Genomic DNA, 56,747 nt, shown 5'->3' with positions numbered 1-56,747 from the left:
GATCCGTCCGCCGTCACCACCTCGCTCTATGCCGAGCTCGAGAAGAAGGACGCCCGACCGGTGCGCGCCATCCAGCGCATCTCGGCCTGCAACATGAAGAAAGCCGATGCGGGCCTTTTATGTGTGCCCATCGGTTCAGCCGGGCTTTCGATCGAGCGGGTTTCCTATCTGGCGTCCGGCCGCGTGGTGGAGCTGACGCGTTCGCTTTACCGCGGCGACGCCTATGATTTCGTGGCCGAGCTTTCGCTTGGCGAAAACTGACATTTGAAGGACATCGAGCATGCAGACGCATATGCGGCAGGAAATCAACGAGATCCCTGAGGCGGTCGGTCGCCTGCTGGAGCGGTCGTCCGCAGAATTGGCAACAGCCGGCCGGGCGCTGCGGGAAAAGGATCCCGCCTTTCTGGTGACGATCGCGCGTGGCTCCTCCGACCATGCGGCGACCTTCATCAAATATGCGGTCGAGCTGACCGCCGGGCGACCGGTCGCCTCTCTCGGGCCCTCGCTCGCCTCCATCTACGATGCGAAGCTGCGGCTCGAGCGCGGTGCCGCCATCGCCATTTCACAATCGGGCAAGAGCCCGGACATCGTCGCCATGGCCGAAGCCGCGACGAAAGGCGGCGCAGTGACCGTGGCGCTTACCAACACCCTGCCCTCGCCGATCGCGAGCGCCTGCAACCATGGCATCGACATCCATGCGGGGCCTGAACTGGCGGTCGCCGCCACCAAATCCTTCGTCAACTCGATCGTGGCAGGGCTCGGGCTTCTTGCCGAATGGGTGAACGACGAGACATTGCGGACGGCGCTCTGGCAGCTTCCCCAGCATTTCGAGCAGGCGGTCAAGCTCGATTGGAGCGAGCTTGCACAGGAGCTGGGCGATGCGGAATCGCTCTACATGCTGGGCCGCGGTCCGGCACTTGCGATCGCCAGCGAGGCTGCTCTGAAATTCAAGGAGACGTCGAACATGCACGCCGAGGCCTATTCCGCAGCCGAAGTGCTGCATGGCCCGGTGGCTCTGGTAGAGAGGCGTTTTCCGGTCGTCACCTTTGCGGCACGGGATGCGGCGGAAGCATCGGCAACCGAGATTGCCGATAGTCTCGCCGCCAAGGGCGCGCTTGCCTTTACAACGTCCGATCGGGTGAAGAGTGCCCGCCGGCTTCCCTTCGTTGCGACAGGACATCCGCTGACGGATGCGCTCTGCCTCATCCTGCCGTTTTATGGTTTCGTGGAAGCCTGGTCGCGCGCCAAGGGCTTCAATCCCGATGCGCCGGTGGCGCTCAAGAAGGTGACCGAAACCCTATGAGCAGGCCACAAGCCCTGACGGGCGCCCGGATCTTCGACGGCGTTTCATGGCATGACGGGGAAGCGCTCGTTGTTGCCGATAGCCGCATCCAGGCCCTGCTGCCGCTGGTGGATTTGGCCGACGACATCGAGATGATCGACGTCGCAGGGCAGATCATCGTGCCGGGCTTCATCGACCTGCAGGTGAACGGCGGAGGCGGCGTGCTGCTGAACGAGGTGCCGACCGCCGCCGGCATCGCGCAGATATGCGCCGCGCACGCCAAGTTCGGCACGACTGGGCTTTTGCCGACGCTGATCACCGATACGCCGCAGGTTACGGCAGCGGCGATCGAGGCGGGCAAGCAGGCTAGGCGGGAGGCCGTGCCCGGCTTTCTCGGCCTCCACCTTGAGGGGCCGCATCTTTCGCTGGCACGCAAGGGTGCGCATGATCCCGCCCTCATCCGCCCGATGCAGAGCGAGGATATGGAGCGCATCCTGTCCTGTCGCGGCGTGTTCGACGCGCTGATGACGACGATCGCCCCGGAAAGCGTGACGCTGGAGCAGGTGAGAACCCTTGCAGACGCCGGCTTCATCGTCAGCATCGGCCACACGGACAGCACCTACGACATCGCCCGGCGCTATGCCGCGGCCGGCGCCCGAACCGTGACTCACATCTTCAACGCCATGAGCCCGCTTGCGCATCGCGAACCGGGCATCGTGGGTGCCGCACTCGATATCGGCAGTCTTCATGTCGGCATGATCGCCGACGGCATCCATGTTCATCCGGTCGCCATGGGCGTCGCACTGCGCTCCAAGAACGGTCCGGGGCGGATCTTCCTTGTGACCGACGCCATGTCGCCGATCGGCACGGATCTCACCAGTTTCACGCTGAACGGCCGCGAGATCCTGCGCCGCGACGGTCGCCTGACGTTGGCCGACGGAACGCTGGCCGGCGCCGATATCGACATGATCAGCTCCGTCCGCTTCGTCCATGAGACGCTCGGCCTGCCGCTGGAGGAGGCGTTGCGCACGGCCTCCGTCTACCCGGCCGAGGCGGCAAGGCTGTCCGATCGGAAAGGCACGCTGAAGACAGGCTTCGATGCGGACTTCGTGGTCCTTAGCCAAGGCCTTGGCATCCGCAGCACGTGGATCGGCGGCAACTGCGTCTACCGCGCCGATTGAGGAACCGGATCTTCCCCGGCCAGGGCAAAGAATAGCTGCACCTTCAAGCCGCGGCCAGCGCTACGCTCGCCCAGGCTGAGGCGCGCGCCATGGAGACGGGCAATCTCTTCGACGATCGGGAGCCCGAGCCCCGTGCCGGACGCATCTGTCCGGCCTCCGCGTTCGAAGCGCGCAAGCACGGAAGCCCGTTTTTCGGTTGGTATCCCCGGCCCATCGTCCTCCACTTCCAGCAACGCCTCCTCCTCCTGGCGGAAGACGCGAACGGTGACTTCGGCGCCGCGGCCGGCATAGAGAAGAGCGTTGCCGATCAGGTTCTTCAGCAGCTCTCCGATAAGCAGGGGCTCGGCCATGACGCCCAGCTCTGCCTCGCCCTCGAACCCCAGGTCGATACCTGCCTCCGACGCCTGCGGCACATGATCTGCCGTCGCGGATCGCGCCAGCCCCACCAGGTCGACAGGCTGCATGGAGGCAGACCGGGTCGCGGCGTTTATCTTCGCCATCAGCAGCAACTGCGCCAGAAGTCGCTCGGCATCCGCCACCGCCTCGTCCGCCTTGCACGCTGCGCAACGGGCTTCCTCCAGCGTGCCAGCACGATTTGCAAGTGCGAGCTGGGTGCGGATGATGGCAAGCGGCGTACGCAACTGGTGGCTGGCATTGCCGGTGAAGTGGCGCAGGGCGTTCAGAGCGCCCTCCAGTCGCACCATGAAGGAGTTGACCGTATCCACCAGCCCCTGCACCTCGCTCGGCACTTGCTGCTCGATCGGATGCAGGTCGTCCGGGCTGCGCTCCGCAATCGCCTCGCTGAAGCGGTAGAGCGGACGGAGAGACAGGGTGACGGCGACCCAGACGATCACTGCCGCGCCCGCCATCATAAACAGAAGGCGCAGTGCCGACCGCAAAAGGATAGTGCGCGTCAGTTGCTGGCGGGCCATGGTGGTTTCGGCCACGGTGACGACGAAAGGCACCGACTTGATCCCCGTGGAGGCAGAACGGGCCAGAACAGCTACACGGATCGGCTCACCGCGGAAGCTGGCGTTTTCGAAGGCAACCGCCTGACCTTCCCGCCGGGGAATAGACGGAAGGTTTTGATAGCCGGTGATGAACACGCCGGGCGGACCGTCCACTCGATAGAAGACCCGATCCTGCGCCGCGGAGGTCAGCATTTCCAGCGCAACGTAGGGGATATCGACCTCGAGCGATCCGTTTTCCGAGACGATCACCCGCTCGGCAATCGCCAGCGCCGATCCGGCAAGGACGCGGTCGGAGACTTCATTGGCGGTATCGACAGCCTCGTTCCAGGTGTCCGCCATGGCTGCTGCCCCAATGACGGCCGTGGCGATCAGCAGCCATGCCAGCAGACGGCGGCGCAGCGAATAGGCAGCATTTGGCGTCATGCCGGGGTTGCCAGCCGTTCGAGATAATAACCGATGCCGCGAGCCGTCTTGACCGTCAGGCCATGAGCATTCAACCGCTTTCGTAGCCGGCTCACATATTGCTCGATTGCATTGGCCGACAAGTCCTCGTCGAAGCCGGTCAGAGAGCGCATGATTGCCTCCTTGGAGACGACCTTACCGGCCCGAAGGAACAGAAGCTCCAGCAGTGCCACCTCGCGCGCAGGAATATCGATCGGGCCACTTTCGCCCCGAAAGGTACGCGAGGTAAGATCGAAGGTGACGGCGCCATAGGTGACGAGCGAACTGCGCAGCCCGGAATGCCGCCTCAGCAGCACCCGGATGCGGGCTTCGAATTCGGACACGTCGAAGGGCTTGATCATGTAGTCGTCGGCGCCGAGGTCGAGCCCCCTCACCCGTTCCTCCGGGGCGCCGCGGGCGGTCAGGATCATCACCGCCGCCCTGTTCTGCCGGGCGCGCATGGCGCGCAGCACGTCCAGCCCGTCCATTTCCGGAAGGTTCAGGTCAAGGATGACCAAGTCGTAGATCTCGGCGGCGGCAACTGCCTCCGCCGAAGTGCCGTCCGCCACGAGATCGACCGCATAGCCGCTGCCGCGCAGGATGGACGCTAGCCCATCGGCCAGCGTCCTGTTGTCCTCCACCAGAAGTATGCGCACCCGTTCCCGCTCCCGTTCAGGGCAATCCTACAGGCAGGAGAAGTGGAAGTCACGGACCGGCAAAACGGCCGTTTGCGCCTTACTCGGGCCGGCCGATGAAGTCCATCTTGCCGACCGGAACGCCCTTGTGACGCAGGATGGCGTAGGCGGTCGTGGCATGGAAGAAGAAGTTCGGCAGGGCGAAGTTGAGAAGATAGGTCCGGCCGGTAAAGATCGTGGAACCATTGCGGGTCTTGACCTCGACTTCGGCATCGTCCTTGTCCGCCATGCTGGCCGGATCGGCGGTCTTCAGGAACTCGACCGTCTTGCCGATGCGAGCATGTAGATCGGCAAAGCTTGCCTCCTCGTCGGCCATGGGCAGGTTCTCTACTCCGCCAACGCGGACGGGCACGAACTTGGCTGTATCGCTGGCCCGCTGGATCTGGCCGGTCAGCGGCAGCATGTCCTCATAAAGGCGGGCCTGAAGCAGGTCCTGATGGGCAATCCCTTTTTCATCCGCGAAAGCTTCGCCCTTCTTCAGGATTTCGGTGAGGTTTCCGAGCGCACGGAGAAAGACGGGAACGCTGATATCGTAGAGCGTGAGCGACATGGGCTATGCCTTTTTTCAGGAACGAGGACCGGCGCGCCGGCATGGAACGAGGCTGAGGTAAGAAGAGGCTTTCGGATTACAAGATCGCCGATCCAGCCTCGGAGCCTATGTGGCAGAAGCGCACTCCGACGCCTGACGGAAGGCCATCATAGCGCCCGCTTGTGGCCGGCGCACCGCTGCTGCATTGTTACCGGATGAAATTGCACCTCCTGCTATTCCTTCTCCTTCTTCTGCCGCCGGATATGGCGAAGGCGGACGCGGTGATATTCCCTGCGCCATCCGGAACCGGCGACGTCCCTGTTCTGACCGTCTATTCCTCGCTGGACGAGCCGCTTGCAAAACCGATGATCACCGGCTTCCAGCAGGCCAATCCGGACGTCGCCGTGCGCTACGAGGAGATGCTGACCGGCGAGATCTTCGACCGGATCGTGCGCGAAACGGATGCTGGGCAACGCACCGCCGATTTTGCCTTTTCCTCGGCCATGGATCTGCAGGTGAAGCTTGCCAATGACGGCTATGCGCAGCGCAGCGACCTGCCGATGAGCGCCGCCTGGCCGCTCTGGGCCAACTGGCGCAACACGGCCTATGCGCTGACCTTCGAGCCGGCTGTTTTCGTCTACCACAAGCCGAGCTTCAGGACTTCGCCACCGCCCTCGACCCGGGCGGAACTCGTCGCCTTCCTGCAGAGCCAAGGGGATGCCGCCTATGGGCGCATCGGCACTTACGACATAGAGCGATCGGGCGTCGGCTTCCTGTTCATGGCGCGCGACCAGGAGCAGTTCGGCGACATCTGGTCGGTTATCCGAGCCATGGGCGCGGCCGGGGTGAAGCTCTATTCCACCAGCCAGGCCATTCTGGAACGGGTGGCGGACGGGCGCTTCCTGCTCGGCTACAATATTCTCGGCTCCTATGCGGCCGACTGGGCCTCGCGCCATCCGGATGTCGGCATCCTGCTTCCCAAGGATTACACGGTGGTGATGTCGCGCATCGGGCTCGTGCCGCAAGCATCCGCCAACCCGGAGCTGGGCCGCCGCTATCTCCAGTTCTTCATGTCGAAGGAAGGGCAGACGATCATGGCGCGCGAGCTGCAGATCCCCGCCGTCAGCCCGGAGGTCGCCGGAAACAATACGGCCACCACGATGCGCGAGATGCTGGGGGGCCAGTTGAAGCCCGTGCCGGTCAGCCTTGGCCTCATGGTCTATCTCGACCAGGTGAAGCGCGCGCGGCTGATCTCGCGCTGGAACGACGTACTGCGCCTCCAATAGACAGAAAAGAGGTTGCACAGGCGGTTCAGCTGCTGTCAGAATAGGTTCGCGCATAAGATGTCAGCTAAATGTCAGCTTGCTGTGCTGGCTTAGGGCATTCGGTTCCGTGGAGGCGGGACCCGATCGACGAGGGGAGGCTCCACAGTGTTTTGCGCTGCCAGTCCCCCTTCGTTTTAGCCATAACAGCTGCGTCCCAAGCGACGCCAACGGAGGATCTACCCTTGAAACATATCATGCTTGCTTCGATTCTGGCTGGCGCATTGGCCATGCCGGCCTATGCAGCAGACTATTCCATCATGGCGCCTGCCGCTCCGGGCGGCGGCTGGGACCAGACAGCCCGTTCGTTGCAGACCGTCCTTCAGCAGGAGAAGATCTCCAAGCGCGTCCAGGTAATGAACGTTCCCGGTGCCGGCGGCACGATCGGCATCGCGCAGTTCGCCAGCCAGCAGAAGGGCAACCCGAACGCGATCATGGTCGGCGGCTATGTCATGGTCGGCGCCATCCTGACTAACAAGTCGCCGGTGACGCTCAAGGACGTGACGCCGATCGCACGCCTGACCGGCGAATATGAATCGATCGTCGTTCCAGCCTCGTCCGACATCAAGACGGTTGCCGATCTGGTCGCCAAGCTCAAGGCAAACCCGGGCGCCGTGTCCTGGGGCGGCGGTTCGGCCGGCGGCACCGACCACATCACTGTTGGCCTGATTGCCAAGGCTGCCGGTGTCGATCCCACCAAGATCAACTACATCGCCTTTTCGGGTGGCGGCGAATCGCTGGCGGCCATCCTCGGCGGCCAGGTGACGGCCGGCATTGCCAGCTATGGCGAGCTGGAGTCGCAGATCAAGGCCGGCACGCTGCGGCTTCTCGCAGTGTCTTCCGAACAGCGCCTCGAAGGTATCGATGCCCCGACGCTGAAGGAATCCGGGCTCGACGTCGTGATCCAGAACTGGCGCATGGTCGCCGCTGCTCCGGGCATCACCGCGGAACAGAAGGCCGCCATCGTTGCCGACTTCGACAAGCTCGACAAATCCAAAGGCTGGCAGGACACGCTGAAGACCAAGGGCTGGCAGGACACCTATCTAACCGGTCCGGCCTTCGAAGAACAGCTCGCCAAGGACATCGCAGCCACTGAAACCATCCTGAAGGACATCGGTCTCGTCAAATGAGTGTCGACACTCCGAAAACCAACAGCGTACAGCGCCGCCCCGATTGGGCGGCGCTTGTCATTGCTGCCATTCTCCTCATCGTCGCCGGCGTCATCCTGTTCGACGTATCGCGCCTCAGGGATGTCGGCGGCTACAGCCAGGTCGGCCCAGCCACCGTGCCGAGCTGGATCGCCTATGGGCTGATCGGGCTTGCAATCTGGACCATCGCTGCCGCCTTCCGCGGGGATTTCCCCGTCCGTGAAAAGCAGGAAGTGAAGCCGGTCGTCTGGATCGTTGCCGGTCTCGCCGCGCAGATGCTGCTGATCCGCCCGCTCGGCTTTTCCATCGCGACGGGCGTGCTCTTCGTCCTGACGGCGGCAGGGTTCGGCGCCCGCAGGATCTGGATCAGCATCCCCATCGCCATCGTCATCTGTCTTGGCATCTGGTGGGTGTTCGACCAGGTGCTTTCGCTTTCGCTTCCGGCCGGCCCGCTCGAAAACCTTCTCCAGTGACGCGCCCTTAAGAGTAGACCATGAGCACATTCGATTTCCTTCTCCAGGGGCTCGCCGCGGCAATGCTGCCGATGAACCTCTTCTATGCACTGGTCGGCGTCACGCTCGGCACCATGGTCGGCGTTCTGCCCGGCATTGGACCGGCAACCACCGTCGCCCTTCTGCTGCCCGTCACCTACCAGCTGGATGCCACCGGCTCGCTGATCATGTTCGCCGGCATCTATTACGGCGGCATGTATGGCGGATCGACCACGTCCATCCTGCTCAACACACCCGGCGAAAGCGCCTCCATCGTGACGGCATTGGAAGGCAACAAGATGGCCCGCGCCGGCCGCGGCGGTCCCGCACTCGCGACGGCTGCGATCGGTTCCTTCGTGGCCGGCCTCATCGCCACGCTGGCGCTTGCCTTCATCGCGCCCTACATCGTCAAGATCGCACTCGTGTTCGGTCCGCGCGAATATTTCGCGCTGATGGTACTGGCCTTCATCACCGTCTCCTCGGCCTTCGGCGATTCCACCCTGCGTGGTCTCACCTCGCTGTTCATCGGGCTTGCGCTGTCACTCGTCGGCATCGACCAGTTAACCGGCCAAAGCCGCCTGTCCTTCGGCGTTCCCGACCTGCTTGACGGCATCGAGGTGACCACCATGGCCGTCGCCATGTTCGCTATCGGCGAGACGCTTTTCATCGCGGCCCAGGGTGCAACCGCTCCGGACAAGATCGAGGCGGTGAAGGGCTCCGTCTGGATGACCGGCCAGGACTGGGCACGTTCTTGGAAAGCGTGGCTGCGCGGCACCCTGATCGGCTTTCCCATCGGCGCCATGCCGGCCGGCGGCGCCGAAATCGGCACCTTCCTGTCCTACGCGACCGAAAAGAGGCTCAGCAAGCATCCGGAAGAGTTCGGCCATGGCGCAATCGAAGGTGTGGCCGGCCCAGAGGCTGCCAACAACGCGTCTGCCGCCGGTACGCTGGTTCCGCTTCTGACGCTTGGTCTTCCGACGTCGGCCACCGCCGCGATCATGCTCGCCGGCTTCCAGCAATATGGCCTGCAGCCGGGTCCGCTGCTGTTTGCGACCAATCCGCAGTTGGTCTGGGGCCTGATCGCATCGCTGCTCATCGCCAATCTCATGCTTCTGGTGCTGAACTTGCCGCTGGTCGGCCTGTGGGTGCGCCTGCTGACCATTCCGAAGCCCTGGCTCTATGCCGGCATCCTGCTGTTTGCCACGCTCGGAACGATCGGTGCCAATCCTTCGGTGTTCGAACTCGGCATGCTGCTGTTGTTCGGTCTCGTCGCCTATGGCATGCGCGTGTTCGGCTATCCGATTGCGCCCGTCATCGTCGGCCTGATCCTCGGGCCGCTTGCCGAGCAGCAGTTGCGCCGGGCGCTGTCTATCGCCCAAGGGGATATCATGACGCTGTTCCAGTCGCCGATCGCCGCCGTCCTGCTCATCCTCGCAGCACTGGCGCTGATCGTGCCGCTCATCCTGCGCAGCCGCGGCCGTGGGGACGTGCTGACCCAGATGGCCGCCAGCGAAGACTGAGATCGCTTATCGCATGAGACCAGAAAAGCCCGGTTCGCCGGGCTTTTTGCATTTGGCGAGATCTACTGCCCGAAAACCGACCAGCCGGTGCGGTTGGCGAGCATTTCCAATGCCAGCGAGCCGATCAGCGAATTGCCGTTTTGGTTGAGCCCCGGCGACCAGACGGCGACGGAGGCGCGGCCCGGGGCCACAGCCAGAATGCCGCCGCCGACCCCGCTTTTGCCCGGCAGGCCGACGCGATAGGCGAAGTCGCCCGATCCGTCGTAGTGACCACAGGTCAGCATCAGCGCATTGATACGCCGCGCCCGCTGCCGTGACACCACAGTATGCCCGGTCAGCGGCTTGCGGCCGCTTGCCGCCAGGAAAAGGCCGGAGCGGGCAAGCTGCGTGCAGGTCATGGCGAGCGCGCAGTGATGGAAGTAGACACCCAGAACATGCTCCACCGGATGATCGAGCTTGCCGAAGGAGCGCATGAAGTTGGCCAAAGCAAAATTGCGGTAGCCGGTCGCCTCCTCGGACTTCGCGACCGAAGGATCGATGGCTATGGTTTCGTCGTCCGCAAGGTAACGGACGAAGCGGACGATCTCACCGATCGCCTCTCGCGGTGTATGGCCAGCCAGAACGAGGTCGCTCACCGCGATCGCACCGGCATTGATGAAGGGGTTGCGCGGCTTTCCCTCCTCGTGCTCCAGCTGCACGATCGAGTTGAAGGCTGTCCCGGACGGTTCGCGGCCGACCCGGTTCCAGGTGGTTTCGCCGTGTTTGCCCAGCGCCAGCGTCAAGGTGAAGACCTTGGAAATGCTCTGGATCGAAAACGGCACGTCGCAGTCGCCGGCCTTATGGACTGCCCCATCGACGGTGACCACCGCCATGCCGAACCTCTTCGGGTCCACATGGGCGAGTTGCGGTATGTAATCCGCTACCTTTCCTTCGCCGAGCCTAGGGCTCAGCTTTGCATAGATTTCATCGACGGTGGCTTGCAGGTCCGGCATGTCATCCCCTTGTTCCCCGATGGAAAATGCCATCCCGACGGCGCGAGAGGAAGAGGAAAAACCGATTAGCGGACCGGACAATCCTTCAGCGGCGCAAATAGCCCAGCGGACTGCGCCCGGTGCGCTTGTTACGACTCGGGGACAACGCTAACGTGCCTGCTCCCACCAATGCCGTCCGGAGCCTGCCCTGCATGTCCAGCGAAAAGAGCCAGTATCGCCTGGGCGTGATCTATGTTGCCATGTCGGCGCTGGCATGGTCGCTGTCCGGCCTGTTCATGCGGTCGATCTCGGCGGATCTGCCCACAATCCTCTTCCTGCGCGGCCTCGTTTCCGGCACGACGACCTTCCTGTTCTTCTTCTATCTCGAAGGGCGTCACGGCTGGTCGATCCTTCGCTCGATTCGAGGGCCGACGATCCTTGCGACCGTTCTCTCCTCCGCCTCGATGATCTCTGGCCTCGGCTCGATCTATTATACCTCGGTTGCGGATGCGATGGTGATATACGCTACCGTTCCCTTCGTCACGGCCGGGCTTGCCTTCCTGCTCATCCGCGAAAAGGCCAGTCGGTCCACACTTATTGCAAGCCTCGTCGCCTTTGCGGGCGTGGCCGTGATGCTGACCGATGTGCAGGCCGGAGGCTCGCTGCTGGGCAAGGGGCTTGCCGCGATCATGACATGCACGGTCGCCGGGCTTGCAGTGGTGATGCGGCAATACCGCACTGTGCCCATGCTGCCGGCCATGGGCCTGTCCGCCTATCTCTGCTCTTTCTGCATGGTGTGGTTCGCAACGCCCACGGCTGCTACCGGGCAGGACATCGTGCTGATCGTCGCCTTTGGCATCGTTCAGAACGCGTTCGGCCTCATTCTCTACACGTTCGGGGCCAGGCTTATCCCGGCAGCCGATGCCAGCCTGCTGACGGCGCTCGAAGTGCCTTTGACGCCGCTTTGGGTGTGGATCTTCATGGCGGAAATACCACCCCGCGCAACTCTCATCGGCGGGCCGATCGTGCTTCTCGCCCTGTTCGGGCACATCTGGATCGAGGTCCGGCGCAACCGTGAGCCGCTCCCCGTGCTGGGTCCGGCGGGGTCCTGACGCGGCACAGGCTGAGCGGAGGCGGACCTTGGCACAACGGGATATCGCGATTATCGGAGGCGGACCGGCAGGCCTGATGGCCGCCGAAGTTCTGGCTACAGCAGGCTATACAGTTACGGTCTACGAGCAGATGCCGACCGTCGGGCGTAAGTTCCTGCTGGCGGGCAAATCCGGCCTCAACATCACCCACTCGGAAGACTTCGCTCAATTCGCCCAGCGCTTCGGCGCCTCCTCGCCCAAGCTGCAGCAAGCCCTTGAAGACTTTACGCCTGACGACATTCGCGCCTGGGCGGCGGGCCTCGGCACGGAGACCTTCGTCGGCACGTCCGGCCGTGTCTTCCCCACGGCGATGAAGGCGTCGCCTCTCCTGCGTGCCTGGCTGCGGCGGCTGGAGACACAAGGTGTGCGCATCAAGACCCGGCATCGCTGGCTGGGCTTCGATCCGGATGGTCATCGCTTTCATACCCCGGAGGGGGAAATAATGGTCCAGCCCGATGCGGCCCTTCTGGCTCTCGGCGGCGCAAGCTGGCCTCGTCTCGGCTCCGATGGCACCTGGACGGAAATCCTGGCAGAAAAGCACATCAGCGTTTCGCCCCTCAAGCCGGCCAATTGCGGGTTCGATGTGGCCTGGAGCGAGCCATTTCGCCAGCGCTTCTCGGGAGAGCCGGTGAAATCCGTGGCAGCGACGTCCACGGCCGGACGCTTTCAGGGTGAGTTCGTCATTTCCAGGCATGGCATAGAAGGAAGCCTCGTCTATGCCCATTCCGCCGCCCTTCGCGATCAACTGGAACAGGAGGGGCATGCAGCCTTGATCCTGGACCTCGCGCCGGGTCGCGACGCCAGCCGCCTCGCCCGCGATCTTGCGCGGCAGGATGCCAAGGCGAGTTTCGCCAATCGGCTGCGCAAGGGGGCCGGGATCGATGGGGTGAAGGCGGCAGTCATTCGGGAAACGCACCGCCAAGCCAATATGCTTTCGCCCGACGCGCTCGCCCACCTGATCAAGACGCTGCCCATTCCGCTTCTGCGGCCTCGGCCGATCGAGGAAGCCATCTCCTCTGCAGGCGGCATAGCCTGGAGCGAATTGACCGGCGACTACATGCTGAAGACCTCACCTGGCCTGTTCGTCGCGGGCGAGATGGTGGATTGGGAGGCACCGACAGGCGGCTATCTGCTGACGGCCTGCCTCGCCATGGGTCGCACGGCCGCAAAGGGTATTGATAGCTGGTTTTCTCGACGATAAAGCTTGGTCCCAGGCCGAATTTACGGTTTGTTGGCGCCGAGGCCGCATCCGGGCAAAAGGCATTCCGCGATTCTTCCTGCGGCGACAGCGAGCGTAAATCATGCAGAGGCGGCGAAGGATCATTCACACACGGCGAACGGTGACGGGGCTGGCGCTGGTCGGCGCCATCTCCTTCGTGGCCGGGATGACGGATGCGGTCGGACTCATGCTGTTCGGCGATTTCGTATCCTTCATGACCGGTAACACCACCCGCGCCGCGCTCGATTTTGCAGGCGGCAATTTTTCGCATGCGCTCACCCTGTTCGTGGCGATCTGGGTGTTCATCCTGGGCAATGCCCTTGGCATCGTGGTTGCCCACACGGTCTCCGCCCGCCGCGCCTTCGTGGTGCTGGCAAGCGTGTCCGTGGTGCTGGGCATCGCGTCTGCCGTGCCGGCTAGCTATCCTCGCCTGGAATTCTTCCTGGTCGTGCTTGCCATGGGGATGATCAATGCCACTGTCGAGCATATCGAAGGTCTGCCGATCGGCCTCACCTATGTGACGGGCGCCCTTTCGCGCTTCGGCCGCGGCATCGGCCGGTGGCTGGTAGGCGATCGCGATACGACCAGCTGGCTGATCCAATGCGTGCCCTGGACCGGGATGGCCGGCGGCGCCGTCTGCGGCGCCTTCCTGACCCGGTATGCGCCGGGTCAGGCCCTGTGGATCGTGTCGCTCGTGACACTTGCCGTGGCCTTGGTGACCGCCCTCCTGCCCCGCCCGCTGCAGCTTCATTTCCAGCTGCCCATCAAGCCTGCGCGAAACCGCGCCTCCGGCAGACCCCAAACCGATAAGTGAGCTGATGTTTCTTCTGTCGAAACTCGTATGGCTGGCGGCGCAGCCGCTGTCGGTCGCCTTCCTGTTTGCCGCTGCAGCCACCATCTTCGGCTTCGTGGGCCTGCGAAAGCTGGGCGGGCTTTCGGTGCTCATCTCCAGCCTCGTCTTGTTCACCACGCTCTACACCACCGCCGGTCCGGTCGCGCTGCAGGCTCTCGAAAACAGATATCCGAAGCCCGTGAGCGATCCTGCGAACGTCTCCTGCATGATCGTACTTGGCGGCGCCTTCGACAACGAGGTCACCAGCACGCGCGGCGGCGTCGAGTTCAACCAGGCTGCGGATCGCTTCATCGAAGCTCTGCGGCTTGCCCTGCGTTTTCCGCCGTCGCGCGTCCTGGTGTCGGGCGGCGACGGGTCGTTCAGCGGCGTCTATGAGGGGGAGGCCCAGGCTTCGGAGCGCTTCTTTACCGCCTTCGGAGTGTCGGCAGACCGGCTCGTCAAGGAGAACACCTCGCGTACGACCTTTGAAAACACGACCAATACAGCAGGGCTGCTCAAGAGCCAGGGGCTCGACCACTGCCTGCTGATCACATCGGCCTTCCACATGCCGCGTTCAGTCGCGCTGTTCCGCAAGGCAGGCATTGCCGTCTCGCCCTGGCCGGTGGATTACCGTACGCGCGGCGATGTCGGGCTCGGGCTCGATTTCACCCAGCCGAGCCTCAACGCGCAGATCTCATCCACGGCTGCACGCGAATGGATGGCGATCATCGGCTACCGGCTTGCCGGTCGCATAGAAGGCCTTGGGGAATAAGTTACTTCTTGGATATCGTCACGAAGCGGCCGCCGCGAACCCGAACCATCATCTCGCAAGGGTTGGCGTCTAATCGGTCGCAGAAGCGCGGATGCATCTTCAGCACGAAGACCATATTGCCGAAGCGCTGGACGAAATCATAATCGTAGATCTGGGCGGTCGCGATCATGATGTAGCCGCCCTCCTTCACCTGCACATAGAAGTTGTGCGGGCAGCCATCCGCATTGCAAGCAGGACCACGCACCCCATCGCAGGTGAGTTCGCTGCTGTCGGACACCACATCGGTGATGCCGTCATTGTTGATGTCGAACCGCTTGATGAAGTTCGGGCCGAATTCAACGGTCTTGCAGCTTTCCTGAAAGTGCGCCTTCTCATAGACTTCCGGATCGCTGACCAACTGCTGCTGGGCCTTGGAAAGGGTCGGCATCAATACGAGAGCGATCACCTGTATGAACGCGATCAGGGGCATTTTCAAAAGAACCGTCCTCGCCAAAATCATCTGTTCATGGCACCGCCGCGTGGATGACGAAAGCCGCCATCCGCAGCTATTGTAGGAACGCGCACTTGTGCGACGCTGGAGGATGGAATGTTCCTGTTGATGGCTTTGGATTATGCCGGCGTCGGCCTGTTTGCCGCAACGGGAGCGCTCGCCGCATCTCGCAAGCAGCTCGACCTTATCGGCTTCCTGTTCTTTGCCGCCGTCACGGGGCTTGGCGGAGGTACAGTGCGCGACATCGTACTGGGCCGCACACCCGTCTTCTGGGTCATCGACCCCACCTATATCGTGATCTGCGCCATCACCGGCGTCTTCGTCTACCTTACGGCTCACTGGGTCGCGTGGCGCTACCAGCTGCTGATCTGGCTCGATGCCATCGGCCTTTCCGCTTATAGCGTGCTGGGTGCCGCCAAGGGGCTGGCTGCCACGGGCTCTCCGACGATCGCAATCGTCACCGGTGCCCTGACCGCGGCCTTCGGCGGAATATTGAGAGATCTGCTGGCAAATGAGCCATCGGTCCTGCTGCGGCCGGAGATCTATATCACTGCGGCAATCGCCGGGGCTGCGGGTTTCACTGCCGGTCATGCGCTCGGCCTGCCGCTCTATGTCAGCTCAGGTCTTGGGGCAGGGATCGCCTTCGCGCTGCGCGGCGGCGCGCTGCATTACGGCTGGATCCTGCCGCGCTACAAGTCACGGCCAGGACGCCATCCAGACGACGCCATCAAGGCGAGAAAGAAGAAGCGGGCGAGGTAGAGGCTCGCGGCCCAAAGGAACCGAAGTTAAGCTTTCTTTTCCCGCAGCCGGATGATGACATCGACATGGGCGATTTCCATGCCTTCCGGAGCCTCGGGAAGATTGCCGATCGCCAGGTTGCTGATCGGTATGTCCAAGACCTCGTTGCGGCCTTCGACGAAGAAATGGTGGTGGTCGGAAATATTCGTATCGAAATAGGTCCGCGCGCCTTCCACGGCGAGCACACGGATCATGCCGGCCTCGGTGAACTGGTGGAGCGTATTGTAGACGGTCGCCAGCGAAACAGGCACATCGGCGAGGATAGCCTCCTCGTGCAGTTCCTCTACGGTCAGGTGGCGATCACCCTTCGCAAACAGCAGCTCGCCCAGCGCTATACGCTGGCGGGTCGGGCGCAGACCGCAGTCTCGCAGTCTCGTCTCTATGTCCGCAATGGCATGCGCCATATGTCGTTCCGTCCCCACTGCTGCCTTGAAACCGTATCTTGACTTTCGGATATAACTTTTGCGCCAAAGACTTTCAATAGTTTCCCCAGCTGCCGCCGGCAGAGGCACCCGATTTAGCGAAATTTCCGCCTCCCGCCTCTGGTTTGCAGCCTCGGCTTCCTATATGCGGACGTGATTAACGCTGTTTCCACATGCCATTTCCATCCGCGTGGGACCAATGTAGTGCTTCAATATCAGGCGATCTTACTCTAGTGCTTGAAAACACCAGCCGTCAGCTTCAAGGGGGGAAACGGGAATATATGGCCAGCAGACAGTCCAGCTTCTCTTACGAAGAACTCATCTCCTGCGCGCATGGAGACCTTTTTGGGCAGGGCAATGCCCAATTGCCGCTGCCGCCCATGCTGATGGTTCACCGCATCACGGATATCTCTGAGATCGGCGGCACCTTCGACAAGGGCTATCTGCGGGCAGAATTCGACGTGCGCCCGGACGACTGGTATTTCCCATGCCATTTCGAAGGCAACCCAATCATGCCGGGCTGCCTCGGTCTTGACGGCATGTGGCAGCTCACCGGCTTCTTCCTCGGCTGGTTGGGCGAATTAGGGCGCGGAATGGCGCTTTCCACAGGCGAAGTGAAGTTCAAAGGCATGGTGCGGCCCCATACCAAGCTCCTGGAATACGGGATCGACTTCAAGCGGGTCATGCGCGGACGGCTGGTGCTCGGTACCGCGGACGGCTGGCTCAAGGCCGATGGCGAAACTATTTATCAGGCATCCGATCTTCGCGTCGGTCTGTCGAAGGAAAAGTCTGCCTGAAGACCGGCGCAACCGCCGACGGCAGGAACACGCAGGAAAAAGGTTGATCAGATGAGACGGGTAGTTGTCACGGGCCTTGGTATCGTGTCTTCGATCGGAAACGATGCCAAAGAGGTCACCGAGTCCTTGCGGCAGGCCAAGTCCGGTATTTCGTTCTCTCCGGATTTTGCGGATCACGGCTTCAAGTGCCAGGTTTGGGGCAAGCCCGATCTCGATCCATCCGAACTGGTGGACCGCCGCGCCATGCGCTTTCTGAGCCAAGGCGGCGCCTGGAACCACGTGGCCATGAAGCAGGCCATCGCCGATTCGGGCCTGGAGGAAAAGGACTACAGCCAGAACGAGCGCGTCGGCATCATCATGGGTTCGGGTGGCCCTTCCACCCGCACCCTCATTGAAGCAGCCGACATCACCATCAAGAACAACAGCCCCAAGCGGATCGGCCCCTTCGCCGTGCCCAAGGCCATGTCCTCCACCGCGTCGGCAACGCTTGCCACATGGTTCAAGATCCACGGCGTCAACTATTCCATCTCGTCCGCATGCTCGACCTCGGCGCATTGCATCGGCAATGCCACCGAGATGATCCAGTGGGGCAAGCAGGACATGATGTTCGCCGGCGGCCACGAAGATCTCGACTGGACCATGTCGAACCTGTTCGATGCCATGGGCGCCATGTCCACCAAGTACAACGACAATGCCGAACGGGCATCTCGCGCCTATGACGCGGACCGCGACGGCTTCGTCATCGCCGGTGGGGCCGGCGTGCTGGTGCTCGAGGAGCTTGAGCATGCCAAGGCGCGCGGCGCCAAGATCTATGCGGAAATCACCGGTTACGGCGCGACATCCGACGGCTACGACATGGTCGCCCCTTCCGGCGAAGGCGCCATGCGCTGCATGCGTCAGGCGCTTGCCACCGTGCAGGGCGAAGTCGATTACATCAACACTCACGGGACCTCGACACCGGTTGGCGATTCCAAGGAAATCGGAGCAATCCGCGAAGTGTTCGGGGACAAGATCCCGCATGTCCAGTCCACCAAGTCGCTGACGGGCCATTCGCTCGGCGCGGCCGGCGTGCAGGAATCGATATACGGCCTCCTGATGATGCAGGAACGCTTCATCGGGGAAAGCGCCCATATCGACCATCTGGATCCGGAATTCGAAGGCGTTCCGATCGTGCGCAAGCGCATCGACGACGCCAAGATCGATACAGTCCTTTCAAATTCATTCGGGTTCGGCGGCACCAATGCCACGCTCGTCTTCCAGCGCCATAACGGATAAATCCATGACAGGTATCATGCAGGGAAAACGCGGCCTGATCATGGGGGTCGCGAACAACCACTCCATCGCCTGGGGAATTTCCAAGGCGCTTGCCGCCCAAGGCGCCGAACTTGCCTTCACCTACCAGGGAGAAGCGCTTGGAAAGCGCGTCAGGCCGCTTGCGGCGGAGGTGAATTCGGACTTCGTGGTTTCCTGCGATGTCGAAGACATTGCTTCCGTAGATGCCACCTTCGACGCAATCAAGGAGCGCTGGGGCAGTTTCGACTTCCTCGTCCACGCGATCGGCTTTTCCGACAAGAACGAGCTGAAAGGCCTTTACGCGAATACAACACGCGAAAACTTCAGCCGGACCATGGTGATTTCCTGTTTCTCGTTCACGGAAGTGGCCAAGCGCGCCGCTGCCCTGATGAACAATGGCGGCTCCATGCTGACGCTCACCTATAACGGCTCGCAGCGCGTCATCCCCAATTATAACGTCATGGGTGTGGCCAAGGCGGCGCTGGAAGCGTCCGTCCGCTATCTGGCTGCCGATTACGGCCCGAACGACATCCGCGTCAACGCAATCTCGGCGGGTCCTGTGCGGACGCTTGCCGGCGCCGGAATTTCCGATGCCCGCGCTATCTATTCGTGGAACCAGCAAAACTCGCTGCTTCGTCGCACCGCGACGATCGAGGATATCGGCGGCTCGGCCGTCTACCTGCTCTCGGATTGGTCCCGCGGGGTTACCGGCGAGATCCACTATGTGGACTGCGGCTACAGCATGACCTCGATGCCGACGCTCGAGCGTCTGCGCCGGGCCGACTCGGAGTAAGCCAACGAAAGGCGTCATGCGGGGCTGCAAGCGGCCTCGCATCACTTCTGTTCAATTTCCAAAAGTTTGAGATCCTGCGGCGCCTGCGGATTTCCCTGCCTCACCGCTTCCTGCAGCAAACGACGCGCCCGAGTAGGGTCGCTGCTTCGGATGAGTTCCGCCAGCTTCACCTTCGCCCAGCCGTCATCTGTCTGCGGCAGGCTGATTTCGAAATACTCCCTGGCTTTCACCCTGTCCTGCGGCACACCTTCCCCGTCGAAATAGAGGAAGGCCAGCATGTGATAGGCCCAGATGTTTTTCCTTTGCGCGGCAAGCCTGTACCATTCGACGGCATCGGCGGGATTTGCCGTCACGGCAATCCCTTTCTGGTAGAACCAGCCGATCCGCAAAGCGGCATATCTGTCGCCGCCTGCTGCCGATCTGCGATACCATTCCAAAGCCGTCACGGCATCCTTTGCAACACCGGTTCCGTTCTCGTAGCAATCGCCCAGCTTATAGGCGGCGGCCGCATTTCCACGCTCGGCTGCGAGGCGATAGTAATGGGCGGCGAGGCGAAGATCGTCTTTCCCCTTGACCTTGTAGTTCCGATAGGTTTCGGCCGCGTTGAACCACTCCCAGGTGATCTGCGGGGGATCGGCACGCGCAACGGCGCTGCCGAGCACGAAAAGAAGGAATGCCACAATCCGCTTCATGCGCCGCCCCACGACCCAACCCTCTGCAACCATAGCTGGCGCTTAGGAAGAATCAATGCTTCAGGCGACGGAGGCTGAGGCGGATCAGGCTATTTCCGCGCCCACAGAACCTTGAAGCGGGCGTTGCGGCAGGTTTCGCCGCTCTCCCGGAACTCGGATGCGATGGCCGGCTCATAAGGCAGGCCGCGATTGGCGACCAGCATGAGCCGCCCGCCACTGCGCAAGGCTGCCGCGGCGGCACGAATCATCGCCTTGCCGATCTCTGGATCGGCTGCCTGAGACTCGTGAAAGGGCGGATTCATGACGACGAGATCGTATTTCTCCCTCGCCGGCTCCGTTCCCAGATCTTGCCAGAAGAAGCGCGCCTCAAGATCAGGGCAGTTGCGGGCAATATTCTTCTTGGCAAATTCCAGCGCGTGCCAGTCGGCCTCGAACAGATCGATCCGGTTCACGCGCGGCGACTTTTCCGCCAGCATGATGGAGAGATAGCCCCAGCCTGCGCCGAAATCGGCTGCATTGCCGTCGAAGTCCGTGGGAAGGCGCCCAGCCAGCAGCTCCGAGCCTCCATCCACACGGTCGTGGGAGAACATGCCCGGTGCCGCCTCATAGCGTCCCTCGAACACCACCGGCGGCTTCTTCAGCGCCGCAACGGCGGCATCGGCGTCGTCCGGCCGTGCCAGCCAGATGGCGACTCCATGGTATTTCGGCGTGTAGTCGAGCGTTATGCCCAGCTTCAGGAGCGTGGTGCGCACCGGCTGAATACCGTCTTCCTTGCCGCCGGCAATCACGATCATCCCGCCGGGACGAACCCGCTCGAGGGCCTCCGCGACGCGGTTCTCGTTCTCGCCCCGGTGCTTGCCGCACAATACCAGCGCACCATCGTAATCGCTGCCTTCGGCTTGCGGAACAGCGCCAGTCCCAAGACCCCGAAACAGCGGCCGGAAAGGCTGCACCATCGTCACCTCTGCGGCAAAACCTTCCGGTAGCGGCTGGCCCGCTTCAGCGCCCAGGAAAAGCACACGCTCACCCTCGCCTGGCATGGGGACGGCTTCGGTGGCAAAAGGATGGAACAGTGTCTTCAAGGCGTCGCGGCTCATGGCGGTGGTCTCGATCGTGGAACGTCGGATAAAGAAAAGGCGCGGAGAGCGTCCGCGCCTCGTTTCTCGTAAGGAAGAGGGAAGCTTACTCGGCAGCTTCACCTTCAGCCTTCTTGACTTCCTGGCCGGTCGCCTGATCGACAACCTTCATGGACAGGCGGACCTTGCCGCGCTCGTCGAAGCCCATGAGCTTGACCCAGACCTTCTGGCCTTCCTTGACCACGTCCTGCGTCTTTGCAACGCGATCGGAGGCAAGCTGCGAGATGTGGACGAGGCCGTCGCGGGCGCCGAAGAAGTTCACGAAGGCGCCGAAATCGGCCGTCTTGACGACCGTGCCTTCGTAGATCTGGCCGACTTCCGGCTCTGCCACGATGGAATGGATCCACTTGCGGGCAGCTTCGATCTCCTTGCCGGAGGAAGAAGCGATCTTGATCGTGCCATCATCTTCGATGTTGATCTTGGCACCGGTCTTTTCGACGATCTCGCGGATGATCTTGCCGCCGGAGCCGATGACTTCACGGATCTTGTCGACCGGGATGTTCATGACTTCGATGCGCGGTGCGAATTCGCCGAGCTGGCCACGGCCTTCGGTGATGGCATTGGCCATTTCGCCGAGGATGTGCTTGCGGCCACCCTGTGCCTGGCCGAGTGCGACCTTCATGATCTCTTCGGTAATGCCGGCGATCTTGATGTCCATCTGCAGCGAGGTGATGCCGTCGGCCGTACCCGCTACCTTGAAGTCCATGTCGCCGAGGTGGTCTTCGTCGCCGAGGATGTCGGACAGGACCGCAAAACGCTCACCTTCGAGGATGAGGCCCATGGCGATACCGGCTACCGGCTTGGCCAGCGGAACGCCGGCGTCCATCAGTGCGAGCGAGGTGCCGCAGACGGTCGCCATCGAGGACGAGCCGTTGGACTCGGTGATTTCGGAAACGACGCGCAGCGTGTAGGGGAACTGCTCAGGCGAAGGCAGCATCGGGCGAATGGCGCGCCATGCGAGCTTGCCATGGCCGATTTCGCGGCGGCCCGGGGAGCCCATGCGACCCGTTTCACCGACCGAATAGGGCGGGAAGTTGTAATGCAGCAGGAAGCGTTCCTTATACATGCCGGTCAGGCTGTCGACATACTGCTCGTCTTCGCCGGTGCCGAGGGTGGCGACAACGATCGCCTGGGTCTCGCCGCGGGTGAAGAGGGCCGAGCCGTGCGTGCGCGGCAGGATGCCGACTTCCGATACGATCGGACGAACGGTCTCGAGATCGCGACCGTCGATGCGGCTCTTGGTGTCGAGGATGTTCCAGCGGACGATCTTGGCCTGCAAGTGCTTGAAGACGGCGCCGATGACTTCGGCGGAATACTTGGGCTCAGCACCTTCGGGGAAGAAGTGGGCCTTGACCTTCGCCTTGACGGCGTCGACGGCAGCATAACGATCAGCCTTCTGAGTGATCTTGTAGCCTTCGCGCAATTCGGCTTCGAAATGCTGCAGCATTTCGGCTTCGAGGGCCGAATGATCTTCCGGCTGGAAGTCGCGCGGCTCCTTGGCAGCCACTTCGGCAAGCTTGATGATCGCGTCGATGACCGGCTGGAAGCCCTTGTGGCCGAACATGACGGCGCCGAGCATGACGTCTTCGTTCAGTTCCTTGGCTTCCGATTCGACCATCAGGACGGCGTCCTGGGTGCCTGCAACGACGAGGTCGAGGGTCGACTCGTCCATTTCGTCGAGATGCGGGTTCAGGACATATTCGCCGTTGATGTAGCCGACGCGAGCACCGCCGACGGGACCCATGAAGGGAATGCCCGAGAGCGTCAGTGCTGCGGAAGCGGCAATCATGGACAGGACGTCGGGATCGTTCTCAAGGTCGTGCTGCACGACGGTCACGACGACCTGGGTGTCGTTCTTGTAGCCTTCCGGGAAGAGCGGGCGGATCGGGCGGTCGATGAGACGGGAAACAAGCGTTTCCTTCTCGCTCGGACGGCCTTCGCGCTTGAAATAGCCGCCTGGGATCTTGCCGGCTGCGTAGGTCTTTTCCTGATAGTTGACGGTGAGCGGGAAGAAGTCCTGGCCCGGCTTCGGCGACTTTGCCGATACGACGGTCGCAAGAACGACGGTTTCACCGTAGGTAGCGAGAACCGCACCGTCTGCCTGGCGGGCGATCTTGCCCGTTTCCAGCTTCAGCGGGCGGCCTGCCCATTCGATTTCGACTGAATGAGTATTGAACATCTCTTGTCCTTCAATGCGGGAGCATAGGCATCGCCGATAGCCGGCGCAGCCTACAGTCGACCGCAATCATGCGACACATCACGGGCAAGACAACGGGAGGCTTTGCGTTGCGGCAGCTCCTGGGAAGCGCCGTGGCCAAGCCTTGCGAGGCTCAGGCCAAAAGCATCCGGCAATCCTGCCCCATGACAGGTCAACGGTTGTATGGCAGTCCGGCCCATCCGGATCTGCCGGCATTCTCGCCACGCGTGAGCGGCGCGGCGGCAAGCAATTTCATCGGGCGGAGCCCGAAAAGACGTCCGGCGGGCCTGCGATCAGGCCCGCCGGACGACGTCATTAGCGGCGGATGCCAAGGCTGCCGATCAGCTTGGTGTAGCGGCCTTCGTCCTTCTTCTTGAGATAATCAAGAAGCGAGCGACGGCTGGAAACCATGGTCAGAAGGCCACGACGGGAGTGGTTGTCCTTCTTGTGATCCTTGAAATGACCGGTCAGGTTGTTGATGCGCTCCGTGAGGATAGCGACCTGAACTTCCGGAGAACCGGTGTCGCCTTCCACGGTTGCGTATTCCTTGATGAGGGCGGCTTTGCGCTCTGCAGTGATCGACATCGGATGATCCTTTCGATGACAGGAAATGGGACGCCAAAGGCCGGGATGTCGTCCAGCATTGGCCATGAAAGCAAGATGGCGCGTTTAGGCAGCCTCTATGCTGGCGCTGCCTATAAACCAAATGCACGGCAATGGAAAGAGCGGATGTTTATGCCTGGAACAGGCTCGGCTGACAGCTCAGCCGAAAACCCGCTTCGGACGGAACTCGCCCTGGTCGATCTCACCGATCGCGACCAACTTGCCGCGAGCCGTCGCATAAACTTCCGCTTCGGCGATAGGGGCGCCGTGTCCGCGCAGGATGACCGGATTGCCCATCTTGAGGCGATATGCCTGGTCGTCGCTGACTAGCAGATGAGTGAGGTTGGAGAGGGCTTCCGCCGTATCGATCAAAAAGGCATCGAGGGCAGCCAGACGCTCGTCGCGATCCTCGATCGCCTCCAGCGCCACGAGTTCAGCCAGCGGCACCATCTTGTCTTCACCGAAGGGGGCGACAAAGGTGCGGCGCAGCTCCGAAATATGACCGTGGCAGCCGAGGTCCCGGCCAAAGTCGCGGGCAAGTGCCCGCACATAGGTGCCCTTGCCGCATTCCACCTCGAAATGTGCCTTGTCGCGCTCGACGCCCAGCAAGGTCAGCCGGAAGATTTCGACTTCGCGGGAGGGGATTTCCACCGTCTCGCCATCGCGGGCAAGGTCATAGGCACGCTCGCCAGCGATCTTGATCGCCGAAAACTGCGGCGGGATCTGGTTGATCGTGCCGGTATAGCTCGGCAAGAGGGAGCGGATATCCTCTTCCGCCGGTCGCTGGTCGGAGGCCGCGGTTACCTCGCCCTCGAGATCGTCGGTCGAGCGCTCCTCGCCCCAGGTGACGGTGAACTCGTATATCTTGCGACCGTCCATGACGTAAGGAACCGTCTTGGTGGCGTCGCCAAGTGCGATCGGCAGCATGCCGGAGGCCAGGGGATCGAGCGTACCGGCATGCCCGGCCTTCTGAGCGTTGAACAGCCACTTGATCTTGGACACGGCTTCCGTGGAGCCGAAATCGACCGGCTTGTCGAGAATAAGCCAGCCGGAGACCGGGCGACCTTTAGGTTTACGAGGTTTGGACATGAATGCTCTTGGCTGTTCTTATTCTTCGGTGTCGCCTTCGAGATCCCGCTGGACCTCGGGCAAGCGCAGCAGCTGGTCGATCTTCTTGTAGTTGTCGAAGCTGGTGTCGTCGCGGAAGCGGACTTCCGGCATGTATTTCATCTGCCGAAGCTGGCCGCTCAAGCGGCCACGGATGAATTTGGCGTTCCGGTTGAGAGCCTCGATCACGGCGTCATGGTCGGGCAGGCCAAGCGGCGTCACATAGGCTGTGGCGATCTTAAGGTCCGGCGACATACGCACTTCTGAGACTGAGATCACCGTCTTCTCGATCAGGTCGTCGCGCACTTCACCGCGCTGCAGAACCTGGGTGATGGCGGCGCGGACCTGCTCGCCAATGCGAAGCATGCGCTGTGAAGGCGCCGAGGATGTTGCTTTTGTCATTTGTTTCTCTTGTCGAGCACCGCCGGGGATCGTCCCGCATCGCGTGCTTCATCAGCAAAGGCGGTCACATGCCGCAGCCGGCCTCAAAGGTCAAGGCAGGAGGAATAAGAATATGCCGGCGCCGCATGCTCGAACCCGATCCGTTGCGGTTCAGAATAGTGCATCGTCGATGTCGTCGTCCGTCATCACCGCCGCAAGGACAGGAGCTTCGGTCGGGGGCGCGGTGCCCATGACCCGGGCATGCAGTTCCCGTTCCGAAACCATGGTGTAGAGGCGTCCGATGCGGGTTCCAAGATCCGCAAGCGCCTGATCGAGGCCCGGCGCCTCGCGAACTTCACCTGCGTCGGCAAATTCGTCGGCGCAGGCACGCAGCACGTCGCCAAGCTCGGCATTGAAATCGAGCCTTGCGAGGGAGCGATCCATATCGCCGATGGCTGCCTCGCTCTGGGTCGCAAGCGCATCCATCTCCGTATCCATGCGGTCGCCGACGGCCCGGATGCTGGCCATGGCTTTTTCAAGGCGATGATCGAGCGAGGAGTCCTCACTGCCTTCTTCCGCTTCGTTGAGCTTGCAGGCAGCCGTCTCCAGTGTCTGCAACTCGGCCAGGATCTTGTCGGCGGTCTGGTCCAACAGAGCCGCGAAATTGCGCAGTTCGGCAGTTACCACATTGATTGCCCTGCCTTCCTCGCCGATCTTGCTGCAGCGCAGATTGGTATTGAGCGCCATGTAATGAATGTCGGTGCGCACCAGCTGAACGACGCCAATGCCCTGGAGCAGTTCCCTCACCGTATCTGCCGTCTTGCGGCTGAGCTCGGCCGCCTCATGTGCCACTGCTTCAATTTCCCGAACGGCGCTACGAGCAGCCCCGACGCCATTTTCCAGCTGCCGCATGGCATTGTCGCCGGCATCGTCCTCCCCCTGCCCCATGTCCCGGCGAAGGGCGTCGATCTGCATCAGGTCGGCGCGGAAGCTCGCGACAGTGTCCACGATCTTGCCGGTATCTCGGTCGAAATCGTCGATCGACTGGCTCAACTGAAGCGACACCAACTCCCTTATGATCTGCGTGAGGCTGTCGCGCTGTTCATCGTCGAGCGCGCCTATATCCGGCGACTGCAGGTATTCGTCGAGGATCTGGAGGCTTGATTGGCAATGCTCGATGCGCTGACGGGTGATGTCGCCCACCTGCATGGCAGAAAGCGTGGAGGCAAGCTTGCCCTGGATGCCCTTGGCAATGGCCCGGACGCTTTCGGCGCGCTGCATCAGCACCCGTCGTTGCTTGCCGATCTCGACGCCGCCGCCCGACAAGCCGGCCACGATCCGCGGGATCGTCTGGTCGTAGCTCTGAATGATCTTCTGGCCCTTCGCCCGGATCGGTCCGAGACCGCTGCCCAAATGGTGCAGCTTGGCGGAGAAATCGTTGACCTGCCGCGTCCCGTCCTGAATCCTTTGCAGGATTTCCTCGGCAAAACCCGCGAAATCCGGAACGCCGGCGCCGGTGATCTTGGCGGTGACGGCAAAGGTCCTCAGATAGCGCAGCGTCTCCTGCATATCGTCCACCTGCGGACGCAGGTTCTGTTCGGCGCTTGCAATTTCCTGGAAGCGGGCCTGGCGCGCGGTTTCTATCGTGCTGAGCTCGGAAAGATGGGCAACCGTATTTTCCAGCTCCGCCATGGTGGCATTGGCGGTTTCTTCGTCGAGCGAACCCGTCACCTGGTCCAGTGAAGCGACCAGCTTGTTCAGCACGTCGAGAATGGACAAAAGGGCGGCGCCGCCCTCCAGGAAACGCTCCTCGATGCGCGAGCGCGCCACCTCCATCCGTTCCACGAAGGGTGTCGATGCGCCCGAAGCATCCACGACTTGTCTTAGTACCGCTGCCGTAACCGCCACCTTGCCCAAACCCCTTCGACCAACCGTCTGCTGCCGTCCCGATAGTGCCCAGGCGGCGCTTCCCTGCTTGTTTCGTTTTGGAACAGTCTGCCTGTGAAGACGCAGCCATTCTCTTGTTTGCGAATTCAGTCTGCAGTTGTGCGGTTAATTGGAGACGAACGGGAAAAGGCTTTCATTAGCCGTGGTTAATTTTGCCTCGCCAGCAAAAGTAAAAATCGAAATGCAACATATACAGAATGAAAACTTACGCAGTGGAATTAAGTACCCATTAACTCTCTAAGATCATATTCGCCAAGCTATTTCAGGATTTTCGGATGTTTCTCGGAGTATTCATGACCACTTCGACCTTTACAGATAATCATTTTTCGCTTCCGCCAAATGCAACACTTCGGACGATCACCACTATTCATCAGGATCTTCTTGAGTTTGTGGCGCACAACGACGCGACAGTCGTCGAATTCGCGCCCGACTCGCAGATCGACATCAGCATCCTTCAACTTCTGGAGGCTGCCCGGATCTATGCCGGCACGGGCGGCAAGGCGATTGTACTTGCCAAGCCTGCGACGGGTACGCTTCTCGATACCTTGCGCCGGAGCGGCTTCCTGGAAGGCATGTCCAACGACGACGCAAACTTCTGGCTTCATCAAGGGGAAATTCAATGAGCGCCAACATCCTGACGGTCGATGACTCTGCGAGCATCCGCCTCACGACCCGAGTCGCGCTGAGCAATGCAGGCTATCAGGTCACCGAGGCCGTGGACGGCGTCGATGGTATCGCAAAACTGGGCGGCGGCGAGTTCGACCTGATCGTAACGGATCTCAATATGCCGAACATGGACGGGCTGACGATGATCCGGGAACTGCGCAAAATGCCCGCTCATATGGGCGTGCCAGTGATCTTCCTGACGACCGAGTCCGACGGCGAGATCAAGCAGCAGGCCAAGGCTGCCGGCGCGACGGGGTGGCTCACCAAGCCTTTCGATCCTGAAAGCCTGGTCAAGATCGTGCGCAAGGTTCTCGGTCGATGAGTTTTCCAGATCCCATCGCTGTCTTTAGAACGGAAGCTGCCGAGCTTCTGGAGCAGGTCGAGGCTGGTCTCCTCGACCTCAACGTCAATCTCGGCGACAAGGATCAGATCGACGCGGTGTTCCGCGGCCTCCATACGCTGAAAGGCTCCGGCGCCATGTTCGGCTTCGAAGCGCTTGCTGCCTTCACGCACCACTGCGAAACCGCCTTCGACCGCGTCCGCAAGGGCGAGGTTCCCGCCACCCAGGCGCTGGTGACGGCGGTTTTGGATGCGAAGGACCATATGCGAGCACTTGTCGAAACACCTTCCGGCGATCACGAAGCACGAAGCGAATATCTTCTGGCTTCGCTCCGGCAGGCCGTCGAAGGCTCGGACGGAAACGCTTCTCCCGCTGCTGCCGGACCGGCGCTCACCCTTTACAAGATACGTTTCAGCCTGCCGCAGAATGCAATGGCGAACGGCACCAACCCGCTTCCGCTGCTCGACGAACTGCGCGAACTGGGCGAATGTCGCATCGTCGCCGACCGGTCGGGCATTCCCTCGCTCGACCAACTCTTCCCGACAGACCTGCATCTTTCCTGGAGCGTCGAGCTCCTGACCGCCCAGCCCCGCTCGGCGATCGAGGATGTGTTCATCTTCGTCATGGACGAGATGGAGCTAGAGATTGCGGCCGAACAGGCGTCTGCACCCGCTGTAACACCGGCCCCGGTTGAAGCGGTTGCCAGCACCCCTTCGGCTCAGCCGGTTTCCGAGGCACCGGCCCCCGTCCAGCCCCCCGCCCCTGCCACTGCGCCTGTGCCCGCTGTCGTTCCTGTCGACGCCAAATCCTCGAAGGCCAGCGAGAACGTTCGCGTGCCTGCCGAAAAGCTCGACGAGCTGATGGACCGGGTCGGCGAACTGGTGATTGCGCAGTCCCGCCTCAGCCAGCTTGCCGGAGGTAGCGGCGATCTGCAGCTTCGCGCCGTCTCCGAAGATGTCGAGCGCCTGTCCGGCGAACTGCGCGATACGATGATGGTGCTGCGGATGGTCCCCGTCGCTCACCTGTTCGGTCGTTTCCGCCGTCTGGTGCACGACCTTGCCCACGAGACCGGCAAGACGATCGAGCTTGTTACGGAAGGCGAGACGACCGAAGTCGACAAGAGCGTGATCGAGCGCCTGGCTGATCCGCTGGTTCACCTCGTGCGCAACTCCTGCGACCACGGACTGGAGCCGCCGGAGGAGCGTATTGCCGCTGGCAAGGACGGCGCAGGGCATATCTCGCTGTCCGCCCGCCAGCAGGCCGGCGAAGTGATCATCACCATCAAGGATGACGGCCGGGGCATCAACAAGGAGCGAGTGCGCGCCAAGGCAGAATCCTCCGGGCTGATCCAGCCCAATGCCAGCCTGACGGATCAGGAACTCTACCAGCTAATCTTCCAGCCGGGCTTTTCCACGGCACAGACCGTCACCAATCTGTCCGGGCGCGGCGTTGGCATGGACGTGGTGAAGCGCACGATCGACGCACTGCGCGGCACGATCAATGTGGCAAGCCATCCGGGCAAGGGCTCGGAGATCTCGCTGGCGATCCCGCTGACGCTTGCCATCATCGACGGCCTGCTCGTGCGGGTCGGCAGCGGTCGCTACGTCATTCCGCTCTCGGCGGTCGAGGAATGCCTCGAACTTTCCATTGAAGAGGATATGCGCTCGCGCGGCCGCAGCTTCATATCGCTGCGCGACAGCCTCGTTCCCTTCATCCGCCTGCGCGACCTCTTCCGAACCGGCACGAAGCCCGATCCTTTCCAAAAGGTCGTGGTCATTTCAACCGGCTCGGAACGGGTAGGCCTCGTGGTCGATCAGATCATCGGCGACCACCAGACCGTCATCAAGGCTATGTCCAAGCTGCACCACGACGTCGCGACCTTCTCGGGCGCGACCATACTCGGTGACGGCGACGTGGCGCTCATTCTGGACGTCGGCCACCTTGTGGCTGAAGGACAGCAACAGGAGGCGCATTTGCGCGCAGCGGGATGAACGAAGCGGTCAGAAAACTACCCGAGGGGCTTTGGGGCGGGCGCGAGGAGTTGGAGGTCCTGACCTTCGACATCGCCGGCGAAGTCTTCGCCTTCGAAGCCTTCATCGTTCAGGAGATCCTGGACCTTCTGCCGGAAACCATGGTGCCCGGAGCCAAGGCCTTTCTCGGGAGCGTCATCAATTTTCGCGGCAAGGTCATCCCGCTCGCCGATATCACGCTTGCCTTCGGAATGGAGGCGACCAAGCCCACCATCGACAGCCGGATCATCGTCATCGCGATCGAAGTCGAGGGCGAGCCGGTGCTGGTCGGCATCCGCACGGACAAGGTCCACGAAGTGACGACGCTGCTGCGCGCGGCGGGGGAAGCCCCACCGAGCGTCGGCATGCGCTGGCGCCCGGATTTCATAGATTGCCTGGTGAAACGCGGAAGCGAATTCATCATCGTTCCGAACCTCCAGGCAATTTTTACTGCACAACATGATCGCGGCGGAAACGGCCATTCCCGCGGCTGACACCCATCGACGGAGACGAGACATGCGCGCATCGATCAAACTCAAGCTGGCCTCGGCCTTTGGCTTCATCATCCTGATGCTCGTCGTCACGGCGGGCTATGGCATTTACAGCCTCGGCAACCTGAACGATGCGCTCGGCAACGTCATCCAGGGACCTGCCGCGCGGCTGAAGCTCGCCCAGCGCCTCAGCAATGATCAGCTGCAGCAGATCCGCCAGCAGAAGAACATCTTGCTTTCGGCCACTCCGGCCGAGATTCAGGGCTATACCGCCAAGAGCGACGATGCGCGCCGCGATTTCGCCGAAAACCTGAAGGCGGTGCAGTCCCTGGCGACGGAACAGGGCAAACCGCTTTGGGACAAGCTCGATACGCTCAGCGCCGCTTTCCGCCAGCATGACGATGTCATCCGCAAGATAATGTTGTCCGGCGATGCGGCCGGCGCCCTGAAGGTTTCGACCAACGAGGCCCGCGCTGTCACCAATGACATCGACGCCCTGCTGTCGGATGTGGTCAAGCTCGAGGAAAGCCGTCTGGACGATGCAGACCAGCAGGCCGATCTTGATTATGCCCAGACGCGTATGATCATGATTTCCGTGGCCGGCACCGCACTGATCATCGCCGCGCTCTTCGCCTTGTGGATCGCCGTGAATATCAACAAGGGCCTTCGAGGCGCCGTCCAGGCCGTCCAGAACGTCGCCGACGGCGATCTCACCCGCTTCGCCCCCATCAACAGCCGGGACGAGATCGGCGATCTGCTCGGCTATGTGAACACGATGATCGAACGTCTGCGAGGCGTGGTCGGCGATGCGCTGGCCGCTTCCGACAACGTCTCCTCGGGCAGCCAAGAACTGTCGGCAAGCGCCGAACAGCTGAGCCAAGGTGCGACCGAACAAGCGTCGTCCGCCGAAGAAGCCTCTGCCTCGATGGAACAGATGGCGGCTAATATCAAGCAGAACGCCGACAACGCGGCTCAGACCGAGAAGATCGCCCGCCAGTCCTCGCGTGATGCCGAGACGTCCGGCCAGGCCGTAAACAGAGCCGTCGGTGCCATGCGTACGATCGCCGAAAAGATCTCCATCGTTCAGGAAATCGCCCGCCAGACCGACCTTCTCGCCCTGAATGCTGCGGTCGAAGCGGCGCGTGCCGGCGAACACGGCAAGGGCTTTGCCGTCGTCGCGTCCGAAGTTCGCAAGCTTGCCGAGCGCTCGCAGACGGCCGCTGCCGAAATCAGCTCACTGTCCGGCGAGACTGTCCAAGTCGCAACCGAAGCCGGCGAAATGCTGAACCGCCTGGTGCCGGATATCCAGAAGACGGCTGAACTCGTTTCGGAAATCTCTGCTGCTTGCCGCGAACAGGATATCGGCGCCAGCCAGATCAACGAAGCCATCCAGCAGCTCGACAAGGTGACGCAGCAGAACGCTGGCGCATCCGAGGAGATGTCTGCGACATCCGAAGAGCTCGCCTCCCAGGCAGAGGAACTGCAAGCATCGATCGCCTTCTTCCGGGTGGAGCAGTCCTCCGGTGGTGGAAAGCCGGCTAAGCGTGCTGTTCCGCAATCGGCGAAATCTTCCGCCAAGCATGCCCCCGCCAAGACGGCCTATGCTCGCCCTGCCCAGCCGCGCAAACCGGACCAGTCCGTATTCAGCCAGCAGAAGCGCGCCAAGGGCTTTGCGCTCGACATGTCCATGGGCGGACCCGACCATGACGACGAGGATTTCCGCGAGAGCGCCTGAGGCGCCACAAGATCGATGTCGGGCTTCATAAGTCCGGCATTCCGCCGCCGTGTGTATGCGACGACGTCATGCCGGTTCTCCGGCCGAATAGATGAGTGAATGTTCGCTTGTCTGTTTTTTGGTCACTTCCGACACCCGGAAGTGAAGTTGTTGTCACAATGCATATCGGGAGAATCGACCAATGCGCTTCACTATCAAGCTGAAATTGGCCTTGACCTTTGGCCTCATCATTCTCATGACCTGCGGCATGGCGTTGCTGGCCATATCGAACCTTTCCGGTTTGAACGAATCCATCACCGACATCGTCCAGGGGCCAGCCGCCAACCTGCGCAATTCCAGCGACCTTTCGGACTCGGTCTATCTTTCCGTCCGGGCGGAGAAGAATGCCATCCTGAATACCGATGCCGCAGAGATTTCGACCTATTTCAAAGAGGTCGAAAACTCCAGAGCAAGGATTACAGACCTTCTTGCCAATATCGACAAGGAGCAGGCGCCGGCGATCCGTGCGAAAGTAGCCGAGTTCAGGAAGGCTATGCCGCAATGGCTACAGCTTCAGGACCAGATCCTGGCCCTTGCGCGCGAAAACACACCAGAATCCAATACACGGGCCGGTGTCATTTCCATGGGAGAAGGCGCCAAGATCACCGGTGTGCTACTGACCGCGCTGGGGGCTCTCAACGAGGAGATCGGCAACGATCTGACAGCGACAGACAGCGCGACGAACGACCAGTACGAGACGTCGAAGACCCTCCTGATCAGCATCGTGATTGCCATTCTGTCACTCTCGGCAATCGCGGCTTTCTGGATTTCGCTCAACATCTCGCGTGGCCTTAAGCGCGCGGTCAATCTCGCCGACGCCGTCAGCATCGGCGACCTCAACCATGAGATCGCGCAAAAGGGCAATGACGAGATCAAGGATCTGGTCGATGCCATGCAAGTCATGACCGCGAACCTGCGCAACACGGCAACGATCGCCGGCCAAATCGCCAATGGCGATCTGACGGTCTCGCCGAAGCCGCTTTCGGAAAAAGATACGCTCGGCATGGCGCTTGAAAGCATGGTGGAACGCCTGCGCGGCGTGGTCGGCGATGCGCTTGCGGCAGCCAGCAATGTATCCTCGGGCAGTCAGCAGCTTTCAGCCGGTTCCGAAAGCCTGAGCCAGGGCGCGACCGAACAGGCATCATCCGCTGAAGAAGCCTCCGCCTCGATGGAGCAGATGGCCGCCAATATCAAGCAGAACGCCGATAACGCAGCCCAGACCGAGAAGATCGCGCGTCAGTCTTCCAAGGATGCCGAAGCAAGCGGGCAGGCCGTTGCCCGTGCGGTCAGCGCCATGCGCACGATCGCCGAAAAGATCTCCATCGTTCAGGAAATCGCCCGCCAGACCGACCTTCTCGCCCTGAACGCTGCCGTCGAAGCGGCGCGTGCCGGCGAACATGGCAAGGGCTTTGCCGTCGTCGCCTCGGAAGTTCGCAAGTTGGCGGAACGTTCGCAGGCTGCTGCCGCCGAAATCAGCTCACTGTCCGGCGAGACGGTTCAGGTGGCGACCGAAGCCGGCGAGATGCTCAACAAGCTCGTCCCCGACATCCACAAGACGGCCGAACTGGTGTCTGAAATCTCTGCCGCCTGCCGCGAGCAGGATATCGGCGCCAGCCAGATCAACGAAGCCATCCAGCAGCTCGACAAGGTGACGCAGCAGAACGCTGGCGCATCCGAGGAGATGTCTTCGACATCAGAAGAACTGGCCGCGCAGGCGGAAGAGCTGCAGGCATCCATCTCCTTCTTCCGGGTCGACAAGCCCGCTGCGAAAGCCCGTCCGCAGACACCGGTCCACGCTCAACCTTCACGCCCTGCCCAGCGTGCTTCCGCTCCGCAGCCATCCTGGAAGCCTTCCGCAGCAGACCGTACGGTCGCAAGCCAGCAGGCGCGCGCCAAGGGCTTCGCGCTCGACATGTCCATGGGCGGACCTGATCGGGACGACGACGAATTCAAGGAGAGCGCATAATGGCTGCCCCATCCTCCGAGTCACAATTCGTAACCTTCAGCCTCGGCGACGAGATCTTCGCAGTCCCGGTCGAGGTGGTGCGCGAGATCCTCGACCATGAAGACCCGTTCCGAATTCCGCATGGGCCGGACTATCTTCTCGGCCTGCGCGACGTTCGGGGCCAGGGTGTCCCCGTCATCGACCTTAGGCTAAGGCTCGGCATGGCGCGGACGGTGAAGACACCGCATACTCGCATTCTGGTGCTCGATGTGCCCGTGGCGGACCGCGTCCTGGCCCTTGGCCTGGTAGCGGACCGCGTGTTCGAGGTCGTGCCCTTCCGCAAGGAGCAGATCGAGAACGCGCCGGACATCGGCATCCGCTGGCGGTCGGACTACATTGCCGGCGTGGTGCGCCGGGATGTGGGCTTCGTGGTGATCATAGACCTCGCCCGGCTGTTTTCGGATTCCGGATCCGCGCTTGCCCATATGGGGGCGGGATCCATGGGCACGGGAATAACGGCAGCGGTCGCCTGATCCGCGACGTCTATTGTATCGAGTAGAGTGTAGAGCGTACGGAGTTAGGCATGGACATGGCAGCGAGAAGCCAGTCGTTGGACGACCGGCTGAGCAAGCGCAATTTCGAGCTGCTGTCGAAGTTCATCTATGACTACAGCGGGATCAAGATGCCGGCCAACAAGATGACCATGCTGGAGGGTAGGCTTCGCCGGCGGCTGCGGGCCACCGGAATGACCAGTTTCGACGGCTATTGCGACTATCTGTTCAAGCATAGCGGGCTTGAAAGCGAGACCGTCTACCTGATCGACGCCGTCACCACCAACAAGACGGATTTCTTCCGCGAGCCCAAGCATTTCGAATACATGGTCAAGACGGCGCTGCCCTCGATCATAAAGTCTTTCGGCGATCGGCGCATCCGCACCTGGAGTTCGGCCTGCTCCACGGGCGCCGAGCCTTACACGCTCGCCATGGTCCTCAACGACTTCATCACGACCTCAGCTCCTGAACGGGACTATTTCATCCTGGCAACCGATCTTTCGACGGACGTGCTGCAGAAGGCGCAGCGGGGCATTTATTCGGGGGAACTACTACAGCCCGTGCCTGCCGATCTGATGCGCAAATATGTGATGCGGTCGTCCGATGCGCGCCGGCAGGAGATGCGCATAAGCCCCCGGCTGCGCAGCAAGGTAGGCTTTGCCCGGCTCAACCTGATGGACGACACCTATCCCATTGGTGAGCAGATGCACATCATCTTCTGCCGCAACGTCCTGATCTACTTCGACAAGCCGACACAGAGCCATGTACTCACACGGCTGTGCAACTGCCTCCTGCCGGGCGGTTACCTATTTATCGGCCACTCCGAAACCGTCACCGGCTTCGATCTTCCGATCCGGCAGGTGGCCAATACCGTCTTTCAACGGATTTGACAGATGCCCGGCAAGATCCGCGTCCTCATCATCGACGACTCCGCCAGCGTCAGGCAGACACTGACGGCAGTTCTTTCCTCCGATCCCGAAATCGAAGTGATGGGGGTGGCGAACGACCCCTTCATGGCGGCCCGCAAGATCCGCGAGGAAATCCCCGACGTCATCACGCTCGACGTGGAGATGCCGCAGATGGACGGCATCACCTTCCTGCGCAAACTGATGGCGCAGCATCCTATCCCGGTGGTGATGTGCTCGTCCCTCACCGAAGCCGGGTCGGAGACCCTGATGCAGGCACTGGAGGCCGGCGCCGTCGATATCATCCTCAAGCCGAAGATCGCGGCTGCGGATCATCTGGCCGAGGCGGGAGACCGTATCCGCACCGTCGTCAAGGCCGCCGCTCGTGCCCGCGTCGGCCGGATGCGCCCGTCACGACTGGTTGAAGGAAGCACGACGGCAAAGCTGACCGCGGACGCCGTACTGCCGCCGCCGACGAAAACCGGAGCCATGGCGAAGACGACCGAGATGGTCGTCTGCATCGGAGCGTCGACGGGCGGCACCGAGGCCCTGCGGGAACTGCTGGAGGCGCTTCCGGCCAATACGCCCGGCATCGTCATCGTTCAGCACATGCCGGAAAAATTCACCGCCGCCTTCGCCAAGCGGCTGAACAGCCTCTGCGAAATGGAGGTGAAGGAAGCCGCTGATGGCGATCCGGTGCTGCGCGGCCATGTGCTGATTGCGCCAGGCGACAAGCACATGCTCCTCGAACGCAGGGGCGCCCGCTACGAAGTGTCGGTACGGGCAGGACCCCTCGTCAGCCGTCATCGTCCTTCCGTCGACGTGCTTTTCCGCTCCGCAGCGCGATGCGCCGGCGCCAATGCCATGGGGGTCATCATGACCGGCATGGGCGACGACGGCGCTCGCGGCATGAACGAGATGCACCAGGCCGGCGCTTATACGGTGGCGCAGGATGAGGCGACCTCCGTTGTGTTCGGCATGCCCAAGGAAGCGATCGCTCATGGCGGCGTCGATAAGATCGTGCCGCTGGAACAGATCGCTCGCGAAATCCTGGCTGCGGATCGTCGCCGGTAGATCTTCATAGTCCGGTCTTCGCGCTTTATTAACCATGTATAGCAAAGATGACGTCGAGCATCATGAGGGTGCGGTGCCAGAGCATGGGCTCGCAGCCGAAAAGAACAGAAGATGCCAGTCATTACTTTCGCCAATACCAAAGGCGGCGCCGGCAAGACCACGGCCGTGCTGCTGCTTGCCACGGAACTCGTCCAGCAGGGCTATCGCGTCACCATCCTCGATGCGGATCCGCAGCGCTGGATTTCCCGCTGGCACCAGCTTTCGCCGCCGGATGAAAAGCTACGGGTCATCTCCTATGTGACGCAGTCGTCGATCGACCGGCATATCTCGGAAAACCTCTATAAGACCGACTATTTCGTGGTGGACCTGCCCGGCGCCCAGACGCCTCTGCTCGCCAAGGCCATCGGCCTTTCCGACCATGTGCTGATCCCCATCCAGGGGTGTGCGATGGATGCCCAAGGCGGCGCCAATGTGCTGGAACTGCTGCGTTTCCTGGAAGACAAAGGCGGCATCAAGGTTCCGCATTCGGTGGTTCTCACCCGCGTCAATTCCATGGTGACGACGCGCGCCCTGCTTGCCGTGAAGATGCTGCTATCCGAACGCCGGGTCGAAGTGTTGGACACGCCGATCATCGAACGTGCCGCCTTCCGCGACATTTTTGACCTCGGCGGCACGCTCCACAGCATGGATGAAGGCCGCATCAGCAATCTCGACAAGGCCCGCCAGAACGCGCGCGCCTTTGCGCTCGAAATGATCCGCCGAGCGCCGCTGCGGGGCACCAAGCCTCTCTCCAGCCGCATCGTCCATGCGGCCTGACAACGGCCGATCCCGTAAGGAACGGCTTGCGGCAGCGGCCGTGGCCTTATCTCCTCGCGGTAGGACGCACTAAAAGAGAACCGAGAGTATCCCGCTTCAGCTTTGGATCTGGAGCTTGGGCCATCTCGCGCCTATATTGCGCCGGTCGAGCCAGAGCGCCCGTTTCCGACAGCAAGGACTTATTTCATGACGACTAAATCTCCCGCCGACAATTTCCCCGCCGGTTACGAACTGCCCAAGGTCTGGACATGGGAAAAGGGCAATGGCGGCCAGTTCGCCAATATCAACCGGCCGATCGCAGGTTCCACCCATGACAAGGAATTGCCGGTCGGCAAGCATCCGCTCCAGCTTTATTCGCTGGCGACGCCAAACGGCCAGAAAGTCGGCATCATGCTGGAGGAACTTCTGGCGGCAGGTCATGAAGGTGCGGAATACGACGCTTGGCTTATCAAGATCGGCGACGGCGACCAGTTCGGCTCGGGCTTCGTAGAGGTCAACCCCAATTCCAAGATCCCGGCGCTGATGGATCACTCCACGCCCGAACCCACGCGCGTGTTCGAGTCGGGCTCCATTCTGCTCTACCTCGCCAACAAGTTCGATGCCTTCCTGCCCAATGGGCATAAGGCGCGCACTGAAACCATGAACTGGCTGTTCTGGCAGATGGCGTCCGCGCCCTATCTCGGCGGCGGTTTTGGGCACTTCTATGCCTATGCGCCCATCCACATCAAATACGCTGTGGACCGTTTCTCCATGGAGGTGAAGCGCCAGCTCGACGTGCTCGACCGGCACCTCGCAAACCACGAATACATGGCCGGGCCAGAATACTCCATCGCCGACATTGCAATCTGGCCCTGGTACGGAAAACTCGCACTCGGTCAGGCCTATGGCGACGCCGGCGCCTTCCTTGACGTCGAAAGCTACAAGCACCTGCAGCGCTGGACTGCGCAGATTGCCGCTCGCCCTACCGTCAAGCGTGGCTGCATGGTCAACAAGGTTACCGGCGACGCGTCAGAACAATTGCATGAGCGCCACGAAGCCTCCGACTTCGAGACGAAGACGCAGGACAAGATCGGCAAGGCGTAAGGAGTATCCAGAATGGCCAACCTGCCCGAGATGACCAAGCACCGGGGTTTCCCATCCGGCATGCCGGGCACCGGCATCCAGTTCACCATTCGCAGGGCCAACCCCAAGGGCGTCACGCCGATCAAGGCCCTGCCCCGCCGCGGGCGCCCGGGCATGGCCGAACACCGGATCGACGCTGCCTTCGTACATGCGCTCTGGCACCATTTCGGGCCGGAGCCTTTCGAGCGGGGCAATCTCGACGCGGCACGGCTCAACCTGCTGTTCGGGCGCGAAGTGATGGCTGCTGACAAGGACTTCGATCCTCTCTCTTACGAGGCACGTCTGCAGATCAATGAAAAGGTTGCGCGGCAGAGCTTTCCGGAAGCCTTCGAGGATGTGTTTGAGGCGTAGTCGGAGAACATAGGGAAAGAGGCATCGGCATGGCAAATCTGCCTGACCCGGGGGCCGCCTGCGGAAGTATATTCAAGAGCAAGTGCCGCGCCGCAAACCTTCGTCTGGCACTCGTCAATATACGCGCCACAATCGCAAGATGATCTTCATGAAGATTTATGGCGTCGCTGAAGAGGCATTTACTGTCATAGAAACTTCATTGGTCACGACAAAGTCGCCTCGATAATAGGGCGTGCGCAGACGATCTGCGTACTCTATTCCTTGAGGGGGTTATCCATGCAAGCCAAGCTTCTCGGCGCCGTCGGCGCCCTTCTCGCGACAGCCTTCCTTGCTGGTCCTGCTGCCGCAGCCGACAAGACCAAGATCGACTTCTGGTTCGGCAATTCCGGTGACATCGCCAAGCGTGTCCAGGAACAGTGCGACCGCTTCAACCAGTCCCAGGCCGATTACGAAGTTGTCTGCACCAGCCAGGGCAGCTATGACGCCTCGCTGCAGAACACGATTGCCGCCTTCCGTGCCGGCAAGCAGCCGACCATTGCGCAGGTTTCCGACGCCGGAACATTGGACGTCATGCTGTCGGGCGCCTATTACCCGGCAAACAAGCTCATGAAGGACATGGGCTACGACATCAATTGGAACGACTACTTCTCGGGCATTTCCGGCTATTACGCCACGTCCAAGGGCGAGATGTACTCCTTCCCCTTCAACTCCTCGACGGCCCTGCTCTACTGGAACAAGGATTCGTTCGCCAAGATCGGCAAGGACCATGCTCCGGCCACCTGGCAGGAAGCGGCCGAGGACTTCAAGAAGCTCAAGGATGCCGGCTATGCCTGCCCGCTCGCTTTCGACATCTCCAACAACGAAGTCTGGCAGTATATCGAGCAGTTCGAAGCGGTGAACGGTGAGCCGATCGCCACCAAGAAGAACGGCTTCGAGGGCCTCGACGCCGAACTCATCTACAACAAGAACCCACTGCTGGTCAGCTTCGTCAAGGACCTCAAGTCCTGGTACGACAACAAGCTCGCCGTGATCAAGAACAAGGCCGTTGGCCAGACCTTCATCGAAGCCTTCGCCGCCGGCGATTGCCAGGTCATCCTCACCTCGGTCGGCGACCACGGCAATATCGGCCGCACCGCAAAGGAAGGCTTGAACTGGGCCGTTTCCATGCTGCCGACCTACGGCGATGCCAAGCGTCACAGCTCCTACGTGGGCGGTGCTTCGCTCTGGGTTCTGAAGGGTCATTCCGAAGCCGAATACAAAGCCGCAGCCTCCTTCTTCAACTTCATCGCCAAGCCTGAAGAAGCGCTGACCTGGTCCACGGTGACCGGCTATATCCCCGTCCGCAATTCGGGCTTCGAGTATCTGAAGAGCCAGGGCTTCTACGACAAGGCACCCTATGCCGGCCGTGAACTCGCCATTCAGAGCCTCACCGTCACGCCGCTCAGCGATCCAGGCCCGAAGGGTGTCCGCCTTGGTGGATTGCTGCAGATCCGCACGGAAATCGCCAATGGCCTCCAGGCGATCTTCATCAACAATGCAGACGTACAGGCCTCGCTTGATACGGCTGCCGAACGCGGCAACCAGATCCTGCGCCGTTTCCAGCAGACCTACAAGAACGTGCAGCTTCCCTGATCTCCAGGTCCTCACCTGCGGGTATGATCACCCGCAGGTGAAAGAATAGCATCGACCGATCCGGAGCGCCTGGCGTTTCGGACCGGCATCCTTCCAAACCGGACGGAGCCTATGGAAAAGCGCGTTACTTTCTCCTCCACAACAGTCGGTCTGCTCTTTGCCCTGCCGATGCTGTTGCTGATCTTTGTCTTCTTCTACTGGCCAAGCGCGCAGGCTGTTTATTGGGCCTTTACCCTTGAACAACCTTGGGGCGGCGGTAATGCCTGGGTCGGCTTTGACAATTTCCGGCAGCTTCTCAGCGACCCGGTCTACTGGGGCGCCATCTCCCGCAGCCTTGTTTTTGCGCTCTCTTCCACGGCAATCGCCATGGGCATGGCATTGATCCTCGCCCTCCTCACGGATCGCGAGATGCGCGGCCACAAGATCTACCGCTCGGTTTTCATCTGGCCCTATGCCATCGCGGCACCGGCGCTCGGTCTCGCCTTCCGCTTCATCCTGGCCCCCGAAGCCGGCCTGCTGTCGATCATCAACCAGGTTTGGCCCGGCCTGTGGAACCCGGCACTGGACGGCAAGGACGCGATGATTGCCGTGATCGTCGCGTTTTCGTGGAAATATATCGGCTATAATTTCATCTTCTTCCTGTCGGCGCTGCAGGGCATTCCGCGTTCGCTGACCGAGGCCGCCGCCATGGATGGCTCGGGGCCGCTGCGCCGCATCTTCGATATGCAGCTGCCGCTGCTCACGCCGACCCTGTTCTTCCTGCTGGTGATCAACATCACGGAGAGTTTTCAGGACTCGTTCGGCATCGTCGATGTGATGACTCAAGGGGGACCCGCCCGCGCAACCGAGCTGATGGTCTACAAGATCTATTTCGACGGCTTCAAAGGCCTCGATTATTCCGGTGCCGCCGCGCAGTCGATCATCCTGATGCTGCTCGTCATCCTGCTCACCATCTTCCAGTTCCGCTTCATCGAGCGGCGCGTGCATTACAAGTGAGGGCGCCCCGATGATCGAACGCACGCCGATATTCAACCTCGTCTGCTACACGATCCTGGCGCTCGGCCTGGTGATCGCGCTTCTGCCGTTCGCGATCGTGATCATCGCATCAACGCTTGATCTCCACGCCGTCAACACCGTACCCATGCCGCTCACGCCCAGCGTGCATTTTTGGGAAAATCTACAGGCAGCCTGGGTAAGAGCTGATCTTGGCAACAAGCTCGTGCACAGCATCATCTTCGCCGTTTCGGTCGCGGCAGGAAAGGTGATCCTATCGTCCATGGCCGCTTTCACCATTGTGTATTTCCGCTTTCCCGGTCGCTATGTAATCTTCTGGCTGATCTTCATCACCCTGATGCTGCCGCTCGAAGTGCGCATCGTGCCGACCTATTCGATTGCCGCCAACGCTCTGCAGCCCTTTCAGGCAATCCTTGACGTGACCGGCCTTACCTCGCTCATAGCATATCTGTTCGGGATCCAAGTGAAGCTCGAATGGGGCCTCCTCAACTCCTACCCCGGTCTTGTGCTTCCGCTTGTGGCAACCGCCACCGGCACCTTCCTCTACCGGCAGTTCTATCTGACGATTCCCGACGAGCTTGCCGAAGCCTCGAAGATGGACGGCTCCGGCCCCGTCCGCTTCTTCCTCGACATCCTGCTCCCCCTGTCGCGGGCCAACATGATCGCCCTCTTCACCATCATGTTCGTCTGGGCCTGGAACCAGTATCTCTGGCCGCTGCTGATCACCACGGACCCGAAATTCGGGATCGCCGTAACCGAGCTCAAGACGCTCATCCCCTCCGAGTTCGGCCTGCCTGACTGGAACGTCGCCATGGCGGGCACGCTTATCATCATGTCGCCGCCCCTCATCCTCGTCATCCTGATGCAGCGCTGGTTCGTGCGCGGCCTTATCTCCACCGAGAAGTGAAAGGATCATTGCCATGGCACCGATCTCCATCCGCAATGTGAAGAAGAGCTATGGAAAGACCCCGGTCGTCCATGGCGTCGATCTGGAAATTCGTTCCGGCGAGTTCATCGTCATTCTCGGTCCCTCCGGCTGCGGAAAGTCCACGCTTCTGCGCATGGTCGCAGGACTGGAAGAAATCAGCGACGGCGAGATCGCCATCGACGGAACTGTGGTCAACCGCCTCGAACCGCGCCAGCGCGGCTGTGCTATGGTGTTCCAGAACTACGCGCTCTATCCCCACATGACGGTTGCCGAAAACATCGGCTATGCACTCAAGGTGAGCGGCGTGCCGAAAGCCGAACGCAGGCAGCGGGTGGAGAGTGTTGCCAAGGCGCTCAGCCTCGAGCCCTTCCTCGACCGTCGCCCGATGGCGCTGTCGGGCGGGCAGCGTCAGCGCGTGGCCATGGGCCGCGCCATGATCCGCGAGCCGAAGGTCTTCCTGTTCGACGAGCCGCTCTCGAACCTCGACGCCAAGCTTCGCATCGCCATGCGCGCGGAAATCCGCCGTCTGCATCGCCGCCTCGGCGCCACCTCCATCTTCGTCACCCACGACCAGAACGAAGCAATGACGCTAGCCGACCGGATCATCGTCATGAACGCGGGCAAGGTGGAGCAGGTGGGTACGCCGGAGGAGGTGTATCACTTCCCAAGCAGCCGTTTTGTTGCCGGTTTCGTCGGATCACCGGCGATGAACCTGCTGGAAGGACGCGTCAATGAAGAGGGCGCCTTCGTCTATGACCAGGGTCGCAACATTGCTCTATCTCCTGAAAGGGGCCGGGCCTTTGCCGGCCATCGGGTGGTGCTGGGCGTGCGAGCCGAGGCAGCACGTCTCGTTTCGCCCGAAACACCCGGCGCGCTTCCCGCGACGGCCGATTTCATCGAGGAGCTAGGCGCCAGCCGCGTCGTTCACGCCGATTTCGACGGCCTCCCGTTCGCCGTCGCCTTGACCGGAAACGTGCGGCTGAAGCCGGGCGACCGGATCGGCATCATGATCGACCCCGATGCCATCCACCTTTATTCGGCCGATACGGGAGCCGGTCTTGCAGCACCCGCCCGTATGCCGTCTAAATCCGTGGATGCCTGAGGATCAGCTATGCCTTTTACCGAATTTTAGGAAGGGCTGCAGGCGAAACTCATATCGTAATGACAGAGGTGACATATCGATCCCCATCGCTATTGCCAGCATAGCGTTGAAGTAAACTTCTCTAAATATCGGACTCCCAAAGACCTTGAGTATCAATTAGCATAGCGTTGAGCCGGGGTGCATTATTCGCTTCAAACATCGGCTTTGGTTGAGCAATAGATATTGGATTTTAGATGCTGTTAGTCTTGGTATTTGTTGAGCTTGTTTTTGCAATCCTCACTGCGACGCATGCGACGGCAGAGACGCGATCGGGTGCGATTGAGGTCTCTGCCCGTCCAGTATCGGCGGCCGATCCGTTTTCTAAGTTCATCAAAGATCCTCGGGTAGTCGTCATCGATCTGAGCAACATCCCAGGCCTCGAAAACCCGGACATAACACCAAGAAGCCTTCATGTGCGCGTGGAGGCCTCTTCTTTCGAACTGTTTCAAGGAGATACACGATTTCATCCTGCCAGATGGCCAAAAGCCAAGTTTAGCCGGATGGTCGAGCCAGCTCTTGGAGAGAACCGGATTGCTCTTCCTGCCGAAATTTCAGCACAATGGAAGGAAGAGCCTTTTCTTTGGGTTGGAGGCTATCTCAAGAATATATGGGCCTTTGAAACCGCGCGCCTGATGCCTGTTCCGGAGAGCCAAAACACGTTTTCCGTTCAGGGATTAGGAGAAGATGGTCCGATCGTGCGCAATGCGCCGTTTTACCTTTTCAATGTCTTTGGAGCGCTCTCGTCGCCGGGGGATTATGTTATCGATCCGAAGAACAAGAGGGTTTACGCCATAGGCGTGGACGACACGGGCAAGTTTCAGGTCGCGACCCGTCAGACGCTTTACGACATAAGCAACGCTCAAGATCTGGAAATAAAAGACCTCTCTTTAGAAAAGACGCTTGGCACGGCTCTGCGCATTCGCGACAGCCGAAATGTGACCATAGATGGTTGCTCGATTCGTCATTCCGGCGCCGGTGCAATTTCAATAGAACGTAGCGTTAACGTAAAAATTCTGAACTGCGTAATCGACGATACGGCCGAAACGGCCGTTTCGATCGACGGCGGAGATCGGATCTCTCTGACCCCAGGCAATATCGTCATCGCGAATTCCAAGATCAGCCGTTATGGCCAGGACAGCCGGACATACCGACCCGCAGTTTTAATTAGAGGTGTCGGCAATCGAATCGAGAACAACGAGATCAGCAATGGCCCACATTCGGCAATAATCTTGAACGGCAATGACCACGTGATAAGCGGAAATCACATCAGCGACGTGGTCAAGGAAGCCGATGATGCCGGAGCAATTTATGTTGGGCGCGACTGGACCGAGCGCGGCAACATCATCGAAAGCAACCTTTTCTCCAACATCGGCATGCCAGACGCTGCGGACAAAACGGCTGTCGTCGGACGGCGATATATTTCGGGTATCTATCTGGACGACCAGGAAAGCGGCTACGTTATCAAAAGAAACGTCTTCGATCACGTCGCCTTGCCGATCGTCGTGCATGGAGGAAGAGATAACGCCCTGATTGAAAACATCTTCTCGCAATGCTTTTCGAGCGGAATCGTGCTCGAGCGCCGGGGTGAGGGCCTCAACGGCGGGACCTTGGAAAGCCGTTTGAACGCCGTTCCATATACGTCTCCATTATGGGCGAGCAGATATCCATTGCTCGCCGAAATCAAAAGCAAAGCGCCCGAAGATCCGGTGAATAATAAAGAATACGGGAATGTCGGCGTAAATTGCCCTGTTTCGCGTTTCGCCTCCAACACAAGTCCAGCCTACTGGCCTGACCTGGGTCACCGCAGCCGGGAAATCAAAACAGCTTCGCGCCCGAGCGTCACAGATATCCGCCATATTCTTCAAGTGACTTGCGGCGAATACCCGGCCCTTTGCATTGGCTCCCAGGGACGCTGAGATGAGACGCTGGCGGGCGGTTTCGCACTGCCACGATCAATAGACGTATGGAATCGAGCCCGCCGACGGCGAGGTGGCTGAAGCGCAGAGGATTTCCGCGGAGCGCCTAGGCTGCCACTCCTCTTGAACACGAATAGCTACGCCACGGACATCCCGCCGCTGTCGAACAGGCGGATGCGCTGTGGATCGACATCCAGCCGGATGACATCGCCCACATGTATCACTTCCGTTCCCGGCAGCTTGACGATGATGGGGCCATCGACCTTCTCTACGTCGAGATAGACCAGCTGCACTTCGCCGAGCTGCTCGATGAGGGAGATCCTGCCACCGAAAATGCCGCTGCCTTCGGCAAGCCGCAAATCCTCAGGGCGAACGCCGAAATGCACGGGAGCACTTTTGAGGCCCGACGGCGTGGAAACGGGCACCGCGACCCGCTCTCCGCTTGCAAGCAATACCAGGGTCTGCTCGCCGGTCGCTTCGATTACGGCGGGCACGATGTTCATAGCGGGCGAACCGATAAAGCGGGCAACGAAGAGATTGGCGGGGTGTCGGTAAAGATCGAGCGGCGAGCCGATCTGCTCGATATCGCCGCCGCGCAGCACAACGATCCGGTCCGCAAGCGTCATCGCCTCCACCTGATCATGGGTTACGTAGATCATGGTTGTGCCTGGCATGGACTGCTTCAGCTTGGCGATTTCGATGCGGGTTGCCACGCGAAGCGCTGCATCGAGGTTGGAAAGCGGCTCGTCGAACAGGAACACCTTCGGATCGCGCACGATGGCGCGGCCGATGGCGACACGCTGTCTCTGGCCACCCGAGAGCGCCTTCGGATAGCGGTCGAGATAATCGGTCAGCTGCAGGATGTCTGCCGCCTGCCGCACCCGCCGATTGATCTCCGCCTTGTTCACTCGTGCGATCCGCATCCCGAAAGCCATGTTCTCGAACACGGTCATGTGCGGATAAAGCGCGTAGGACTGGAAAACCATGGCAATGCCGCGCTTTGACGGCGGCACATAGTTCATCAGCGCCCCATCGATGTAGAGTTCGCCGGAGCTGATATCCTCCAACCCCGCGATCGAGCGCAGAAGAGTCGACTTCCCACAGCCGGAAGGCCCCACAAAGGCGATGAACTCGCCCGATTTGATGTCGAGGTCGATGCCGTGCAGCACCTCCATATTGCCGTAGTTTTTCCGGACCTGCTTCAGGGTGAGACCGACCATTTCATGTTCCCTTGTTCGATGCGGCCTTGTGCCGGCCGTTTTGGCGCGCCGGCTCAGCGGCCAGGCTTCAGTTCGGAGATGTAGCGGACGACGGGATTGACCGAACGGTTCTCGATCTCCGCGTCGTTGCGCAGACGGATCGCCTTGCGCACAAGCTTTGCGCCGAAGTATCGCACCGGTTCGGGCGGAAGCGGGGTGCGCTTGGAAAGCCCCACCAGCCCGCTCTGGCTCCAGCGGTCGTTCTTGCCGAGGACCAGGCTTGCGAGGATGCGGCCGGCCACCGGCGTCTGGGCGATGCCTGTTCCGTTGAAGCCTATCCCGAAGAAAATATTGGGCTGCCCTGCAAGGTGATCGAAGACCGGCAGGTGTTCCGCCGTGCAGTCGATCGGGCCGGACCAGTCATGCTCGATCTTGGCCGCACGGAGTTCGGGGTAGACGCGGGCGAGCTCGCGCCGGTTGTTGGCGCCCTGTTCGGTGCTTCGGTTGAAGGACGGACCGATCCGGTCGCCATAGGCGATCTTGCCGCTGCCGCGACCGAAGATCACCCGCCCCTTCGGCGTACGCTGATAGTAGAGCACATGCGCCTGAGCGTCGCAGATGGATTCCCCGCCCGTCCATCCGATGCGCTGCAGGATTTCGGGCACCGGCTCAGTGGCGACGATCTCGCTTTCGACCACATACATGTAGCGCAGCAGTTCCGGGACCGAGGCCAGCCAGGCATTGGCGGCCAGAACGACGCGGCCGGCGCGCAAGCTGCCTTGTGGGGTGCGCAGAATACAGGTCGGGCCGGGTTCGATTGCCGTCACGGGCGTCTTTTCATGAATGATGACGCCGCGCGACAAGGCAAGCTGGCGCAGACCGACTGCCAGCTTGGCCGGCTGCACCGTGCCCGCCTTGGTTTCGGCAATGCCCATATAGGAGGCGCGCGATCCTGTGCGGCGGGCGATCTCGTCTGCGCCGAGCAGTGTAAAGCGGTTCTCGCCCAGCGCCTGCGTCATCGTCAGCGCCTTCTGCCAAGCGCCTTCCTGCGCCCGCGAACTTGCTGTCCAGAGCCAGCCGTCCAGCCGAAGATCCATGTCGATTGTGCGGCTGTTTTGCAGTTCCTCCAGCTCATCGATCGCGTCTGCCGTCGCGCGGCATAGCTGCAGGGCTTCCGCTTGTCCGACCACGGCCGTCAGAAGATCGATCTCCGCGAACCAGGAATGGACCTGGCCGCCGTTGCGCCCGGATGCACCCGAACCACAAAAGTCTGCCTCAAGGATCGTCACGCGGAGTTCCGGCTCCTGCTCCTTAAGGCGCAACGCCGTCCACAGGCCGGTATAGCCGCCGCCGATAATGGCGACATCGGCCGTCGCGTCGCCGGCAAGCGGCTGAGTAACGGGTGCCGCACCCGCATCCTGGAGCCAGAAGGAGCGTTCGGATGGGCTCGCGACCACGGGCGGCCTCAACGTGTAATGCGTCATGTCAGCTCTCCGCTGAAGAGATTACGTCTGCGTATTTCTGCAGGAGCCAGGAGGGAACGGCGTTCAGCACCTGCGGGAAACCACCTTCGTGCAGGCAAGTCTTCGCCGCGGCCTCCGTTGCAAGGCCCATGGCCGCCTTCGCTTCCATTCCGCGCGAGACATAGGCAACAAGGAAAGTGGCGATGAAGCTGTCGCCCGCCCCACAGGTATCGACAACCTCGATGGACTGGGCCGGCACATGAGAAAGGCTTGGTCCATCAAGAAAAAATGCGCCGCGAGGCCCACAAGTGAGCACGATCTTCGACGCGCCACGGTCCGCCAAAGCTTTAAGAACCGGCTCCACCGGCACATCCTCGTCGTCGGGTCCCGCAGCAAAGACCAGCGGAACGCCTTTCAGACCGAGCGACTGATGCGCGGTCGAAACGTCGACGCTGAAGCGGATCCGGTCCTCGATCAGCCGCTCGATCAGCTCGGGGCTGGAATTGGTGCCGAGGTGGACCCAGTTGGCAGTTTCCAGCGCGGCGTAGCGATCCGGAGACGGGACATAGTTCCGGCCGACACCAAGGTCTTCCAACAGGAAACGGCGGTCGCCGTTTCGCTCGAGAAGCAGGGTCACCGCAGTCGAGCCATCTCGGCGCTCCAGATCTGCCACCGGCAGGCCGACAAGCCTGATGGCGTCGGCGATGACATCGCCTTCGGCATCATGACCAACCACGCCGAAATAATGCGCGTCATGGCCCTGAGCCTGCCACTGCACCGCCACGTTCAGCGCATTGCCACCAACCGCCATCGTGTTCTTGCTGAGGTAAACATCAAGGCAGTTGTCGCCGACCGCGATCAGCTTGAAACGGGCTTCCGTCATCATGCGTCTCCTGTCTGGCGGGGCAGGCAGCGAGAGATACGGTCTGAGATTTGCATAGCCGAGAGTTTGCGCACTCCTGGGCTCCTCATGAATGTCATTTGCCGATGCCTTCGGTAAGGCCGCGGATGAAGTAACGCTGGGTGAAGAAGAAGATGAGGACAATAGGCAATGCCGAAATCGTCATGGCGGCAAAGACTTCCGCGTAGTTCGTGCCATGCTTGGCCATCAGCGAGGTGAGGCCCACCGGCAGTGTCTGCACATCAATCTGGTTGGTGAAGATCATCGCGAAGAGATATTCGTTCCAGGCGAAGAGGATATGCAGGATGATGCAGGAGACGATGATCGAACGGCAGAGCGGTAGCATGACCTTGCGGAAGATCTGGCCCTCGCTCGCTCCGTCGATCATCGCGGCTTCGTCCAGATCGCGCGGCAGGTCGAGCATATAGGCGCGGATCAGGAAGGTCGTGAACGGCACCCGGAATGCGGTATAGAGAATGATCAGCGCCCAATGGGTGTTATAGAGACCGAGGCTCTGCATCATCTGAACGAGCGGCACCAGGGCGACAGTCGGGCTCAGCATCATTCCGCCCAGCACGAAACCGACGATCACCGGCTTGCCGAACATCTTCGTGCGGGTCAGGCCATAGGCCGTCCAGGCGCTGATGAAGACCGTCGTGATGGTGGAGACGATCGTCACCAGGAGGCTGGAGAACAGAAAGTTGCGCACGCCCAGGTTCCAGGCCGCGACGTAATTGTCGAAGGACCAGCGGTTCGGCAATGCAAAGGGATCGCTGAAGATCTGGCTGTTCGACTTGAAGCCGCCGAGCGCCATCCAGATCAGCGGGTAGAGAACCAGCACGCCGGCGGAAACCAGCAGCGCCATGAGAAAGCCCTTGCCGAGCATGACCCAGGGATTGCGGGCAGGCCTAGCGCCGACGGGAATGGCGACCGTGCTCATACCTCAACCCTCCGCCGTTTGGTGTACCAAAGCTGCAGCAGGCCGGTGATCAGGGTGGCGACAAAGATGACGACGCCGATGGCGGCCGCATAGCCCATGTCGTTCTGGTTGAAGCCCTGCTCGTAGAGCCACGTGCCTAGAACCTGGCTCGAATTGTTGGGGCCGCCGCCCGTCATGACCATGACCTCGTTGAAGACCTGAAAGGCGCCGGCAATGGTGACGATGATCATCATGCCGGTCATTTCCCGCGTCAACGGGAAGGTGATGGAGAAGAGCTGCCGGATCGCTCCTGCTCCGTCGATGGTCGCCGCGTCATAAAGCTCGCGCGGGATTTTCTGGATGGCGATTGTGAACAGAAGCGTCGAATAGCCGAAGCCCTGCCATTGGCTCATGGCGATGATCGCATAGATCGCCGTCCGCTCGTCCCCGAGCCAGGTGTAGGACAGGTTCTGCAATCCGACGAGATGCAGGAAAGCGTCTAGCAAGCCGATGTCCGGCTGGTAGATGAAGTAGAAGAGAAGACCCGTGACCGTGGTCGAGATAGCCGATGGGATGAAATAGACGGCGCGCCAGAAATTGCGCCAGGTGCGGTTCCTCAGCCCTTCGATGATCGCCGCCAGGACGAAGGCAGCAAACACTTGAAAGATCACCGAAAAGACGGCGTAGAGGCCATTGTTGCGCAGGGCAAGCCAGACGACCTGATCGTCCAGCAGCCGGCGGTAATTGTCGAGGCCGACGGCGTTGACCTCGCCGGTGAAGATGTCTTGGTTGGTCGTGCTGACGAAAAAATTGTCGATGATCGGGTAGTAGACGAACCAGCCGACGATGATCAGAGCGGCGATGCCCCAACGCAACGCAGCCAGTTGCTGCAGCAGGCTGTGCCGCGCCCATGCCCTTCGGTCGAAGGCAGCGCCGCCCTTGACGGCGCTGTTGTGAGAGGTTGCGGTTGCACTTCCCATCTTCATTACTTGGCGGCAGCCGTTGCCGCTTTGCGGACAGAAGCCACAAGGTCTTCTGCAGACATCGAACCACCTGCGAAAGCCTGCAGGCCGGAGAGCCAGGCGGCTGCGACGCGCGGGTGGTTGACAGTGTCGAGCCACGGCATGAGGTAGGTCGCCCTGGCGATCTCATCCATGCCATCGGCAACATTGGGATTGATCTTCGTCTTGTCGGCGCCGCCGATCACGGCGCTCGGCTGGCCGTAAGGTGGCGTCGAAAGCGCCTTGCCGTTCTCCTGGCTGGTCAGGAACTTCAGGAAGTCGACGGCAAGCGGAATATTCTTGGACTTTGCGTTGACCATGTAGCCTTCCGGAGCACCTTCGAGCGCGGTTACGGAGCCCTTGGCATCCTTGGGTGCCGGTAACTTGAAGAAGCCGAATTCCTCAGGCTTGAGCATGGTCTCCTTGGTGGCGGACTGATCGAACTCGATGATTTCCTGGTAGTACATGGCCGCCTTCTTATCGCTCAGCGACTGCATGGCGGTCTGGTAAGACAGGCCGTTGACCTGGGCTCCGCCGGCGCAACGATCCTGCAGCGCACGGTATTGGTCGAGTGCTGCGACATAGCCCGGATCATCGAACTTGGCCGTCTTCGGGTCGAAGTCGCGCTCCAGCGTTTCGACCGGCACGTTGTAGACCAGCATCTGCCCGAGATAGTGGACGAGCGGCCAGGACTCCTTGTTACCGATCGCAATCGGGATCACTCCGGAACCCTTCAGCGCGTCGCAGGCCTTCAACAGAGCGTCGAAGTCCTTGGGCACATCAAGCCCCAGATCCGCGAACATCTTCTTGTTGTAGCCCATGAATTTGGCGTCGAGATAAAGCGGCACGCCGAAATATTTGCCATTATAGGCGAAGGCCTTCACGGCTGCCGGGCTCAGCGTCTTGCCCCATTCCGTGTCCGGCCCGATGACCTTGGAGAGATCGACGGCGCGGTTGCCGCGAATGAAGTTCTCGCCCCAGGTCCCGGTCCAGGAGAAATAGATGTCCGGCAGCGAGTTGGACGCGACGAGGGTCTTGGTCTTGCCCTTGATGCTGTCGTCGTTCTCCTGGATGAGCTCTATCTTGACGCCCGGATGCTGGGCTTCATAGGCCTTGGCGATGGTGACGAAATAAGGGGAAAGCTGCTGCAGCCCGAACTTCGTCAAGATCGACAGCTTGCCGCTGTAATCGACCTTGGCGCCCGGATCGGCGGCTGGCGCATCGCCGGCCGCAAAGGCCGGTGTGGATGAGATTCCCCAGGATATTCCGATGACGGATGCGGCGGCGATCATCGCTGCGGATGTGTGGATTGACCGTTGCATGCTTCATTCCCCTTTTTGCTTGTTGAACGATCGGCAGATCGCGGCTTCCTCCGTCCTCGATCTGCCAGTGCGAAAGGTGAGCATCCTTGATGCCTTAGACGGCGAATGCTCACCTGATCGCATCAGTATTCGACGCGCTTGTAATAACGGCGAGTCGTCAACGGATGCTGGCGCAGCACTTCCAGATGAGCGCTCAGCCGTTCCAGCAGGGTGGCGAGCACCACCGGCGAGATCAGGCTGCGCACGCGCGGCGAAATGCCGGGAAGTGCGGCCGATGCGGAATCGAGGATCCAGACCTTGTCCGTGTAGCGGTGGACGAAACGCTCGACGCGTTCGCCCAGCGGACGCAGCGCGTCCTCACCCTTGAACAGGAAGACGCTGACGCCCGGTTCGACCAGTTCCAGAGTTCCATGGAAGAAGTCGGCCGCATGGACCGGACGGGTGCGGATCCACTGCATTTCTTCCAGAATGCACATGCCGTAGTAATGAGCTTCAGGCCAGACGGCGCCGGCGCCGGTGAAGATGTGGTAGGGTTCGTCCTTGATGGACTGGGCAAGCTTGGCCGCATCGTCTTCATAGGCGGCCTTGGCATCGGCCAGCAGCCCCGGAAGCGTCTTGAGCTCGGAGACAACGGCATCGAAATCATCGATCTTGCCGGTTTCCGCAAGTAGCGCCAGAACGATGATCATCGTCTGAAGATAGAAGGATTCCGACGACGTGTCGTCTTCTGCAAAATTGGTATAGGTGAAGTCGGCCTGCTGCGCGAGCGGCGTATCCGCATGACCGGTCAGCGTCATCAGGCGCACGCCCCGCTCCTTCAGGAAGGGCAGAAGTGCCACGCTTTCCTTGGTCGTTCCCGAGAGCGACGGCATGACCACCAAGGCCTTCTCATTGAGGCCGGCCGGAGGATCCAGGATGACCTGGGCGGGGAAGCAGGCAGACACGGGGAAGGTCGTGTAGCGGGCAGCAAGCTCAATCGCCGGGAAGGTTAGAAGCTGTACGCCGCCTGTTCCCATGAAGTAGATGCGTTCGATCCCTGCACCCAGAACCTCGCGCATCAGCGGGCGGATCTTGTCGGCAATCGCAACGGCACCGCTCTGGATCTTGATGAAGCGGGCTTTGTCAAAGTTCAACATTCGGGTCCCTTGTCTCGGTAAACGGCACGCAAACGTCCGCCACGGCCAACAGCAAGCTGTCGGCGCGCTAACATCCTGCCCGCCAGTCCAAATATGATATCGATCTCACACAACGGTGAAAATAAAGACCGGAACCGCTCGTAGAACGAAAGAGACCGATCTCACATTTCAATTTATGCACGCCTTTATAAGCATGGCAAGAGACTATTTGAGATTTTTTGCCGAACGGGAGGCAGCGTTTAACGCAGAGGGGCGCCAGCCGGACGAGATACCGAACCGCGCACGATCAGTCGCGTAGGGAACTGCGCATTGTGCTGCGGCTCGCTGCTGCCGTTGATCCGCTGCAGCAGCAGCTTTACGGCAAGGGGCCCGATCTGCGCGATCGGCTGGGCCACGACCGTAATCTGCGGGTCGGTGAATGTCGCCAGGTTGAAGTCGTCGAACCCGACAAGGGAAACGTCATGCGGAACAGCAAGGCCCATGGACCGCAGCCCAAGTAGGGCACCTTGCGTCATCAGGCTGTCTACCGTGAACAGCGCTGTCGGCCGCGAAGGCCGGCTGAACAGGCGAATGGTCGCGTCGATTGCATATTCGACGGTGGAGCGGGAGACGATGATGAGCGACTCGTCGACTTCAAGCCCATGGCTTTTAAGTGCCTGGATATAGCCGGCAAGACGCCCTCGTGCCGTGGTTATACGGGAATCGTCCTGGACAAGACCGATGCGGCGATGGCCGTTGGCGATGAGGTAGTTCACTGCCTCCCTGGCGCCGCCCTCGTTATCGACCGTGACGCTGTCGCAGGCCACATCCGGCAGAGCACGGTCGATGAGCACGATCGGGACGCCCTCGTTCACGAGCCGGATGAGATGCGCGTTGTCGTCGGCCGAAGTCGGCGCGACGATGAAGCCGCGCACGTTCAGCGACTGGAGGCTGTCGAGCAGCTCCATTTCCTGCTCGGGATCTTCTTCGCTGCTGGCGATCAGAAGATTATGGTTAGAGGCGCGCAGTTCCACATCCACATCATGGGCAATTCGCGCAAAGAAAGGGTTCTGGATGTCGCCAGGCATGAAGCCAATCAGCGGAAGCTGACCGCGGCGCAGAGCCTGGGCCACGCGGTTGCCGCGATAGCCGAGCCGATCAGCCGCCTGCAACACACGCGCGGAAGCCTCGCCACCGACATAACCATAGCCGTTGAGCGCCCGTGCTGCGGTTGCACGCGACACATTTGCTGCGAGCGCAACGTCTTTCAGCGTCACAGCCTTTTGCGCCACGTTTTCTCCGGCATCTGTAAATAACGGCCGGCCTCAGGGAGGTCCCGTACCGCACGAGTGACTAGCAGAAAGTCGCGAAAGATATCAAGAGGCCATTGAGTTCCCTTATCTTGGAGGGACGCCAACCACCGTCTTCGGATATTCAGGCGACCTCAAGGCGTGGTTGTTCCGGCCTATCGACAGGTGACGCTTGGGACATGGAGCGAGCTGGAACGGCCATCCTGAACCATCGCTGAAGGACCCGGCCCTTGCCGAGTCCCAATGATCAGACGCAAAGACTTAGCCAGCGGTTTTGATCGCAGTGTTGCAGAGGCTCCAGTAGCCGCCGCCCTTCTGTATCCACTTCAGACCGCCAAGCGTGCCATCCTCCTTGTTCTTGTGGTAGGTATCGGCGCATGTCTTCAGGCGACCTTTGGAAGGCGTCTCGCTCGCGTATTTCTTATCGATCGCCTTGGGGAAACTGACGCCATTTGGAGCCTTAACCGTCGGCTTTTCAGGCTCCTTTTCAGTGGTCGCAGCAACCGCCTTGTCCTCCGCAGCGTCTTCCGCCGCTGCATCCGCGCCGCAGAACTTGGCACGGTAATCGTTCCATTTCGTATCTTTGGCGGATCCGTCAGCCTTTGCCGCCTGGTACTTGGCGCTGCACTCCTTCATGGTGAGAGCCGACGCGGTTGAACTAAAGGAGGCCGCTGCAAAAAGGGCGCCAGCCGCCATCAGAATGAGTTTCGTAGACATAACACTCCCTCAATCTCGTTATATGTTTGCGTATCTCCCGGCCCTACTGCAGGAATACTTTCCGCATGCGTTCTTATCAACCGCATGCGACAGGTGGTTGCCAGTAGCGCAGGCAATTAATCTAAGTCCACTCGGAAGCTCTTAGCAAGCTCTGTCGTGTTCCGGCAAGGTGAGCAATTGGCCCATTCGTGCAGTGACGCCGTTCGGGCACGCCCATAATGGGATCGCAACAAGCGATTGAGCCTGATCCTCCGTAAGCTCAAAAGGATGACCTCGACCTGCCAATTCTGGGCTATTAGCCGGTCGGAACAACACCGTGCAACATTGTTCGAACGATTGTCTCCTGCAGCCGCGTCGGAATCGTGCTAGTGATCATTGCCCGGGATTGATTGTGGCCATGCGACCTTCCTTCATCCATTGTTCCGGAACCGCGACATGCCGGTCGGCCGCAATGCACATATGAATGCGATCATTCCCTGGAACGCGGCCCAAATCGCGTTCTGCTTATTGGCTAAGGAGACGCTTGGGATTTGGTACGCTCGCGTGAGCGGTCCGGTTCTATCGGAGCAGTGCTTCGCCAGTCGATCGGTCTTTTTACTAAAGCCGGACTCGGCTTACTATTTTTCTGAGATTTGCTTTGGACCGGATGCGACGTACCTTCGGTTCATGCCGCGATCCTGACGTTTGCATCTGGCAAGAGGAAACCAGAGTTCCTCAACGAGAGGGCAATACTCGAAGAACTGGCGGGCCGCGCTGATCAATCCGGTGCTCAGAAACGCCAAAAGCCCCACGATGGGGCTTTGATAATCTTGTAAGATTTGGTTGCGGGGGCAGGATTTGAACCTGCGGCCTTCAGGTTATGAGCCTGACGAGCTACCGGGCTGCTCCACCCCGCGTTATAGTTTTCGGGCTTTTATGTGCCCGGAAGCGAAGTCAGGCGTAGC

The 56,747-nt window shown here is 61.0% G+C and carries 54 protein-coding genes and 1 tRNA gene (1 of these 55 running past the window's edge); 32 read left to right on the top strand and 23 right to left on the bottom strand.

Going from position 1 to position 56,747, the window contains the following annotated elements; all coding sequences use genetic code 11:
- The 3 genes in view from EPK99_RS12775 to nagA are tightly spaced (at most 19 nt apart) and all read left to right on the top strand, a layout consistent with a single transcriptional unit that may run on beyond the window.
- On the top strand, window positions 1-261 hold the 3' portion of the coding sequence (locus EPK99_RS12775) for a GntR family transcriptional regulator (RefSeq protein WP_128443476.1). The gene continues 504 nt to the left of window position 1, outside the view; only the last 261 of its 765 coding nucleotides appear in the window; its start codon lies off the left edge, out of view; it ends in the stop codon at window positions 259-261.
- 19 nt (window positions 262-280) lie between these two features.
- Window positions 281-1,303, top strand: a complete 1,023-nt coding sequence (locus EPK99_RS12770) for an SIS domain-containing protein (RefSeq protein WP_128443475.1) — start codon at window positions 281-283, stop codon at window positions 1,301-1,303.
- Window positions 1,300-2,463: an N-acetylglucosamine-6-phosphate deacetylase gene (gene nagA, locus EPK99_RS12765; protein WP_128443474.1), complete on the top strand. Its 1,164-nt coding sequence runs from the start codon at window positions 1,300-1,302 to the stop codon at window positions 2,461-2,463. The genes EPK99_RS12770 and nagA overlap by 4 nt, the downstream gene beginning before the upstream one ends.
- Here the strand turns inward: nagA and EPK99_RS12760 are convergent.
- From EPK99_RS12760 to EPK99_RS12750, 3 genes are all read right to left on the bottom strand, one after another.
- A complete protein-coding gene (locus EPK99_RS12760; protein ID WP_128443473.1) occupies window positions 2,448-3,857 on the bottom strand; it encodes a sensor histidine kinase in 1,410 nt (469 codons plus the stop codon). The two genes, nagA and EPK99_RS12760, sit on opposite strands and share 16 nt — an antisense overlap.
- The gene (locus EPK99_RS12755; protein WP_128443472.1) at window positions 3,854-4,531 is read right to left on the bottom strand and encodes a response regulator transcription factor; all 678 of its coding nucleotides are present in this window, start codon (window positions 4,529-4,531) and stop codon (window positions 3,854-3,856) included. The genes EPK99_RS12760 and EPK99_RS12755 overlap by 4 nt, the downstream gene beginning before the upstream one ends.
- A gap of 79 nt (window positions 4,532-4,610) precedes the next feature.
- Window positions 4,611-5,120: a DUF1993 domain-containing protein gene (locus EPK99_RS12750; RefSeq protein WP_128443471.1), complete on the bottom strand. Its 510-nt coding sequence runs from the start codon at window positions 5,118-5,120 to the stop codon at window positions 4,611-4,613.
- Between the two features lie 194 nt (window positions 5,121-5,314).
- Here EPK99_RS12750 and EPK99_RS12745 point away from each other — a divergent pair, with 194 nt between their 5' ends.
- The 4 genes from EPK99_RS12745 (at window position 5,315) to EPK99_RS12730 (ending at window position 9,580) form a co-directional block, all read left to right on the top strand.
- Window positions 5,315-6,385 carry an ABC transporter substrate-binding protein gene (locus tag EPK99_RS12745; protein WP_128443470.1) on the top strand — a complete coding sequence of 357 codons (1,071 nt, stop codon included), beginning with the start codon at window positions 5,315-5,317 and terminating at the stop codon, window positions 6,383-6,385.
- Between the two features lie 221 nt (window positions 6,386-6,606).
- Entirely contained in the window at window positions 6,607-7,551 is a 945-nt protein-coding gene (locus EPK99_RS12740) for a Bug family tripartite tricarboxylate transporter substrate binding protein (protein ID WP_128443469.1), read from the top strand.
- The gene (locus tag EPK99_RS12735) at window positions 7,548-8,042 is read left to right on the top strand and encodes a tripartite tricarboxylate transporter TctB family protein (RefSeq protein WP_128443468.1); all 495 of its coding nucleotides are present in this window, start codon (window positions 7,548-7,550) and stop codon (window positions 8,040-8,042) included. The genes EPK99_RS12740 and EPK99_RS12735 overlap by 4 nt, the downstream gene beginning before the upstream one ends.
- A gap of 20 nt (window positions 8,043-8,062) precedes the next feature.
- A complete protein-coding gene (locus EPK99_RS12730; RefSeq protein ID WP_128443467.1) occupies window positions 8,063-9,580 on the top strand; it encodes a tripartite tricarboxylate transporter permease in 1,518 nt (505 codons plus the stop codon).
- 62 nt (window positions 9,581-9,642) lie between these two features.
- Here the strand turns inward: EPK99_RS12730 and EPK99_RS12725 are convergent, their stop codons facing one another.
- The gene (locus EPK99_RS12725) at window positions 9,643-10,572 is read right to left on the bottom strand and encodes a glutaminase (protein WP_128443466.1); all 930 of its coding nucleotides are present in this window, start codon (window positions 10,570-10,572) and stop codon (window positions 9,643-9,645) included.
- A gap of 191 nt (window positions 10,573-10,763) precedes the next feature.
- On the opposite strand from EPK99_RS12725, the gene EPK99_RS12720 reads away from it, so the two are divergent.
- The 4 genes from EPK99_RS12720 to EPK99_RS12705 all read left to right on the top strand — a co-directional run bounded on the left by EPK99_RS12720 (window position 10,764) and on the right by EPK99_RS12705 (window position 14,525).
- Entirely contained in the window at window positions 10,764-11,663 is a 900-nt protein-coding gene (locus EPK99_RS12720) for a DMT family transporter (protein WP_128443465.1), read from the top strand.
- 28 nt (window positions 11,664-11,691) lie between these two features.
- Entirely contained in the window at window positions 11,692-12,903 is a 1,212-nt protein-coding gene (locus EPK99_RS12715) for a TIGR03862 family flavoprotein (RefSeq protein WP_128443464.1), read from the top strand.
- A gap of 100 nt (window positions 12,904-13,003) precedes the next feature.
- The gene (locus EPK99_RS12710; protein ID WP_128443463.1) at window positions 13,004-13,735 is read left to right on the top strand and encodes a YoaK family protein; all 732 of its coding nucleotides are present in this window, start codon (window positions 13,004-13,006) and stop codon (window positions 13,733-13,735) included.
- A 4-nt stretch (window positions 13,736-13,739) separates the two neighbouring features.
- Entirely contained in the window at window positions 13,740-14,525 is a 786-nt protein-coding gene (locus tag EPK99_RS12705) for a YdcF family protein (RefSeq protein ID WP_128443462.1), read from the top strand.
- 1 nt (window position 14,526) lies between these two features.
- Here EPK99_RS12705 and EPK99_RS12700 read toward each other — a convergent pair whose 3' ends face one another.
- Complete coding sequence (locus EPK99_RS12700) at window positions 14,527-14,952, bottom strand: hypothetical protein (protein WP_425374208.1); 426 nt, start codon at window positions 14,950-14,952, stop codon at window positions 14,527-14,529.
- Window positions 14,953-15,111: 159 nt separating this feature from the next.
- Here EPK99_RS12700 and EPK99_RS12695 point away from each other — a divergent pair, with 159 nt between their 5' ends.
- Entirely contained in the window at window positions 15,112-15,774 is a 663-nt protein-coding gene (locus EPK99_RS12695; RefSeq protein WP_128443460.1) for a trimeric intracellular cation channel family protein, read from the top strand.
- A gap of 26 nt (window positions 15,775-15,800) precedes the next feature.
- Here EPK99_RS12695 and irrA read toward each other — a convergent pair whose 3' ends face one another.
- Window positions 15,801-16,217, bottom strand: coding sequence for an iron response transcriptional regulator IrrA (gene irrA / locus EPK99_RS12690; protein WP_128443459.1), 417 nt, complete (start codon window positions 16,215-16,217; stop codon window positions 15,801-15,803).
- 299 nt (window positions 16,218-16,516) lie between these two features.
- On the opposite strand from irrA, the gene fabA reads away from it, so the two are divergent.
- From fabA to fabI, 3 genes are read left to right on the top strand one after another with little or no spacing between them, the layout of a single operon-like run.
- Entirely contained in the window at window positions 16,517-17,032 is a 516-nt protein-coding gene (gene fabA, locus EPK99_RS12685) for a 3-hydroxyacyl-[acyl-carrier-protein] dehydratase FabA (protein WP_128443458.1), read from the top strand.
- Window positions 17,033-17,083: 51 nt separating this feature from the next.
- The gene (gene fabB, locus EPK99_RS12680) at window positions 17,084-18,307 is read left to right on the top strand and encodes a beta-ketoacyl-ACP synthase I (RefSeq protein ID WP_128443457.1); all 1,224 of its coding nucleotides are present in this window, start codon (window positions 17,084-17,086) and stop codon (window positions 18,305-18,307) included.
- 4 nt (window positions 18,308-18,311) lie between these two features.
- On the top strand, window positions 18,312-19,118 hold the full coding sequence (fabI, locus tag EPK99_RS12675) for an enoyl-ACP reductase FabI (RefSeq protein WP_128443456.1): 807 nt from the start codon (window positions 18,312-18,314) through the stop codon (window positions 19,116-19,118).
- 41 nt (window positions 19,119-19,159) lie between these two features.
- Here the strand turns inward: fabI and EPK99_RS12670 are convergent, their stop codons facing one another.
- The 7 genes from EPK99_RS12670 to EPK99_RS12640 all read right to left on the bottom strand — a co-directional run bounded on the left by EPK99_RS12670 (window position 19,160) and on the right by EPK99_RS12640 (window position 27,142).
- A complete protein-coding gene (locus EPK99_RS12670; protein ID WP_164901772.1) occupies window positions 19,160-19,810 on the bottom strand; it encodes a tetratricopeptide repeat protein in 651 nt (216 codons plus the stop codon).
- Between the two features lie 89 nt (window positions 19,811-19,899).
- Complete coding sequence (locus EPK99_RS12665; RefSeq protein WP_128443454.1) at window positions 19,900-20,907, bottom strand: class I SAM-dependent methyltransferase; 1,008 nt, start codon at window positions 20,905-20,907, stop codon at window positions 19,900-19,902.
- A gap of 85 nt (window positions 20,908-20,992) precedes the next feature.
- Window positions 20,993-23,125, bottom strand: coding sequence for a polyribonucleotide nucleotidyltransferase (gene pnp / locus EPK99_RS12660; protein ID WP_128443453.1), 2,133 nt, complete (start codon window positions 23,123-23,125; stop codon window positions 20,993-20,995).
- 333 nt (window positions 23,126-23,458) lie between these two features.
- A complete protein-coding gene (gene rpsO, locus EPK99_RS12655) occupies window positions 23,459-23,728 on the bottom strand; it encodes a 30S ribosomal protein S15 (protein ID WP_128443452.1) in 270 nt (89 codons plus the stop codon).
- A gap of 177 nt (window positions 23,729-23,905) precedes the next feature.
- The gene (gene truB / locus EPK99_RS12650; protein WP_128443451.1) at window positions 23,906-24,835 is read right to left on the bottom strand and encodes a tRNA pseudouridine(55) synthase TruB; all 930 of its coding nucleotides are present in this window, start codon (window positions 24,833-24,835) and stop codon (window positions 23,906-23,908) included.
- 18 nt (window positions 24,836-24,853) lie between these two features.
- A complete protein-coding gene (gene rbfA / locus EPK99_RS12645) occupies window positions 24,854-25,255 on the bottom strand; it encodes a 30S ribosome-binding factor RbfA (RefSeq protein ID WP_128443450.1) in 402 nt (133 codons plus the stop codon).
- Between the two features lie 150 nt (window positions 25,256-25,405).
- The gene (locus tag EPK99_RS12640) at window positions 25,406-27,142 is read right to left on the bottom strand and encodes a methyl-accepting chemotaxis protein (RefSeq protein WP_128443449.1); all 1,737 of its coding nucleotides are present in this window, start codon (window positions 27,140-27,142) and stop codon (window positions 25,406-25,408) included.
- A 332-nt stretch (window positions 27,143-27,474) separates the two neighbouring features.
- Between EPK99_RS12640 and EPK99_RS12635 the strand changes: the two genes are divergently transcribed.
- From EPK99_RS12635 to EPK99_RS12555, 17 genes are all read left to right on the top strand, one after another.
- Complete coding sequence (locus EPK99_RS12635; protein WP_128443448.1) at window positions 27,475-27,804, top strand: STAS domain-containing protein; 330 nt, start codon at window positions 27,475-27,477, stop codon at window positions 27,802-27,804.
- On the top strand, window positions 27,801-28,169 hold the full coding sequence (locus EPK99_RS12630; RefSeq protein WP_128443447.1) for a response regulator: 369 nt from the start codon (window positions 27,801-27,803) through the stop codon (window positions 28,167-28,169). Before EPK99_RS12635 ends, EPK99_RS12630 begins: the two co-directional genes overlap by 4 nt.
- Window positions 28,166-30,178 carry a chemotaxis protein CheA gene (locus EPK99_RS12625; RefSeq protein WP_128443446.1) on the top strand — a complete coding sequence of 671 codons (2,013 nt, stop codon included), beginning with the start codon at window positions 28,166-28,168 and terminating at the stop codon, window positions 30,176-30,178. The genes EPK99_RS12630 and EPK99_RS12625 overlap by 4 nt, the downstream gene beginning before the upstream one ends.
- Window positions 30,175-30,690: a chemotaxis protein CheW gene (locus EPK99_RS12620; RefSeq protein WP_128443445.1), complete on the top strand. Its 516-nt coding sequence runs from the start codon at window positions 30,175-30,177 to the stop codon at window positions 30,688-30,690. Before EPK99_RS12625 ends, EPK99_RS12620 begins: the two co-directional genes overlap by 4 nt.
- A 22-nt stretch (window positions 30,691-30,712) precedes the next feature.
- Window positions 30,713-32,422 carry a methyl-accepting chemotaxis protein gene (locus EPK99_RS12615; protein ID WP_128443444.1) on the top strand — a complete coding sequence of 570 codons (1,710 nt, stop codon included), beginning with the start codon at window positions 30,713-30,715 and terminating at the stop codon, window positions 32,420-32,422.
- A gap of 181 nt (window positions 32,423-32,603) precedes the next feature.
- Entirely contained in the window at window positions 32,604-34,427 is a 1,824-nt protein-coding gene (locus EPK99_RS12610; RefSeq protein WP_128443443.1) for a methyl-accepting chemotaxis protein, read from the top strand.
- The gene (locus tag EPK99_RS12605) at window positions 34,427-34,939 is read left to right on the top strand and encodes a chemotaxis protein CheW (protein ID WP_128443442.1); all 513 of its coding nucleotides are present in this window, start codon (window positions 34,427-34,429) and stop codon (window positions 34,937-34,939) included. The genes EPK99_RS12610 and EPK99_RS12605 overlap by 1 nt, the downstream gene beginning before the upstream one ends.
- 50 nt (window positions 34,940-34,989) lie before the next feature.
- Window positions 34,990-35,847, top strand: coding sequence for a CheR family methyltransferase (locus tag EPK99_RS12600; RefSeq protein ID WP_128443441.1), 858 nt, complete (start codon window positions 34,990-34,992; stop codon window positions 35,845-35,847).
- A 3-nt stretch (window positions 35,848-35,850) separates the two neighbouring features.
- Window positions 35,851-36,936, top strand: coding sequence for a protein-glutamate methylesterase/protein-glutamine glutaminase (locus tag EPK99_RS12595; protein ID WP_128443440.1), 1,086 nt, complete (start codon window positions 35,851-35,853; stop codon window positions 36,934-36,936).
- Window positions 36,937-37,047: 111 nt separating this feature from the next.
- Entirely contained in the window at window positions 37,048-37,752 is a 705-nt protein-coding gene (locus EPK99_RS12590) for a ParA family protein (RefSeq protein WP_128443439.1), read from the top strand.
- Between the two features lie 186 nt (window positions 37,753-37,938).
- Window positions 37,939-38,835, top strand: a complete 897-nt coding sequence (gene yghU / locus EPK99_RS12585; RefSeq protein ID WP_128443438.1) for a glutathione-dependent disulfide-bond oxidoreductase — start codon at window positions 37,939-37,941, stop codon at window positions 38,833-38,835.
- A 12-nt stretch (window positions 38,836-38,847) separates the two neighbouring features.
- Window positions 38,848-39,225, top strand: coding sequence for a hypothetical protein (locus EPK99_RS12580; protein ID WP_128443437.1), 378 nt, complete (start codon window positions 38,848-38,850; stop codon window positions 39,223-39,225).
- A gap of 276 nt (window positions 39,226-39,501) precedes the next feature.
- A complete protein-coding gene (locus EPK99_RS12575; RefSeq protein WP_128443436.1) occupies window positions 39,502-40,857 on the top strand; it encodes an extracellular solute-binding protein in 1,356 nt (451 codons plus the stop codon).
- 111 nt (window positions 40,858-40,968) lie between these two features.
- Window positions 40,969-41,853 carry a carbohydrate ABC transporter permease gene (locus tag EPK99_RS12570; protein ID WP_128443435.1) on the top strand — a complete coding sequence of 295 codons (885 nt, stop codon included), beginning with the start codon at window positions 40,969-40,971 and terminating at the stop codon, window positions 41,851-41,853.
- A 10-nt stretch (window positions 41,854-41,863) separates the two neighbouring features.
- A complete protein-coding gene (locus EPK99_RS12565) occupies window positions 41,864-42,778 on the top strand; it encodes an ABC transporter permease subunit (protein ID WP_128443434.1) in 915 nt (304 codons plus the stop codon).
- Between the two features lie 13 nt (window positions 42,779-42,791).
- Window positions 42,792-43,901 (top strand): sn-glycerol-3-phosphate ABC transporter ATP-binding protein UgpC, encoded by a 1,110-nt coding sequence (gene ugpC, locus EPK99_RS12560; RefSeq protein WP_128443433.1) that lies wholly within the window; start codon window positions 42,792-42,794, stop codon window positions 43,899-43,901.
- Between the two features lie 233 nt (window positions 43,902-44,134).
- Window positions 44,135-45,856 (top strand): right-handed parallel beta-helix repeat-containing protein, encoded by a 1,722-nt coding sequence (locus EPK99_RS12555; RefSeq protein ID WP_128443432.1) that lies wholly within the window; start codon window positions 44,135-44,137, stop codon window positions 45,854-45,856.
- Window positions 45,857-45,993: 137 nt separating this feature from the next.
- On the opposite strand, the gene EPK99_RS12550 is transcribed toward EPK99_RS12555, so the two are convergent.
- The 10 genes from EPK99_RS12550 to EPK99_RS12505 form a co-directional block, all read right to left on the bottom strand.
- Window positions 45,994-47,076 carry an ABC transporter ATP-binding protein gene (locus EPK99_RS12550; protein ID WP_128443431.1) on the bottom strand — a complete coding sequence of 361 codons (1,083 nt, stop codon included), beginning with the start codon at window positions 47,074-47,076 and terminating at the stop codon, window positions 45,994-45,996.
- A 53-nt stretch (window positions 47,077-47,129) separates the two neighbouring features.
- Window positions 47,130-48,539, bottom strand: a complete 1,410-nt coding sequence (locus tag EPK99_RS12545; protein ID WP_128443430.1) for an NAD(P)/FAD-dependent oxidoreductase — start codon at window positions 48,537-48,539, stop codon at window positions 47,130-47,132.
- Between the two features lies 1 nt (window position 48,540).
- Entirely contained in the window at window positions 48,541-49,401 is an 861-nt protein-coding gene (locus EPK99_RS12540) for a PfkB family carbohydrate kinase (RefSeq protein WP_128443429.1), read from the bottom strand.
- Window positions 49,402-49,495: 94 nt separating this feature from the next.
- Window positions 49,496-50,359, bottom strand: a complete 864-nt coding sequence (locus EPK99_RS12535) for a carbohydrate ABC transporter permease (protein ID WP_128443428.1) — start codon at window positions 50,357-50,359, stop codon at window positions 49,496-49,498.
- Window positions 50,356-51,318: a carbohydrate ABC transporter permease gene (locus EPK99_RS12530; protein ID WP_128443427.1), complete on the bottom strand. Its 963-nt coding sequence runs from the start codon at window positions 51,316-51,318 to the stop codon at window positions 50,356-50,358. Before EPK99_RS12530 ends, EPK99_RS12535 begins: the two co-directional genes overlap by 4 nt.
- Window positions 51,319-51,323: 5 nt before the next feature.
- Window positions 51,324-52,661, bottom strand: a complete 1,338-nt coding sequence (locus EPK99_RS12525) for an ABC transporter substrate-binding protein (RefSeq protein ID WP_128443426.1) — start codon at window positions 52,659-52,661, stop codon at window positions 51,324-51,326.
- A 122-nt stretch (window positions 52,662-52,783) separates the two neighbouring features.
- Complete coding sequence (locus EPK99_RS12520) at window positions 52,784-53,797, bottom strand: SIS domain-containing protein (protein WP_128443425.1); 1,014 nt, start codon at window positions 53,795-53,797, stop codon at window positions 52,784-52,786.
- Window positions 53,798-54,036: 239 nt separating this feature from the next.
- On the bottom strand, window positions 54,037-55,068 hold the full coding sequence (locus tag EPK99_RS12515) for a LacI family DNA-binding transcriptional regulator (protein WP_128443424.1): 1,032 nt from the start codon (window positions 55,066-55,068) through the stop codon (window positions 54,037-54,039).
- A 279-nt stretch (window positions 55,069-55,347) separates the two neighbouring features.
- On the bottom strand, window positions 55,348-55,803 hold the full coding sequence (locus EPK99_RS12510) for a hypothetical protein (RefSeq protein ID WP_128443423.1): 456 nt from the start codon (window positions 55,801-55,803) through the stop codon (window positions 55,348-55,350).
- Between the two features lie 819 nt (window positions 55,804-56,622).
- Window positions 56,623-56,699 (bottom strand) — tRNA-Met (locus EPK99_RS12505).
- Window positions 56,700-56,747: the final 48 nt, after the last annotated feature.

The sequence above is a fragment of the Neorhizobium lilium genome, assembly GCF_004053875.1.
In the GTDB taxonomy this organism is placed as follows: domain Bacteria; phylum Pseudomonadota; class Alphaproteobacteria; order Rhizobiales; family Rhizobiaceae; genus Neorhizobium; species Neorhizobium lilii.
Note: the sequence above shows the minus strand (reverse complement) of the source record. Positions and strands in the feature narration are given on the sequence as shown.

Excerpts from the sequence above, each read along its gene's own strand:
- EPK99_RS12750 (WP_128443471.1), bottom strand. The coding sequence starts at position 5,120 with ATGTCGCTCACGCTCTACGATATCAGCGTTCCCGTCTTTCTCCGTGCG.
- EPK99_RS12545 (WP_128443430.1), bottom strand. The coding sequence starts at position 48,539 with ATGACGCATTACACGTTGAGGCCGCCCGTGGTCGCGAGCCCATCCGAA.
- EPK99_RS12595 (WP_128443440.1), top strand. The coding sequence starts at position 35,851 with ATGCCCGGCAAGATCCGCGTCCTCATCATCGACGACTCCGCCAGCGTC.
- rbfA (WP_128443450.1), bottom strand. The coding sequence starts at position 25,255 with ATGACAAAAGCAACATCCTCGGCGCCTTCACAGCGCATGCTTCGCATT.
- EPK99_RS12735 (WP_128443468.1), top strand. The coding sequence starts at position 7,548 with ATGAGTGTCGACACTCCGAAAACCAACAGCGTACAGCGCCGCCCCGAT.
- EPK99_RS12540 (WP_128443429.1), bottom strand. The coding sequence starts at position 49,401 with ATGACGGAAGCCCGTTTCAAGCTGATCGCGGTCGGCGACAACTGCCTT.
- EPK99_RS12580 (WP_128443437.1), top strand. The coding sequence starts at position 38,848 with ATGGCCAACCTGCCCGAGATGACCAAGCACCGGGGTTTCCCATCCGGC.
- EPK99_RS12570 (WP_128443435.1), top strand. The coding sequence starts at position 40,969 with ATGGAAAAGCGCGTTACTTTCTCCTCCACAACAGTCGGTCTGCTCTTT.
- EPK99_RS12625 (WP_128443446.1), top strand. The coding sequence starts at position 28,166 with ATGAGTTTTCCAGATCCCATCGCTGTCTTTAGAACGGAAGCTGCCGAG.
- ugpC (WP_128443433.1), top strand. The coding sequence starts at position 42,792 with ATGGCACCGATCTCCATCCGCAATGTGAAGAAGAGCTATGGAAAGACC.
- EPK99_RS12705 (WP_128443462.1), top strand. The coding sequence starts at position 13,740 with ATGTTTCTTCTGTCGAAACTCGTATGGCTGGCGGCGCAGCCGCTGTCG.
- EPK99_RS12720 (WP_128443465.1), top strand. The coding sequence starts at position 10,764 with ATGTCCAGCGAAAAGAGCCAGTATCGCCTGGGCGTGATCTATGTTGCC.
- EPK99_RS12610 (WP_128443443.1), top strand. The coding sequence starts at position 32,604 with ATGCGCTTCACTATCAAGCTGAAATTGGCCTTGACCTTTGGCCTCATC.
- rpsO (WP_128443452.1), bottom strand. The coding sequence starts at position 23,728 with ATGTCGATCACTGCAGAGCGCAAAGCCGCCCTCATCAAGGAATACGCA.
- EPK99_RS12600 (WP_128443441.1), top strand. The coding sequence starts at position 34,990 with ATGGACATGGCAGCGAGAAGCCAGTCGTTGGACGACCGGCTGAGCAAG.
- EPK99_RS12710 (WP_128443463.1), top strand. The coding sequence starts at position 13,004 with ATGCAGAGGCGGCGAAGGATCATTCACACACGGCGAACGGTGACGGGG.
- irrA (WP_128443459.1), bottom strand. The coding sequence starts at position 16,217 with ATGGCGCATGCCATTGCGGACATAGAGACGAGACTGCGAGACTGCGGT.
- yghU (WP_128443438.1), top strand. The coding sequence starts at position 37,939 with ATGACGACTAAATCTCCCGCCGACAATTTCCCCGCCGGTTACGAACTG.
- EPK99_RS12590 (WP_128443439.1), top strand. The coding sequence starts at position 37,048 with ATGCCAGTCATTACTTTCGCCAATACCAAAGGCGGCGCCGGCAAGACC.
- fabI (WP_128443456.1), top strand. The coding sequence starts at position 18,312 with ATGACAGGTATCATGCAGGGAAAACGCGGCCTGATCATGGGGGTCGCG.
- EPK99_RS12525 (WP_128443426.1), bottom strand. The coding sequence starts at position 52,661 with ATGCAACGGTCAATCCACACATCCGCAGCGATGATCGCCGCCGCATCC.
- EPK99_RS12620 (WP_128443445.1), top strand. The coding sequence starts at position 30,175 with ATGAACGAAGCGGTCAGAAAACTACCCGAGGGGCTTTGGGGCGGGCGC.
- pnp (WP_128443453.1), bottom strand. The coding sequence starts at position 23,125 with ATGTTCAATACTCATTCAGTCGAAATCGAATGGGCAGGCCGCCCGCTG.
- EPK99_RS12530 (WP_128443427.1), bottom strand. The coding sequence starts at position 51,318 with ATGGGAAGTGCAACCGCAACCTCTCACAACAGCGCCGTCAAGGGCGGC.
- EPK99_RS12760 (WP_128443473.1), bottom strand. The coding sequence starts at position 3,857 with ATGACGCCAAATGCTGCCTATTCGCTGCGCCGCCGTCTGCTGGCATGG.
- EPK99_RS12770 (WP_128443475.1), top strand. The coding sequence starts at position 281 with ATGCAGACGCATATGCGGCAGGAAATCAACGAGATCCCTGAGGCGGTC.
- EPK99_RS12520 (WP_128443425.1), bottom strand. The coding sequence starts at position 53,797 with ATGTTGAACTTTGACAAAGCCCGCTTCATCAAGATCCAGAGCGGTGCC.
- fabA (WP_128443458.1), top strand. The coding sequence starts at position 16,517 with ATGGCCAGCAGACAGTCCAGCTTCTCTTACGAAGAACTCATCTCCTGC.
- EPK99_RS12605 (WP_128443442.1), top strand. The coding sequence starts at position 34,427 with ATGGCTGCCCCATCCTCCGAGTCACAATTCGTAACCTTCAGCCTCGGC.
- EPK99_RS12730 (WP_128443467.1), top strand. The coding sequence starts at position 8,063 with ATGAGCACATTCGATTTCCTTCTCCAGGGGCTCGCCGCGGCAATGCTG.
- EPK99_RS12745 (WP_128443470.1), top strand. The coding sequence starts at position 5,315 with ATGAAATTGCACCTCCTGCTATTCCTTCTCCTTCTTCTGCCGCCGGAT.
- EPK99_RS12555 (WP_128443432.1), top strand. The coding sequence starts at position 44,135 with ATGCTGTTAGTCTTGGTATTTGTTGAGCTTGTTTTTGCAATCCTCACT.
- EPK99_RS12725 (WP_128443466.1), bottom strand. The coding sequence starts at position 10,572 with ATGCCGGACCTGCAAGCCACCGTCGATGAAATCTATGCAAAGCTGAGC.
- EPK99_RS12630 (WP_128443447.1), top strand. The coding sequence starts at position 27,801 with ATGAGCGCCAACATCCTGACGGTCGATGACTCTGCGAGCATCCGCCTC.
- EPK99_RS12635 (WP_128443448.1), top strand. The coding sequence starts at position 27,475 with ATGACCACTTCGACCTTTACAGATAATCATTTTTCGCTTCCGCCAAAT.
- truB (WP_128443451.1), bottom strand. The coding sequence starts at position 24,835 with ATGTCCAAACCTCGTAAACCTAAAGGTCGCCCGGTCTCCGGCTGGCTT.
- EPK99_RS12565 (WP_128443434.1), top strand. The coding sequence starts at position 41,864 with ATGATCGAACGCACGCCGATATTCAACCTCGTCTGCTACACGATCCTG.
- fabB (WP_128443457.1), top strand. The coding sequence starts at position 17,084 with ATGAGACGGGTAGTTGTCACGGGCCTTGGTATCGTGTCTTCGATCGGA.
- EPK99_RS12550 (WP_128443431.1), bottom strand. The coding sequence starts at position 47,076 with ATGGTCGGTCTCACCCTGAAGCAGGTCCGGAAAAACTACGGCAATATG.
- EPK99_RS12575 (WP_128443436.1), top strand. The coding sequence starts at position 39,502 with ATGCAAGCCAAGCTTCTCGGCGCCGTCGGCGCCCTTCTCGCGACAGCC.
- EPK99_RS12695 (WP_128443460.1), top strand. The coding sequence starts at position 15,112 with ATGTTCCTGTTGATGGCTTTGGATTATGCCGGCGTCGGCCTGTTTGCC.
- EPK99_RS12510 (WP_128443423.1), bottom strand. The coding sequence starts at position 55,803 with ATGTCTACGAAACTCATTCTGATGGCGGCTGGCGCCCTTTTTGCAGCG.
- EPK99_RS12670 (WP_164901772.1), bottom strand. The coding sequence starts at position 19,810 with ATGAAGCGGATTGTGGCATTCCTTCTTTTCGTGCTCGGCAGCGCCGTT.
- EPK99_RS12535 (WP_128443428.1), bottom strand. The coding sequence starts at position 50,359 with ATGAGCACGGTCGCCATTCCCGTCGGCGCTAGGCCTGCCCGCAATCCC.
- nagA (WP_128443474.1), top strand. The coding sequence starts at position 1,300 with ATGAGCAGGCCACAAGCCCTGACGGGCGCCCGGATCTTCGACGGCGTT.
- EPK99_RS12700 (WP_425374208.1), bottom strand. The coding sequence starts at position 14,952 with ATGCCGACCCTTTCCAAGGCCCAGCAGCAGTTGGTCAGCGATCCGGAA.
- EPK99_RS12665 (WP_128443454.1), bottom strand. The coding sequence starts at position 20,907 with ATGAGCCGCGACGCCTTGAAGACACTGTTCCATCCTTTTGCCACCGAA.
- EPK99_RS12615 (WP_128443444.1), top strand. The coding sequence starts at position 30,713 with ATGCGCGCATCGATCAAACTCAAGCTGGCCTCGGCCTTTGGCTTCATC.